The 56,396-nt window shown below is 45.3% G+C and carries 40 protein-coding genes, 1 tRNA gene and 5 pseudogenes; 25 read left to right on the top strand and 21 right to left on the bottom strand.

What is annotated here, in order from left to right:
* Positions 1 to 531: 531 nt before the first annotated feature.
* Positions 532 to 2,220, bottom strand: coding sequence for an RNA-binding domain-containing protein (locus DW830_RS09010; protein ID WP_119249636.1), 1,689 nt, complete (start codon positions 2,218 to 2,220; stop codon positions 532 to 534).
* Positions 2,221 to 2,820: 600 nt separating this feature from the next.
* Between DW830_RS09010 and DW830_RS09005 the strand changes: the two genes are divergently transcribed.
* The 9 genes from DW830_RS09005 to DW830_RS08960 all read left to right on the top strand — a co-directional run bounded on the left by DW830_RS09005 (position 2,821) and on the right by DW830_RS08960 (position 7,838).
* Positions 2,821 to 4,188 (top strand): site-specific integrase, encoded by a 1,368-nt coding sequence (locus DW830_RS09005; protein WP_119249635.1) that lies wholly within the window; start codon positions 2,821 to 2,823, stop codon positions 4,186 to 4,188.
* 12 nt (positions 4,189 to 4,200) lie between these two features.
* Positions 4,201 to 4,545 carry a hypothetical protein gene (locus DW830_RS09000; protein WP_119249634.1) on the top strand — a complete coding sequence of 115 codons (345 nt, stop codon included), beginning with the start codon at positions 4,201 to 4,203 and terminating at the stop codon, positions 4,543 to 4,545.
* A complete protein-coding gene (locus DW830_RS08995; protein WP_147487243.1) occupies positions 4,535 to 4,939 on the top strand; it encodes a hypothetical protein in 405 nt (134 codons plus the stop codon). Before DW830_RS09000 ends, DW830_RS08995 begins: the two co-directional genes overlap by 11 nt.
* A 373-nt stretch (positions 4,940 to 5,312) precedes the next feature.
* Positions 5,313 to 5,603: a helix-turn-helix transcriptional regulator gene (locus DW830_RS08985; RefSeq protein WP_119249631.1), complete on the top strand. Its 291-nt coding sequence runs from the start codon at positions 5,313 to 5,315 to the stop codon at positions 5,601 to 5,603.
* Positions 5,600 to 5,935 carry a hypothetical protein gene (locus DW830_RS08980; RefSeq protein WP_119249630.1) on the top strand — a complete coding sequence of 112 codons (336 nt, stop codon included), beginning with the start codon at positions 5,600 to 5,602 and terminating at the stop codon, positions 5,933 to 5,935. The genes DW830_RS08985 and DW830_RS08980 overlap by 4 nt, the downstream gene beginning before the upstream one ends.
* Positions 5,932 to 6,618: a DUF6291 domain-containing protein gene (locus DW830_RS08975; protein WP_119249629.1), complete on the top strand. Its 687-nt coding sequence runs from the start codon at positions 5,932 to 5,934 to the stop codon at positions 6,616 to 6,618. Before DW830_RS08980 ends, DW830_RS08975 begins: the two co-directional genes overlap by 4 nt.
* Position 6,619: 1 nt before the next feature.
* Positions 6,620 to 7,222: a hypothetical protein gene (locus DW830_RS08970; RefSeq protein ID WP_119249628.1), complete on the top strand. Its 603-nt coding sequence runs from the start codon at positions 6,620 to 6,622 to the stop codon at positions 7,220 to 7,222.
* Between the two features lie 39 nt (positions 7,223 to 7,261).
* Positions 7,262 to 7,609: a DUF5681 domain-containing protein gene (locus DW830_RS08965; protein WP_119249627.1), complete on the top strand. Its 348-nt coding sequence runs from the start codon at positions 7,262 to 7,264 to the stop codon at positions 7,607 to 7,609.
* Complete coding sequence (locus DW830_RS08960; RefSeq protein ID WP_119249626.1) at positions 7,599 to 7,838, top strand: hypothetical protein; 240 nt, start codon at positions 7,599 to 7,601, stop codon at positions 7,836 to 7,838. The genes DW830_RS08965 and DW830_RS08960 overlap by 11 nt, the downstream gene beginning before the upstream one ends.
* A gap of 246 nt (positions 7,839 to 8,084) precedes the next feature.
* Here the strand turns inward: DW830_RS08960 and DW830_RS08955 are convergent.
* Positions 8,085 to 8,166: transfer RNA gene (locus DW830_RS08955), tRNA-Leu, on the bottom strand.
* 161 nt (positions 8,167 to 8,327) lie between these two features.
* Here DW830_RS08955 and DW830_RS08950 point away from each other — a divergent pair.
* Positions 8,328 to 9,605, top strand: coding sequence for a histidine-type phosphatase (locus tag DW830_RS08950; protein ID WP_119249625.1), 1,278 nt, complete (start codon positions 8,328 to 8,330; stop codon positions 9,603 to 9,605).
* Between the two features lie 103 nt (positions 9,606 to 9,708).
* Here the strand turns inward: DW830_RS08950 and DW830_RS08945 are convergent, their stop codons facing one another.
* Positions 9,709 to 12,522 carry a DNA gyrase/topoisomerase IV subunit A gene (locus tag DW830_RS08945; protein WP_119249624.1) on the bottom strand — a complete coding sequence of 938 codons (2,814 nt, stop codon included), beginning with the start codon at positions 12,520 to 12,522 and terminating at the stop codon, positions 9,709 to 9,711.
* Between the two features lie 105 nt (positions 12,523 to 12,627).
* Here DW830_RS08945 and DW830_RS08940 point away from each other — a divergent pair.
* The 5 genes and pseudogenes from DW830_RS08940 to DW830_RS08920 all read left to right on the top strand — a co-directional run bounded on the left by DW830_RS08940 (position 12,628) and on the right by DW830_RS08920 (position 21,023).
* A pseudogene (locus DW830_RS08940) lies at positions 12,628 to 14,189 on the top strand (glycine--tRNA ligase).
* Complete coding sequence (locus tag DW830_RS08935; protein ID WP_119249623.1) at positions 14,170 to 14,862, top strand: FKBP-type peptidyl-prolyl cis-trans isomerase; 693 nt, start codon at positions 14,170 to 14,172, stop codon at positions 14,860 to 14,862. Before DW830_RS08940 ends, DW830_RS08935 begins: the two are co-directional and overlap by 20 nt.
* Positions 14,863 to 15,465: 603 nt before the next feature.
* On the top strand, positions 15,466 to 16,845 hold the full coding sequence (locus DW830_RS08930; protein WP_119249622.1) for an MATE family efflux transporter: 1,380 nt from the start codon (positions 15,466 to 15,468) through the stop codon (positions 16,843 to 16,845).
* Between the two features lie 123 nt (positions 16,846 to 16,968).
* Positions 16,969 to 19,788: a M16 family metallopeptidase gene (locus DW830_RS08925; protein WP_119249621.1), complete on the top strand. Its 2,820-nt coding sequence runs from the start codon at positions 16,969 to 16,971 to the stop codon at positions 19,786 to 19,788.
* A gap of 557 nt (positions 19,789 to 20,345) precedes the next feature.
* Positions 20,346 to 21,023, top strand: a complete 678-nt coding sequence (locus tag DW830_RS08920) for a DUF4923 family protein (protein WP_119249620.1) — start codon at positions 20,346 to 20,348, stop codon at positions 21,021 to 21,023.
* A gap of 311 nt (positions 21,024 to 21,334) precedes the next feature.
* On the opposite strand, the pseudogene bglX reads toward DW830_RS08920, so the two are convergent.
* Positions 21,335 to 23,679, bottom strand: a pseudogene (bglX, locus tag DW830_RS08915) (beta-glucosidase BglX).
* 294 nt (positions 23,680 to 23,973) lie between these two features.
* Between bglX and DW830_RS08910 the strand changes: the two are divergent.
* Positions 23,974 to 25,689 carry a DUF6377 domain-containing protein gene (locus DW830_RS08910; protein ID WP_147487242.1) on the top strand — a complete coding sequence of 572 codons (1,716 nt, stop codon included), beginning with the start codon at positions 23,974 to 23,976 and terminating at the stop codon, positions 25,687 to 25,689.
* Positions 25,690 to 25,755: 66 nt separating this feature from the next.
* Here the strand turns inward: DW830_RS08910 and DW830_RS08905 are convergent.
* Positions 25,756 to 28,019, bottom strand: a pseudogene (locus DW830_RS08905) (glycoside hydrolase family 3 C-terminal domain-containing protein).
* Between the two features lie 555 nt (positions 28,020 to 28,574).
* Here DW830_RS08905 and DW830_RS08900 point away from each other — a divergent pair.
* The 4 genes and pseudogenes from DW830_RS08900 to DW830_RS08885 all read left to right on the top strand — a co-directional run bounded on the left by DW830_RS08900 (position 28,575) and on the right by DW830_RS08885 (position 36,032).
* A pseudogene (locus DW830_RS08900) lies at positions 28,575 to 31,837 on the top strand (SusC/RagA family TonB-linked outer membrane protein).
* 29 nt (positions 31,838 to 31,866) lie between these two features.
* The gene (locus DW830_RS08895) at positions 31,867 to 33,390 is read left to right on the top strand and encodes a RagB/SusD family nutrient uptake outer membrane protein (RefSeq protein WP_119249618.1); all 1,524 of its coding nucleotides are present in this window, start codon (positions 31,867 to 31,869) and stop codon (positions 33,388 to 33,390) included.
* A gap of 21 nt (positions 33,391 to 33,411) precedes the next feature.
* On the top strand, positions 33,412 to 34,788 hold the full coding sequence (locus DW830_RS08890; protein WP_119249617.1) for a hypothetical protein: 1,377 nt from the start codon (positions 33,412 to 33,414) through the stop codon (positions 34,786 to 34,788).
* Between the two features lie 89 nt (positions 34,789 to 34,877).
* Positions 34,878 to 36,032, top strand: a complete 1,155-nt coding sequence (locus DW830_RS08885; protein ID WP_119249616.1) for a family 16 glycosylhydrolase — start codon at positions 34,878 to 34,880, stop codon at positions 36,030 to 36,032.
* 153 nt (positions 36,033 to 36,185) lie between these two features.
* Here DW830_RS08885 and DW830_RS08880 read toward each other — a convergent pair whose 3' ends face one another.
* The 11 genes and pseudogenes from DW830_RS08880 to DW830_RS08830 form a co-directional block, all read right to left on the bottom strand.
* Positions 36,186 to 37,394 carry a glycoside hydrolase family 5 protein gene (locus tag DW830_RS08880; protein WP_233544459.1) on the bottom strand — a complete coding sequence of 403 codons (1,209 nt, stop codon included), beginning with the start codon at positions 37,392 to 37,394 and terminating at the stop codon, positions 36,186 to 36,188.
* A gap of 585 nt (positions 37,395 to 37,979) precedes the next feature.
* Positions 37,980 to 38,162 carry a hypothetical protein gene (locus DW830_RS08875; protein WP_119249614.1) on the bottom strand — a complete coding sequence of 61 codons (183 nt, stop codon included), beginning with the start codon at positions 38,160 to 38,162 and terminating at the stop codon, positions 37,980 to 37,982.
* Positions 38,163 to 38,185: 23 nt separating this feature from the next.
* On the bottom strand, positions 38,186 to 38,932 hold the full coding sequence (locus DW830_RS08870; RefSeq protein ID WP_119249613.1) for a peptidylprolyl isomerase: 747 nt from the start codon (positions 38,930 to 38,932) through the stop codon (positions 38,186 to 38,188).
* 101 nt (positions 38,933 to 39,033) lie between these two features.
* Positions 39,034 to 39,404, bottom strand: a pseudogene (locus DW830_RS08865) (hypothetical protein).
* A 108-nt stretch (positions 39,405 to 39,512) separates the two neighbouring features.
* The gene (locus DW830_RS08860; RefSeq protein WP_119249612.1) at positions 39,513 to 40,367 is read right to left on the bottom strand and encodes an HAD family hydrolase; all 855 of its coding nucleotides are present in this window, start codon (positions 40,365 to 40,367) and stop codon (positions 39,513 to 39,515) included.
* Between the two features lie 231 nt (positions 40,368 to 40,598).
* Complete coding sequence (gene dnaK, locus DW830_RS08855) at positions 40,599 to 42,503, bottom strand: molecular chaperone DnaK (RefSeq protein ID WP_119249611.1); 1,905 nt, start codon at positions 42,501 to 42,503, stop codon at positions 40,599 to 40,601.
* A 382-nt stretch (positions 42,504 to 42,885) separates the two neighbouring features.
* Positions 42,886 to 43,917 carry a recombinase RecA gene (gene recA / locus DW830_RS08850; protein WP_089544943.1) on the bottom strand — a complete coding sequence of 344 codons (1,032 nt, stop codon included), beginning with the start codon at positions 43,915 to 43,917 and terminating at the stop codon, positions 42,886 to 42,888.
* Between the two features lie 19 nt (positions 43,918 to 43,936).
* Positions 43,937 to 45,178, bottom strand: coding sequence for a saccharopine dehydrogenase family protein (locus DW830_RS08845; RefSeq protein ID WP_119249610.1), 1,242 nt, complete (start codon positions 45,176 to 45,178; stop codon positions 43,937 to 43,939).
* A 37-nt stretch (positions 45,179 to 45,215) separates the two neighbouring features.
* A complete protein-coding gene (locus DW830_RS08840) occupies positions 45,216 to 45,824 on the bottom strand; it encodes a DUF6621 family protein (RefSeq protein WP_119249609.1) in 609 nt (202 codons plus the stop codon).
* A 222-nt stretch (positions 45,825 to 46,046) separates the two neighbouring features.
* Positions 46,047 to 46,427 (bottom strand): fluoride efflux transporter CrcB, encoded by a 381-nt coding sequence (crcB, locus tag DW830_RS08835; RefSeq protein ID WP_119249608.1) that lies wholly within the window; start codon positions 46,425 to 46,427, stop codon positions 46,047 to 46,049.
* Between the two features lie 56 nt (positions 46,428 to 46,483).
* Positions 46,484 to 48,073, bottom strand: coding sequence for an ATP-binding protein (locus tag DW830_RS08830; RefSeq protein ID WP_119249639.1), 1,590 nt, complete (start codon positions 48,071 to 48,073; stop codon positions 46,484 to 46,486).
* Positions 48,074 to 48,281: 208 nt separating this feature from the next.
* Here DW830_RS08830 and DW830_RS08825 point away from each other — a divergent pair, with 208 nt between their 5' ends.
* The gene (locus tag DW830_RS08825) at positions 48,282 to 48,884 is read left to right on the top strand and encodes a vWA domain-containing protein (RefSeq protein WP_233544458.1); all 603 of its coding nucleotides are present in this window, start codon (positions 48,282 to 48,284) and stop codon (positions 48,882 to 48,884) included.
* 151 nt (positions 48,885 to 49,035) lie between these two features.
* Positions 49,036 to 49,383 carry a hypothetical protein gene (locus DW830_RS08820; RefSeq protein WP_119249607.1) on the top strand — a complete coding sequence of 116 codons (348 nt, stop codon included), beginning with the start codon at positions 49,036 to 49,038 and terminating at the stop codon, positions 49,381 to 49,383.
* Between the two features lie 114 nt (positions 49,384 to 49,497).
* Here the strand turns inward: DW830_RS08820 and DW830_RS16545 are convergent, their stop codons facing one another.
* The 3 genes from DW830_RS16545 to DW830_RS08810 all read right to left on the bottom strand — a co-directional run bounded on the left by DW830_RS16545 (position 49,498) and on the right by DW830_RS08810 (position 51,449).
* Complete coding sequence (locus tag DW830_RS16545; protein WP_233544457.1) at positions 49,498 to 50,325, bottom strand: agmatine deiminase family protein; 828 nt, start codon at positions 50,323 to 50,325, stop codon at positions 49,498 to 49,500.
* The gene (locus tag DW830_RS16540) at positions 50,322 to 50,972 is read right to left on the bottom strand and encodes a hypothetical protein (protein WP_233544456.1); all 651 of its coding nucleotides are present in this window, start codon (positions 50,970 to 50,972) and stop codon (positions 50,322 to 50,324) included. The genes DW830_RS16545 and DW830_RS16540 overlap by 4 nt, the downstream gene beginning before the upstream one ends.
* 87 nt (positions 50,973 to 51,059) lie before the next feature.
* Positions 51,060 to 51,449, bottom strand: coding sequence for a hypothetical protein (locus tag DW830_RS08810; RefSeq protein WP_119249637.1), 390 nt, complete (start codon positions 51,447 to 51,449; stop codon positions 51,060 to 51,062).
* Between the two features lie 999 nt (positions 51,450 to 52,448).
* On the opposite strand from DW830_RS08810, the gene DW830_RS08800 reads away from it, so the two are divergent.
* The 3 genes from DW830_RS08800 to DW830_RS08790 are packed head-to-tail and all read left to right on the top strand — an operon-like array spanning position 52,449 to position 53,980.
* Complete coding sequence (locus DW830_RS08800; RefSeq protein WP_119249605.1) at positions 52,449 to 52,988, top strand: RNA polymerase sigma factor; 540 nt, start codon at positions 52,449 to 52,451, stop codon at positions 52,986 to 52,988.
* A 47-nt stretch (positions 52,989 to 53,035) separates the two neighbouring features.
* Positions 53,036 to 53,425, top strand: a complete 390-nt coding sequence (locus tag DW830_RS08795; RefSeq protein ID WP_147487241.1) for a hypothetical protein — start codon at positions 53,036 to 53,038, stop codon at positions 53,423 to 53,425.
* Between the two features lie 54 nt (positions 53,426 to 53,479).
* Positions 53,480 to 53,980, top strand: coding sequence for a hypothetical protein (locus tag DW830_RS08790; RefSeq protein ID WP_199656093.1), 501 nt, complete (start codon positions 53,480 to 53,482; stop codon positions 53,978 to 53,980).
* A 115-nt stretch (positions 53,981 to 54,095) separates the two neighbouring features.
* Here the strand turns inward: DW830_RS08790 and DW830_RS08785 are convergent, their stop codons facing one another.
* Positions 54,096 to 55,280, bottom strand: a complete 1,185-nt coding sequence (locus tag DW830_RS08785; protein WP_119249603.1) for a DUF3810 domain-containing protein — start codon at positions 55,278 to 55,280, stop codon at positions 54,096 to 54,098.
* 351 nt (positions 55,281 to 55,631) lie between these two features.
* The gene (locus DW830_RS08780; protein WP_233544455.1) at positions 55,632 to 56,090 is read right to left on the bottom strand and encodes a M15 family metallopeptidase; all 459 of its coding nucleotides are present in this window, start codon (positions 56,088 to 56,090) and stop codon (positions 55,632 to 55,634) included.
* Between the last annotated feature and the right edge of the window lie 306 nt (positions 56,091 to 56,396).

Raw genomic sequence — 56,396 nt, 5'->3', positions numbered from 1 at the left:
AATGCTTCGTTCACATCACTAAATGTTGCCAAGGTAACTATGAAGGAGATGGGAATGGAATATTCTATGTCTTCATTCAAGTCACTGATGACCAACATTTATCTGGTGAGACGAATTTTTAAAGCATGCGGGTACATCCCGAACCGAACTTTAATTAGCAAGATTTTCAAAGATCTCTCGTGCTTACAGCGTATAGCTGCTTAGCACATTATTGAATTATTAACGAACTATTGATGTATAAACTCTGTTTGAAAACTAGCATTGTCCATACGAGCCTTCTTTTATTCAGTTACATGCCAGTTACATGCGCCAAGCACTGTTTTAAAGGGTTTTTGCTCTGTTTTAGGGCTGTTTCGAGTCGCCCAGTTACATGCCAGTTACATGAGCTATGCCCAAGTGACGACCTCAAATAGCCGAGAATGACCTCAAATAGCCAAATAACGACTTAAAACGACTTAAAACGACTTAAAACGACTTAAAACGACCGAATATGCCCATATTATGACTTGACAATCGCAATTATGTAACAAATTAATAATTCAATTCTTGTTCACCTTTTTCTGTAATAATCCATTGTTTTCCACTAATAGTTTTTGTAATAAATCCTTCTTTCGCTATTTTTCGAAGAAGATTTCCTATTTTTCTCAGTTTCTCGTCCTGAGTTAAACTTGATGGAAAAACATGTTGTAGTCCCTCATAAACGTCTTGACGTTTGAATCCCATACTTCCTGCATTATGAGCCAATTGCAACAATAACTTTTGGATACTATTTTCTGCAAGACCATTTTCTTTTGTATAGTGTCCTATCTGCTTAGTCATTTTGGCAACTTTTAGCGATATAGTATAGTGTGGTGCACGACCTTCTATCAAACCCTTTTCATGAAGATGTTTAGCAGCTTCCTTGGTGATAGGATGATGCTTCTGTACTGCGTCTAACCAAAGGCACTCTTTCAGTGACAAAGAGTTATTTGCTTTTAAGAGATTGGTATATTTCTCATCGATCATTTTGCCATAGATGGTTACCCCAACAGTACGATGTTCGTTGTCGATGTCGTAATCTGGCATAGGGAAGAAACGATTACGTTGCTCAGTGTAGATCTTCTTGATACCACGTCCTACTGTATCAATCATATTAAAGTTAACCATGCCACGACATAAACAATCGTTACGATAATGAAATTGAGGTCCTTTATGCTCCAGGGCATTTTCTATTGTTCCTGGAATGAAACTGCCACCATTGCCATAATATAAGGTACTAGGACCTTCTACAAAAACAATTCGCTGCTGTAAGGTGTAATCCTGATGTGCGATGGCGTTATGTAATGCCTCTCGTATGGTGTATTCATCATACTGTTTCATGGTGTCTGGGAACAGGGTTCCACCTGGCAACTCACGCATAGTCTTGTTACGTATTTTGCTCAACACCTTATCTACGGTCAAGATGAAAGGTATTGTAAAATGCTCATAATCTTGTACGATGCCTTCTTCATCTTCCCATGTCCAAGTGATTTGTGCTACGGCAGGATGAATCTTTTGAATAGAAAGGGGTTTGCCCAATAGTAGAATGGCTGCACGAGTGAGCTTCCCTTCTCGCATCATCATACTATTAGCCAAGAACTCTTCTGTACTCCATGCATCTATTTCTTCGGCAGGAATACTTGACGAATGAACTTTTTTGAACATGACTTTAGCTGTAGCTACGGCTAATTCATCCAAGTCATTGATCGTGGCATTTGGTACAAGTTGAGCTGTCCAATCGGGTATGGGTGGCTGTTGGCGGATAGTATCTTGTTTTGCCTGGTTCAGTGGTTTCAGACTTTCGCCATCACGACCATAAGCCACACCTTTCCAGTGCATCACTATGTTGCGTGGTGATGCTGGTATCTGGAATAATAAAACTCGTTTGCCTTCGATATCTAAAGGTACAATATCTCTAAAGATAAGGTTGTCGGTGGTATGTTGAGACATATCTTGCTTCAAACGGTTGAGTGCAACTTCACCATCTTTGAATGTTGTACCGATAATCTGATGTTTTTTGTCCCAAACGCCAAATACAATCCAAGCAAACTCATGGTCACGTAAGTTTGCTTCATTGCTAAGAGCGGAGAAGTATTTGCCCAACTCATCGATATCAAAGTTGGTCTCTGCTTTCTTAAACTCGACAACCTCATTCTCTGAGTGTTCCCAAAGCTTGTTGAATATTTCTATATATTTTTCCATTGTTTCCTTCTTTATTGTTCCTAAATGAGCCTACTTAAAAAATAAGGCATTGTCTTAGGACACATTTATATTAAAACAGCTACAAAGATAGCATTTTTCTTTGGAAATAGGGTATATATTCAGTAGGAAAATGTATTTTCTTTGTGATTTTTTCAGTTTTGGGCGAAAACCTCTATGAATGGGGATAAACTAAAGTGGTGTGTGTAATCGCAAGAAATAGTGTGAAAGTATGTAAAATGATACCTTGCTTTTGGCGGTCACTATAGATTAGCATTGAAATATGTTGCCAAAATGTTGCCAAAAAAAGAAAAGAAAAAATCCTAACCGCTTATTATCAAGCAGTTAGGATTTTCTTCGGTGCGCCTGATAGGCACACGATACGGGGAAGTGAATAAAATCTAAGAAAATCAATGTAAAATGTAACTGCTTGTATTACAGTACTAAAACATTAATATCTTTTGCGTTTGTTTTTGTGAAATTATATTGAGTTTGAATAAACACGGGGAATTTGACGGGGAAATTCAAAAAATCCCCGTGTTTTATTTGGCGGTTTGAAAAAATAGTCTTATCTTTGCAGCGTTCAATTAAAAAATAAAGATTATGGCAACGATTTATCAAAGATTATCTAAAAGAGTTTGCACAGAAACGGGAATGGCGGAAATCCTGATTCGTTTGCGCAATGGCAAAGATTACGACCTGATGGCAAAGTCGGGTATCTTTGTTACTGCTGATAATTTCCGTAATGGTGAGATTGTGGTGAATAGGCGCAAGGTGGGCAATGATGTAAAGTATCACGAAGAACAAGCGCAAAAGATGGATGCACTTTGTACTTATATTCTGAATTTGGTACAAACAACTGATAAAAGCGCAATCAATACTAAGTGGTTTAAGTTGGTTGTAGATAAGTATAATCACCCTGAAAAGTATACTGCAAAGGTTGAGGCTAAAAAGACTTTTTACGAGTTGGCAGAGGAGTATTTGACAAAGAAAGGTTTTTCTTACGACCACACCAAGGCGATTCGTGTACTGGTTCGTGATGTGGCACGATATGAGGGATTCAGAAAGGCTACAGAGGATAAGAAGTTTTCTTTTGATGTGGATAAAATAACACGTTCTGATATAGAGGATTTTTTGGACTACCTGAGAAATGAGAAAGAATTATCAGAGGAATATCCCGTAATATTTAAGAAGTTGTTAAAGCAATATCCGATTGGCGTAAAGAAAGGGCAAACAAAGTTAGTGACACGTGGCGATAACACAATTGTAAAGCTAACAAAAAAACTGAAAGCGTTCTTTGTATGGCTTTATGAATCAGATAAAACTAAGAATCGCCCTTTTGATGGAATTAAGATAGGTTCAGAAAAGTTTGGTACGCCTTACTACATTTCTATCTCAGAACGTAACGAGATTGCAGAGTACGATTTATCAGGCAGCAAGCGTTTGGAGGCTCAGAGAGATATTTTTGTATTTCAATGTTTTGTTGGTTGCCGTGTTGGCGATTTGGTAAAGCTAACAAGTGAAAATATTATAGACGGAATGCTAGTTTATGCTCCACACAAAACAAAGGATGAGGGCGAACAAACTTTGCAAGCACGTGTACCTTTGCACCCTAAAGCGTTGGCACTGGTTGAGAAATACAAGGGCGTGGATGCCAAAGGGAGATTGTTCCCGTTTATATCTCCACAAAAGTACAATGATGCCATAAAGGAGATTTTTACAGAAGTTGGGATAAATCGTAATGTAGTTATCAGAAACCCCAAGACTGGAGAAAACGAGATAAGACCGATAAACGAAATAGCCAGTAGCCATTTGGCAAGACGTACCTTTGTAGGCAATGCTTACTTTAAGGTGAGCGACCCGAATATAATTGGCAAAATGAGTGGACACGTGGAGGGTTCAAAGGCGTTTTCTCGCTATCGTAAAATAGAGGATTCTACTTTGCTAGATGTTATAAACCAAATTGGATAAGGAGGCTAAGTTATGATAACAAAGGAAAATTGTAAGAAACTGGAGAATGGCAAAGTAATAATGGACTTTGCCATTTTCCAGGAGTTGGCAAACGCTAAAATAGAAAGTCTTAAAGCCAGTATCTCTAATAATGAATTGCAGATAGAGATTAACAACTTAAAGATGGAGATAAACGAATATAAGTGGCAAATAAAGCAGCTTATAACAGAGATAGTAAAGGCTAGCGATATGGAGAATAACGAGTTTTATAAAGAGAATGCTATGCCGATTCCGTTATATCCTGAAATTCCTGAGAAAAGAATGATGGAGGGAAAATGTATTGTTAAACCAATAGGAGGGCGAGAAAATGGTGAGTGAATGGGTAGAATTAAATAACGGAATGAGAATGCTAAAGGTTAGAATCCCTGATAGCAGACCGCCCGAAGTGCGAAAGATGTTAGGTTATGCAAATACCCTTAGAGGGCTTTTAAAATCTGATTTCCTTAGATATCTAAAAGGTTGGGCTTTGTCTGCTGATGATATAGAGAATCTTTTGTGTGTAATGCAGAGATACCCAAAGTATGCCATAAATGAGCAACAAATGAAATGGCTAGAGGAATATAAGGAATCTTTGAGCGTTGTACCTGATGCAAAGGGAGAGCGTTCATATTCGGGTGGTTTGTTGGATTTGTTTCACAACAATACGTATTTGATAGCAGAATTAGTGGCTTGTCGGATGATGAGATTGCAAGAAAGATTAAAGGATGGGTGAAAGAAAAGGATAAACTGGGGAAACCTTTAATTGAAAATCCTGAGAATGGCTTAAAGTCACGTTTTGCGAAAGAACTAAAACAAATGGGATAATAAAACAATCAGAAAAAACATTTAGAATTAAACTTTAAAGGGTGGAGAAATCCACCTTTTTTTTATGCATACGCAATCGGATGAGAGGACAATCAGGACAATTTGGACAACAATCAGGACAATTTGGACAACTGCTTGCAAGGCTTTATTTTACACACTACCTTTGCAGCGTTCAAACACGGATTCAATGTATCTGTTTCTTGATGATGTGGGCGAAAATGGCAGAAGTGGGGGAGAATCCTCAAACAGACACGGAGAGCCAAAAACAAAAAAAATAGATTATGAACATCAATGAACTAATAAACACTGATGCTAATATTTCGGTAGTGGTATCTGTAGCAGACCTTAAAGAGTTTGCGCTATGTGTCGTAACTGAGGCAATGGCAGCCAAGGAGGCAGAGAAGAATGAGGAAAAGTATTTAACGCCTGATGATGTAGCCGACATGGTGGGCGTGTCAAAAAATACTTTGTGGCGATGGGAAAAAGAGAAATATCTGATTCCTATCAAGGTAGGGCGCAAATCTCGCTACAAGCTATCTGATGTAAAATCAATATTGGAGGGTAGAGGATGAAAGAAAAAGTAAAGGGCAGCCATAACGACCGCCCGAACAACAACACTGCAAAGGTAGGCAATTCTAAGGACATAACCAAAGTTTTAGCCTATTTTCGATATAAGGTTGCAACCACACTGGATGCAGCTTTAGATTTGGGAATGCTGAGAAATAGCATAACGTGGTATGTGCGTGATTTGGAGGCAATGGGATTGCTGCAAGCTATCTGCAAGCGACCTGATGCAACAACTGGATATAAGGCTAATTATTATTCTGCAAATCCGAGTTTGTGGGTGCGCAAGCCTCAACAATTAAGTTTGTTCACACTAAAGGAAATGGAGGGCAACGTATGAAATTTGTGAATTTCCAAACAGACCGATTAAAAAATATTGGTTTGTTGTCTGATGCTGAGGCTGGAAAAGTCTTAAAGATGATGGCGCAATATGCCAGTAGCGGTAATGTTCCTGATGATGTGCCGCCAGTATCTGCAATATTGTTTCAGGCGATTCAGGAAGATATGGAGTATTTCGATACAAAGTATTCTAAGCGATGCGAAACAAATAAGCGTATCGCAAAAGAACGTGATGAGGCTAGAAAGGAGAACGAACGTTTACGAAACGATACGAACGTATACGAACGTAATACGAACGTTGAACGAACGTTGAACGAACGTTCACTAAATAGAAAAGAGAAAATAGAAAATAGAAAAGATAATAAAGATAAATCTTTAATAGAGAAAACTATTTCTTTTTCTGATGATGCCCGAATGAATGAGGCAATAACTAGATGGCTAGCGTATAAAAAAGAACGTGGGCAGACATACAAGCCAACTGGTTTAAAGGCGTTCATTACAAGGCTAGGTAATTTGTCGGGTGGTAATGGCGAAGTTGCTTTGAAAATAGTAGAGAAATCTATGGCTAATAATTATTCGGGGATATTTCCGCTTAATAACAATAGGGTGGTAACAAATACGCCTGATATGGGGGTAGTGCTCCAAGATTCTAATAATAAAGATTATTCAAAAGGAGGTTGGTAATATGGAGAGTGTAGCTAAAATTATTAAGAATTTGCAAGATGGTAATTATCCGTCTATGCCTAATATGGTGAGAATAAAGATTCCTGATGCAGAAAAGCGTTTGCGTGGAGGGCTTGATTTTATGGTAGCCCGTTTCTCAGGTGGGCGTATCACAAAAGCAATATGGAATGAAAGCAATTATCGTCCGATTGTAGACTGGATGGCAGATAACGAGGGTAAGGGTTTACTTATGACCGGTTCGTGTGGTTTGGGTAAGTCGCTAATAGGAATTAGAATTTTGCCGTGTCTTATCAATCAGGTACACCACAAAATACTAAACTGCTGTGATGCTAAGGATATGAATTACAAAGCAGACGAATTGTTAAACTATCATTTGCTAAGTTTGGATGATGTGGGAAACGAGGGGATGGCAAACAACTATGGCAACAAAAGAATGGTTTTCCCTGAGTTGGTAGATGAGGCAGAAAAGAAAGGGCGTTTGCTTGTAATCTCCACAAATCTAAATATCCCAGAGTTGCAACAAAAGTATGGAGATAGAACTATAGACCGCCTGAGAGCAATCACGAAGTTTGTCCCGTTTACGGGTAAATCTTTGAGAGGGTAACAGTGGTTTGTTGTAAATAACAATTAAAATACAGAAAATATGGCGTTTAAGAGTGGAAAATCGGGAAACCCGAATGGTAGACCAAAGGGCGCAAGAAATCACGCTACAAGCGATTTGGTAAAGCGTATCGGGCAAATATTAGATAAGAACACTAAGCAACTGCAAAAAGATTTAGAATCTTTGCAGCCAGTAGAACGTGTTAAAGCGATAACTGGATTGATAGGTTATGTTATCCCAAAGAAACAAGCCTTAAATGTGCAGCAATCTTTAGATTACGAATACCACAAATTGGAGGAACTATTAAAGATTGCACCTGATGAGGCTATAGAGCAGATAATGGAACGTATTCAGTCTTTAAGAGAAAAGGAGGTGGACGATGGAGAATAACAAAGTATCTGCAATATTGCAATATGCCAAAGGTGGGCAGCCTCAGCCAATAAAGCATTATATCCGATATGTTGAGGTTGCACCCGATGGAACGAAGAAGATAACAAAGGAAACTTTGTTGCCGCCTGATAGTGGTATAAATGAGGATTTAGAGATACGTGGAATTTCGTCAGGTTTTCCGTGTGCGTCCTCAGAAGAAGAAGTCTTGAAAAGAGATGGCTTATTATAGTAAAAGTTACGTTTAGAGTGCTATGTATGATTTTTATTTTGTACCTTTGCACCCGAATAGCTATAATCAGCTATTTTTTTAATTGAACACTTAAAGCGATTGTCCGTGATGGATGGTCGCTTTTTTCGTTCCTTTGCTGAGGCTGAAATGGGAGTTATTAAAGCAAACACGGGGATTTTCACGGGGAATTTAGGCAAACAGAAAATGCTAAATAGCTGATAATAAGCTACTTAGCATTTTCAAGGGTGCGCCTGATAGGACTCGAACCTACACGGCCTAAACCACTAGATCCTAAGTCTAGCGCGTCTACCAATTTCGCCACAAGCGCATTTGTGAGTGCAAAGATACAATAAATATTCGAATAAAAAGAAGAAATGAGCAGAAAAAAGCGGGTTTGTTTGTTTTTTACGAGAAATAATGGTACTTTTGCAGGCAAACTGAAAATAATCATGATGAAAAAATGAATTATACAATAAAAATGTAGTAACAATGAATACAAAGAATCTATTATTGTTGGCATCTCTTGCTTTTGCGATGCCATTGTCTGCTCAGAGTCCTCTGGAGGATTTCAAGCGAGACATTACACTCTCGGGTAGTAACTATGTGGCTTATCGCGGGCCTCAGAAGCAGTTAACTCCGGCGCCTAAGGGCTATAAGCCTTTCTATCTGAGCCACTATGGCCGTCATGGCTCCCGCTATATGATTGGCAAGCAGGCATATGATGTGCCTTATTTCTCCCTGTTGAAGGCGAAGCAGGAAGGTAAGTTGACTGCCAAGGGTGAGGAAACACTGGCTAAGGTGAAGCTGATTCGTGAAGATGCAAAGGGACGTGATGGCGAACTGACTCCGCTGGGAGCTCTTCAGCATCAGGGTATTACCAAGCGAATGATGGAAAGATTTCCTGAGATCTTTGCCGGTAATACGAATATCGAGGCACGAAGCACGGTGGTGATCCGCTGCATCCTCTCTATGGAGAACGGTTTGCATCAGATGCTTCGCATGAATCCTAAGCTCCATATCTTCCATGATGCCAGCGAGCATGATATGTATTATATGAACCAAGGTGACAGATACCTGGATAGCCTGAAAAATAGCGTGGGCATCAAGGTGGTGCAGCAGGAGTTTGCCCAGAAGCACGTTAATTACAGCCGCGTGATGCAGGAACTTTTCAATGATCCGGCTTGGGTGAAGCAGAATATCAACCAGAGCGACTTGAACAGAAAGCTTTATGAGATGGCTAGCTCTATCCAGGGTACTGAGTTGAGAGGCAAGGTTTCGCTCTACGACCTCTTTACCGAGGAGGAGTTGTATCAGAATTGGTTAAGTACCAATATCTGGTGGCAGATGGCGTATGGCAATTCTCCTTATACGGGCAATGTTCAGCCATATTCCCAGCGTAATCTTCTGATGGATATCATCGAGAAGGCTGATAGCTGCATAGCTCTTCCGCATCCGGGTGCTACCTTGAGATATGGTCATGATACGATGGTTACTCCGCTTACTTGCCTCCTGGATCTGAATGGATATGGCGAGGAGATCAGGGATCCTGAGAGAATTTCTTCTCAATGGTTTGATTATAAGATTACTCCGATGGCTACCAACCTTCAGTTTGTATTCTATCGCAACAAGGCGAATGATGTGCTGGTGAAGGTATTGCTCTGCGAGGATGAAGCTACGCTTCCTATCAAGAGCGATGTGGAGCCTTATTATCACTGGAATGATTTCAAGGCTTACTGCCTGGAGAAACTGAAGGGGTATAAAAAGTAAAAATATACAGCAATGCGACGCATATAATCATCTATAGAGAAAAAGGAGGGTGTATCCAAGTACACCCTCCTAACAATATATATCGAAAACTTTTCGAATTCTTTTATTGCTTCGATAACCAATCTTTGTCTTTCTGATCTTCTTCGAAATCTTTTTCAGAGAAGAGATTGGTTTGACCGGTCAGTTCATCTATTACCTGCTGCTCGCTTTTTCCTGCATCAGGATCGAGGTTTTCTGCAGCTTCAGCATTCTTACCTGAGCCTTCAGAATCGCCGGTTGTATCTTCTGCATCAGAATCTTCTTCTGCTGGAGGTTCCGGGAATCTTGTCGGCTCTAATTCCTCGATGCTTTCCAGCTTCCATGTCGTCAGTCGCTTACCCTTTGCCTTGAAACTCTTCTGGGCGATGAATTGCTCGGCATCGATTTCTTCGGCAGGTCGGATGACATCCACACCCCCATAGGTAACCTTGAGGCGAGGGAATGGGGTATCGGTGAGCAGGATGAGCTTGCTGTTCGGATTCTCTCCCAGACAATTCTGGTGGCGCTTGGTGGCATCCATCGTAAATCGCTTGATGTATGGATATCCCTCGTTGTCGGCATCATAGAGAATGGCTGTCCATATCTTGTGCTCGTCCCATTTCTCCAATCTCAGGATATTGTCCTCGTAATGGTTGTTCACATCGAAGTTGGTGATGTAGAATTCGCCGTTGTCGAGTACTACCAGGATAGAGTCATCATCGTTGAATTCTCCCAGGAATCTGCCGTTCTCATCATAGTTGATGCGGTTTACATCCGGGTCGAACCAGACTTTTCTTCCTCCCAGGGTGCTGTGTCCGTGGCTCTTCAATCCGATGCGGCGGATGGTTCGCTTGGTGAGCAGGTTGCCCTTGGCTGCACGTCCCTTGATGAGGATTTCAGAGAAATCTTTCTCCAGGAAGATGCTCTGGCGTTTCTTGCTCAGATCAGGTTCCATCGTCACCTTGATGATTTCCGCTTCACCGTTAGGGTTGGCGGTGAAGTAGATGATGCGGCTTCCCGGTGTGCCCTGGGTGATATCGTAGAGCTTGTCGCGCGTCATGGCGGTTACGTTGAATCGCTTGATGAAGTAGTCGCCCTGCTTGCCGTCGCGATATACGCAGTTGTAGATGGTTCGCTTGTCGTTCTTCTTGAACACCTGTACGTGGAGGATGTTCTTACCCACGAATATCTTGTCGGCAACCTTGGTTACCTTGAATTTTCCATCCTTGTAGAAGATGATGATGTCATCGAGGTCAGAGCAGTTGCATACGAATTCATCCTTCTTCAAGCCTGTACCCACGAAACCTTCCTGTCGGTTGATGTAGAGTTTCTGGTTGGCTTCCACCACCTTGGTCACCTCGATGGTATCGAAGTTTCTGATTTCGGTTTTTCTTGGATGCATCTTTCCGTACTTGCCCTTGAGATACTCAAACCAGTTGATGGTGACATCGGTCATGTGAGCGAGGTCGTTTTCTATTTCAGCTAGTTCCGCCTTGATTTTCAGCAGGAGGTCATCCGCCTTATCCTTATTATATTTCAGGATTCGCTGCATCTTGATTTCCAGGAGCTTGAGGATGTCGTCGCATGTGATGTCCCGGTGGAAGGAGTATTCCACGTTTCCCTTGCCGTCGATATTGGCGGTGAATATCTGATCCTTGAACGGCTCCAGCTTGGAGTAGATGAATGCCACAACCTCGTCCTGACTCTTGCTCTGCTCGAACTTGCGCTCCTTGTAGATGCGCTCCTCTATGAAGATGCGTTCGAGCGAGGAGAAGAAGAGCTGCTCTTCCAGCTCGCCCTTTCGGATCATCAGTTCGCGTCGGAGCAATCCCATGGTGCGGTCAACGCTATGTCTGAGCACATCGCTCACGGTGAGGAACTTCGGCTTGTTGTCCTCGATGACGCAGCAGTTGGGCGATATGTTGATTTCGCAGTCGCTGAAGGCATAGAGGGCATCCATCGTCTTGTCCGAAGAAGTGCCTGGTGCCAGATGCACGAGGATTTCCACGTTGGCTGATGTTACATCATCCACCTTTCTTGCCTTGATCTTTCCCTTTTCCACCGCCTTGGTGATGGAGTCGATGAGGCTTCCGGTGGTTTTGCTGAATGGTATCTCGCTGATTACGAGTGTCTTGTTGTCGAGCTTGTCTATCTTGGCTCTTACCTTCAGTACGCCTCCTCGCTGTCCGTCGTTGTATTTGCTAACGTCGATAGCACCTCCTGTAGGGAAATCCGGATAGAGCTGGAAGGGTTCCCCCTTGAGGTAGCGGATGGCAGCATCGCAGAGGTCGTTGAAGTTATGCGGCAGTACCTTGCTGCTCAAACCCACGGCGATACCCTCGGCACCTTGTGCCAGGAGCAGCGGGAATTTGGCTGGCAGGGTGATAGGTTCCTTGTTTCTGCCATCGTAGGAGAGTTGCCAGTCGGTGGTTTTAGGGTTGAATACCACATCCAGGGCAAATTTCGAGAGTCGTGCCTCGATGTATCGGGGAGCGGCAGCACGGTCGCCGGTGAGTATGTTACCCCAGTTACCCTGTGTGTCGATGAGCAGGTCTTTCTGTCCCATCTGCACGAGTGCATCTCCGATGGATGCGTCTCCGTGAGGGTGGAACTGCATCGTATGTCCCACGATGTTAGCCACCTTGTTGTATCTTCCGTCATCCATGCGCTTCATGGAGTGGAGGATGCGTCGCTGTACGGGTTTCAATCCGTCTTCGATATGAGGCACGGCACGCTCCAGGATGACATACGAAGCATAGTCGAGGAACCAGTTCTGATACATTCCGCTGAGGTGATGTACGGCAGAAGCATCAAAACGGTTCACCGGCTTGTAGTCGGAGTGTTCCTGAGGCGTATTTTCCTCATTTATCTCGTTTTTATCTTTAATTTCGTCGCTCATATGTAGCTTTTAATACTTATTTTATTAATTTATGGCAAAAATACAACAATTTTTCGAGAAAAAAGAGTATCTTTGCCGAAAATTTGAAAAAAATAAGATTTAATCATGGCACAGGAAGATGTTTTTAAGAAAATTGTAAGCCATTGCAAGGAATATGGCTTCGTGTTCCCTAGTAGTGAAATTTATGATGGCTTGGCTGCCGTTTACGACTATGGTCAGAATGGTGTTGAGCTCAAGAATAATATCAAGCAGTACTGGTGGCAGAGTATGGTATTGTTGCACGAGAACATTGTAGGTCTCGATGCTGCTATCTTCATGCACCCTACCGTATGGAAGGCTTCAGGTCACGTTGATGCTTTCAACGACCCTTTGATTGATAACCGCGATTCCAAGAAGCGTTATCGTGCCGATGTGCTCATCGAGGATCACATGGCTAAGTATGAGGAGAAGATTGCCAAGGAGATTGCCAAGGCTCAGAAGCGCTTCGGCGACAGCTTCGATGAGGCTCAGTTCCGTGCAACCAACCCTCGTGTCTTGGAGAACCAGAAGAAGTTTGATGATCTCCATGCCCGCTATACTGAGGCAATGCAGGGACCTAACCTGGAGATGCTGAAGCAGATTATTGAGGATGAGGGTATCGTTTGCCCTATCAGCGGTACCAAGAACTGGACAGATGTTCGCCAGTTCAACCTGATGTTCTCTACCCAGATGGGTGCTGCCAGCGATGCTTCAAGCAAGGTATATCTCCGTCCTGAGACTGCTCAGGGTATCTTCGTAGATATCTGAGCGTACAGAAGACCGGTCGTATGAAGTTGCCATTCGGTATCTGTCAGATTGGTAAGGCATTCCGTAACGAGGTGGTTGCCCGTCAGTTCGTATTCCGTATGCGTGAGTTCGAGCAGATGGAGATGCAGTTCTTCTGCCAGCCAGGTACAGAGATGAAGTGGTTTGAGTATTGGAAGAAGGTTCGCCTGGCTTGGCATGAGGCGCTGGGCATGGGCAACGAGAACTATCGCTACCACGACCACGAGAAGTTGGCTCACTATGCTAACGCTGCTACCGACATCGAGTTCAAGATGCCATTCGGCTTCAAGGAGGTGGAGGGTATCCACAGCCGTACCGATTTCGACCTTTCTCAGCACGAGAAGTACAGCGGTCGCTCTATCAAGTACTTCGATCCAGAGAAGAACGAGAGCTATGTGCCTTACGATGTAGAGACCTCTATCGGTGTTGACCGTATGTTCCTCAGCGTGATGTGCCATTCTTACTGCGAGGAGAAGCTTGAGAATGGTGAGACACGTGTGGTATTGCGCCTGCCAGAGGCATTGGCTCCAGTGAAGTGTGCCGTATTCCCATTGGATAAGAAGTATGGTTTGCCAGAGTTGGCTCATGAAATCGTAGATGAGTTGAAGTTCCACTTCAATACCCACTATGGCGATCCTAAGGATTCTATCGGTAAGCGTTATCGCCGTCAGGATGCCATCGGTACTCCATTCTGTATCACCGTTGACCATGAGACTCCAAACGACCATAAGGTAACTCTGCGTTATCGTGATACTATGGAGCAGGAGCGTGTAGCTATCTCTGACCTCCGCAGCATCATCGAGGAGCGCGTAAGTATTACTAGCATATTAAAGAAACTTGGTAATGAAATTAAGAATTTCTAAATATCTCTTCTTGCTCGTGATGGCAGTGTTCGCCCTGTCATCATGCAGCGAGGATGATAACACTGTAGATGAGTATGCCAACTGGCAGGAACGCAATGAGCAGGCTTTTGCCGACACTTTGGATTATGCCCGTCAGCAGATAGCCAACGGCAGCACCGAATGGAAGGTGATTCGTAAGTGGTCGCTCCAGAACCAGACATCTAACAAGGATCAGAATGGTGTGGAGGTTCCGCTTTCCTACAAGGTTTACGATCACATCGTGGTTCGCGTGTTGAAGGAAGGCAAGGGCAGCGGATGCCCTATGTACACCGATTCTGTGAAGGTGAGCTATCTCGGCAGATTGCTGGGCACTGATACTTATCCTGCAGGTTATGTATTCGATAAGACTTTTGAGGGTACCTACGACAAGGCTACTGCTCAGGTAACTACCAATTTGGCAAGTGGCTGGATAGATGGTTTTACCACCGCCATGCTCAATATGCACATCGGCGATCATTGGCTGGTGTATATCCCATACCAGCTGGCTTATAATACTACTCCGAATGGCAAGATCCCTGCCTATTCCATGCTTCGCTTCGAGATTGTGCTCGACAGCTACTATCGTCCGGGTCAGGTAATACCGGGTTCTAGAGCTGCTGCCCAGGCACTCAAGGGAGAATGGATTACTGAGTAGGATTTTTTCGGATTTACACCTTATTATATATAGGGAGATTCTTTCCTTTTACAGGTAGGATTCATACCTTATTCATATATAGGGGATAGAATAGGAGCGTTCCTAGGATTGCTGTGTGATGGCATTCCTAGGAACGCTTTGTGTTAACATACCTTTTTGATGTGTTAACAAGTGTTTGTGCTCGCGCACAAAACGTTGTCGATATTAAAAAAAATGTTAGTTTTCTGCATTTTTTCGGGTAAAAGTATTGCAGTTTCAGAAATTAGTTGTACCTTTGCATCAGAAAAAATAAGTTTTAGGTTTTTAGTTAGGTAATAGATTTTATTAGGTTTAGTTGTTAGGTAAATTTAAGATTGTTGTTCATTGGTTTATTGGTTTTAGTTAAGGTAGTTAGAAAAGATTGTTTATTCAGTGACGACAGGTGTTAGTTAAGGTAAAAATAAGATTGTTTATTCAGTGACGACAAAAAACAGTACTGTTCCGTTATGCGGAAGTTAAGTTTTGGGAAAAACAAAGGTACGAAATTCATGTAATTAAATAAAAGGTGGCGATTCCTTCTCGGAGTCGCCATTTTTTCGTTAACGCAATTAATAAGAGAAAAATATGTTATTCAAGAATAAGACAGATTATCTGATGGAGTCGATACGCGAGGGTAGGGCGATGGCTCGCAGCGAGAAACTCAATCTCATCGTGGGGTTGAGTATTCCCTCTATGCTGGCACAGATTTCCACCGTGATGATGTTCTTCATTGATGCATCCATGGTGGGACATCTGGGTGCTGAGGCTTCGGCAAGCATCGGACTTATCGAGTCAACCAACTGGCTCATTGGCAGTTTGCTCAGTGCGGCAGCTACCGGTTTCTCGGTGCAGGTGGCTCATTTCATTGGAGCCAACGATTTCGTGAAGGCTCGCCAGGTATTCCGCCATGCCCTGATATGCGGTTTGGCGTTCAGCCTTTGTGTTACCCTGGCATGTGTAGGAGTGCATTCCCATCTGCCTTATTGGCTGGGTGGCGGTGCTGATATTGCGGGCAATTCCTCGCGGTATTTTCTGATATACGGTTTGGCGTTGCCCTTCGTATTCCTGTATCATATCTCTGAGATGATGCTCAAGTCGGCAGGCAACATGCATACCCCGAGTGTGATGGCGGTGCTGATATGCATCTGCGATGTGGTGTTCAATTACCTCTTTATCTACGTCATGAAGATGGGCGTGGTGGGAGCTGCCTGCGGCACGGCGCTTGCCTATATCTGCATCTCGCTGCCTAATCTCTACCTCACGGCATGTCGGAACCGGATTCTCAATCTGCGTCAGGACAAGGAACCTTTCCGATGGGTGCAGGAATACCTGCACCATGCCTGCAAGATCAGCATCCCGATAGCCATACAGAATGTGCTGATGAGCGGTGCGCAGATTGTGAGCACCATGATCGTGGCACCATTGGGCAATATCGCCATTGCTGCCCACTCGTTTGCCATCACTGCCGAGAGCCTCTGCTATATGCCGGGTTATGGTATCGGTGATGCCGCTACCACCCTGGTGGGTCAGACGCATGGTGCCGGGCGTACCGATCTCTGCCGCAGTTTCGCCTATATGACGGTGGGATTGGGCATGTGCGTGATGGCATTGATGGGAGTGGTGATGTATGTCTTTGCCCCCGAGATGATAGGTGTGCTGTCGCCGGTGGAGAGCATCCGCGAGCTGGGTACTGCCTGCCTTCGCATCGAGGCCTTTGCCGAGCCATTCTTTGCAGCGAGCATCGTAACCTATTGTGTCTGCGTGGGAGCGGGCGATACCCGAAAGCCAGCCGCCATCAATCTGGGTACCATGTGGCTGGTGCGCCTCACCCTGGCTTACGCCCTTTCCAAGAGTTATGGTCTGGAGGGTGTCTGGATTGCGATGGCTACGGAGCTTACCCTCAGGGGCACGCTTTTCCTCATCCGCCTTTACCGGGGGTCGTGGATGAAGAGCTTCCAATGTTAGTTTTATGTTAAGATTTGCAGGTGTTGGGGAAGATAATCTCCCAAATGCTTGCAAATCTTTTTTATTTTGTGTAATTTTGCAAGCGGAATATTTGAAACAAGTAATTTTATAAATCAATAGCTGATGAAACTAAGAAAGATTTTTGCAGCGTTTCTGCTGTGTTTATCTGTGGGAAGTGCGATGGCACAGATGCCAGCCATTCCTGTGGACAAGAATGTGAAGATTGGTCATCTCGACAATGGATTGACTTACTACATCCGTCACAACAGTTATCCTGAGCATGTAGCCAGCTTCTACATCGCCCAGAAAGTGGGTTCTATCAATGAGAACGATGATCAGCGCGGTTTGGCTCACCTCCTCGAGCACCTCGCCTTCAACGGTACCGATCACTTCAAGGGTAATTCCCTCCAGGATTACCTGCAGAGCATCGGTGTGGAGTATGGTAGAAATCTCAATGCCTATACCAGCGTAGAGAAAACCGTATATTACTTCACCGATGTACCTACCACCCGTCCTACAGCCGTAGATTCATGCATGCTCATCCTCAAGGATTGGAGCAATGGCATCTCTCTTACCGAGGATGCCATCGAGAGCGAGCGCGATGTGGTACACAATGAGTACCGTATGCGCATCGTGGGGCAGCAGCGCATGATAGAGCGCTCTTTGCCAAAGCTTTATCAGAACAACAAGTATGGCTATCGTTTCCCTATCGGATTGATGAGCGTCATCGACGGCTGCAAGCCGGAAACCCTGCGTGCTTACTATCGTAAGTGGTATCGCCCAGACAATCAGGCAATCATCATCGTGGGTGATGTAGATGTCAACCATATCGAGAACAAGATCAAGGAGCTTTTCTCGGGCATCAAGGTTCCTGCCGATGCCGCCAAGATAGAGTCGGTAGAAGTTGCCGATAATGATACAGCCATCTACGTAATCGACAAGGACAAGGAGCAGCAGTATGACATCTTCAATATCTTCATGAAGCATCCAGCCATCCCTAATGCGATGAAGGGCGACATGAGCTATCTGCTCAAGGGATATATGGACAATGTGGTTACCTCTATGCTGGGTGCACGCTATGCCGAGATTGCCCAGGAAGCTGACTGCCCATTCCTTCAGGCAGGTGCCGACGACGGCGACTTCCTGCTCTCTTCTACCAAGGGTGCCTTCAGTCTTATCGGAGTGGCAAAGCCAGGAAAGGTGAAGGAGGCTTATGCTGCCGTATTGCGCGAGGCAAAGCGCATGCACGACTTCGGATTCACCGCCACTGAGTATCAGCGTGCCAAGGAGGAGTTCCTGAGCCGGGTAGATAAGACGCTTGCCAACAAGGATAAGATGAAGAACGAGCAGTTTACCACCCAGTATGTGGATCACTTCATCTCCAACGAGCCGATTCCATCGGTAGAGGACGAGAGCCAGATCTACAAGATGGTGGTACCTCAGCTGCCATTGGAGACCATCAATGCCTATGCCAAGCAGCTGGTTTGCCAGAGCGATACCAACCTGGTATCAATGGTGCTGATGCGCGAGGCAGAGGGTGCCGTTTATCCTACCGAGCAGGAGCTTGCCGATATTGTGAAGCAGGTGCGCTCAGAGAAGCTGGAGGCATACGTGGACAATGTGAAGCAGGAGCCATTGATGGCTCAGTTGCCTAAGCCAGGCAAAATCAAGAAGACCGTAGAGAACAAGCAGCTGGGTTACAAGCAGCTTACCCTTTCCAACGGTGCCAAGGTGGTATTGAAGAAGACCGATTTCAAGGATAATGAGATTCTCTTCTCTGCCAATGCCAAGGTGGGTTACTCAGCTCTCGAGAAGAGCGATTACCCTAGCATCATGCTGATGAGCGAGGCTTGGGGTGCCAGCGGTTTGGGTGATTTCTCAAGCACCGAGCTTGAAAAGGCGCTCGCAGGCAAGCAGGCAGGTGTAGGCTTCTCCATCAAGCCTTACAGCCATGGCCTCTCGGGTAATTCTACTCCTAAGGACATCGAGACCCTGATGCAGCTCATCTATCTCAAGATGACAGCATTGAGCAAGGATGAGAAGTCGTTCAAGAATCTTCAGAACACCTTTGCTACTGTATTGGCTAACCAGAGCAACAATCCTAACATGGTATATCAGGATTCATTGCAGAGTACCCTTTACCTGGGCAGCAAGATTGGCCGCATTCCTACTTCTGATGAGATCAAGGCCATCAACTACAATCGCCTGATGTCGCTTGCCAAGGAGTATTACGGCAATGCCAAGGACTTCACCTTCTATTTCGTGGGCAACTACGATGAGAAGACCCTCTTGCCACTCATTGAGCAGTATATCGCCAGCTTGCCAAACCATGGCTTCAAGCTGAAGAACAAGGAGATTCCATACGCCAAGGGCGAGGTGAAGAATAACTTTACCAAGGCGATGTCCAATCCTCAAACCCAGGCATCAGAGATATGGAGCACCAAGTTGCCATTCTCTATGCAGAACATGGTACTGGCAGATGTAACCGCCCGACTGCTGGAGATGCAGTATCTGCGCACCATCCGTGAGCAGTTGAGTGCAGCTTACCATGCAGGAGCCACCTTCGGCATGCTCCGCGATTTCGACGACAAGGCAGCCATCAGCATTACCGCCAATGCCGGCTTGAATCCGGAGAAGGCTGATACTGCCATCACCTATTTCTTCAAGGGTGTGGAAGAGGTAGAGAAGCAGGTAGATGCTGCCGACTTGCAGAAGGTGAAGGAGATTCTCCTGAAGCAGGCAGGTGTGGATGAGAAGAACAATGGCTACTGGCTCGGCGTTCTTGCCAACTATACTGGTCTCGGTTTCGATAACTATACCGGCTATAAGGAGTTTGTGAAGAACCTCCGTGGCGAACAGATTTCCGACTTCCTCAAGAATGTACTCCTGAAGAGCGGCAACCACGTCGAGGTGATCATGAAGGCTGAAAAGAGCCAGGAATAATATCCCAGCTTGGATATCATCCCGGTTGGCATAAAAACAAAAAAGTCCCGTTGAACGATTTTACTCGACAGCGGGACTTTTTGCCTTTTCTCTTTGTAGTACCAAAGAGTCATTCTGAAAATAATCTTTTTACGTAATTTCCTTTCTCTCTTACGTAATTTTCCTCAAGAGCACTCTCTTGCGAAAGTTACCCTTAGTCATTCTTCTTTGCCTTTGAAGCAAGAGCCTCACGGCGATCGTTGAGAATCTCCTGGCACTTGTTCAATGCCATGTTCTCACTCATTGTGTTGACCTTAATTAAATCATTCATAACCTATTGTGATTTGTTAACGGTGCAAAGATAGGGTTTTCTTATCATATTCGGGTAAACTTTTTGAGAAATCTATGCTAATAATCGTTCTTTTTTGATGTATGTCAAAAAAATGAAACATTTATGTCTTTTCTGAACGATATTTTGAACCTTTTGATGCCTCTTTCGTCTAAGAAAATAACAAATAATGATGAAAAAAGCATTTTTTGAAACGATAGTTACAATTATAATAAATAGAAAGTAAAAAATGAAAAAGGTATTTTTTATGGCTGCCCTGGTGCTTGCCAGCACTTCCGGCAGCAATGTATGCGCAATGAATGAAGCTGTTCAGGAGGCTTCACTTTCAGAATTGATGCCTGTGAAGAAAACAACTAAAAAGACATCGAAGAAGAAAACTACTACCGGCAGCAGCATCATCAGTGGCATTCTGAACAATGTGATAGGTTCTGCCTCCTTCTCGCAGGCAGATCTCTGTGCCCATACCTGGAAGTACAGCAAGCCGGGTTGCGCCTTCACCTCAGAGAACCTGCTGGCAAAGGCTGGCGGCGAGATTGCTGCCAGCAAGATTGAGGAGGATCTGAGCAAGTACTACAATAAGTTCGGTTTCAGCAAGAGCAATACCTACTTTACCTTCAATACCAATGGCACCTTTGCAGCCAAGATTGACGGCAAGTCATGGAGCGGCACCTATACCTTCGATGAGAAGACGCATGCCATCCAGCTGAAGGGTTTGCTGCTGAGTGCTTCGGGTTTTGCCACCCGCACCACCAATGGCATCAGCCTTCTCTTTGAGCAGAAGAAGCTGCTCACTCTGATCAAGACCCTGAGCAAGCTGAATCTTACCGGCAGCACTACGATGAGTGCCGTGAGCAGCATTGTGGATAACTACGATGGCGTGCGCATGGGCTTTGAGATGACGAAGTAAGATTGATTGCACTATAAGATTTAAGTTTTTTAGAAGAATGAGTTTCTTGTATTCTTAATTAAAAACTATATTCAGCAGTGTTGAACTTATGTTCAGCAATGCTGAACTTGTATTCCGCAGTGTTGAACTTAAGTTCAACACTGCGGAACATAACTTTCTTCGTGGATTACAAACATTTACACCGTGAAGAGACCAATATTTCCTAGTGAGATAAAAAAAGTATTCGAAGGGGAAGCAATAAAAAAATAAAGACTTTGTCTCGACTTGATATTGTCGGGACAGTCTTTTATAGATACTTTTCTTGATGTTTTTTACATGCCAATCGTTAATGGTTGCATCTTCACATCATTGCTGTTGGTGCCCACCATGATTTCGAAATCTCCAGGTTCCAAGATGTGCTTCAATTCGGCATTATAGAACTTGAGCATCTCTGGGGTGATGTCGAAACTTACTTCCCGGCTCTCACCTGCTGCCAGGTGGATGCGCTGGAAGCCCTTTAGCTCTTTGATAGGGCGAGAGATTGAGCACACCATATCGCGGATGTAGAGCTGTACCACCTCGTCGGCATCCTTGTTGCCTGTGTTTTGTACCGTGATGGTGGCTGTAATCTTCTCATCATTCTTCCAGGCATCAGCCTCATTCGTGGCGATGGATGCTTGGCTTTGACTCAAGCGTAAGTCGCCGTAAGAGAAGGTGGTGTAGCTCAGTCCATATCCAAATGGATAGAGCGGACCATTACTTACGTCCAGATAGTTGCTGGCAAACTTGGCGAAGCGAGGGTTGTCGTCAGGTACAGGGCGTCCTGTGTTCTGGTGGTTATAGTAGAGAGGCTCCTGACCCGTGGTCTTTGGTAGGGAAGTGGTGAGTTTGCCCGATGGAACCTTATCGCCGAAGAGTACATCGCAGATGGCATCGCCCACTTCTGATCCGCCAAACCATACGTTCATGATGGCAGGCACATGCTCTTTCTCCCAAGTCAATACCGTTGGGCGACCAGAGAAGTTGAGAAGCACAACAGGTTTACCTAGTTTCACAAGTTCGGCTAATAGTTCATGTTGCACATCAGGCATCTCCAGATTGGTGCGTGAGCCGCATTCGCCGCTCATGTCGGCACTTTCTCCCATGGCACATACGATGATATCGGCATCCTTGGCTACCTTTATGGCCTCTGCCTTCAGTAGCTCGTTGTCACCACGTTGTATCGGCTTGTCAAGCTCGCCATTCTTCTGCAGCTGTGCATCTCTCCAGATATTGCTACCTTGTGCATAGAGTAGTTCAGCCTTGCCTTTGAGGGCTTGCTGCATAGCTTCCTTGAGGGTGGTATATTTCTCTGGTGCTTGTGCCACACTCCATGTGCCAGCAATATTGTTGCGGGTGTCGGCGAGCGGACCTATCAGAGCCACTTTTCCTTCCTTCTTCAGTGGCAGGATGTTGTTCTCATTCTTTAATAATACAAAGGTCTCGGCAGCCACATCCCTTGCCACCTTGCGGTTATCCAGGGTGTAAATGTCCTTTTTGCTGCGCTTGGTGTCGCAGTAGCGGTAAGGATCCTTGAAGAGTCCCAATCGGTATTTTGCCTCCAGTACTCGGCGGCAAGCCTGATTGATTTCCTCCTCGCTCACCTTGCCCTCCTTCACGCTTTGGGCTAGATGTTGTACATATGCCTTGGCGCACATATCCATGTCGGTGCCTGCATGCAGAGCCTCTTCGCCAGCTTGTTTCAGGTTTTGGGCGGTACCATGCTGCAATATTTCGGCTATGCTGGCATAGTCGGTTACGAGCATGCCGTTAAATCCCCAGCGGTTTCTCAACACGTCGGTCATCATCCATCGGTTGGCAGTGGCTGGCACGTAGTCGATGAGATTGAAGGATGACATCACTGTGGCAACTCCAGCCTTCACTACTGCTTCGTAAGGGGGGAGGTATTGGTTGAACATGCGTACGTGGCTCATGTCGGTGGTGTTGTATTCCTTGCCGCTCTCCACCGCTCCATAGAGGGCAAAGTGTTTGAGGCAGGCTAGCATCTTGTTGTTGTCGGCTATGAATCCGTTGCCCTTAGCCCACATCTTGGAGGCGGTTTCGCCTGATAGCCTTGGGTCATAGCTGCCCCGAGCACGCCACTCAGATATGGATCCTCGCCATTGCCCTCGCTGATGCGACCCCAGCGGGCATCGAGTGCCACGTCTACCATCGGCGAGAATGTCCAGTTGATTCCATCGGCGGTAGCTTCCTTGGCAGATACGGCGCCCACCTGCTTCATAGCCTCGGTGTCCCAAGAGCAGGAGAGGGCGAGAGGGATAGGGAACATGGTCTCATAACCATGAATCACGTCCATACCCACGAGCAATGGTATGCCCAGTCGGCTCTTCTTGATGGCGATGTCTTGCAATGCCTTGATCTTGTCGATGCCCTTGATGTTGAACACACCACCCATATTGCCTGCTGCTATGTCGCCGCCCACTTGGGTGTTGAGTGCTCCGCCGGTAGTGATGTCGCCAGCCACCATCAGGTTCAGCTGTCCTATCTTCTCCTGCAGGGTCATCTTCGCCATCAGTTCGTCCACGAATTCCTTCATTGGCTTGATTTTCGTAGCCATAGCCGGACTTATCGTCAGCATAGCTACCACGAGTGTTGCTAAGATTGTCTTTTTCTTCATAATTATATATGTTATTGTTTATTCCTTATCTTCTGCAAAGATACTAATATTTTCGATAAGTTGGTGATGTGAAGTGTTAAAATGTGGAGAAAAGTGGAGGGGAGAAAAGGCGATGCTTCTGCTAGCTAGATATTTAAGGAAAAATGCATCTCTAGAAAAAGTGGACTCAAAATGAAAGATTTTCTTGATTTCTATCCACGGAAGTTTGGCGATTTCGATATTATTTATTACTTTTGCATCCGATAAACAATTAAGAACATTTGAAAACCAAGATAATATTCTATGATTAAAGCAATGAAAATAATATGCCTCATGTGCATGCTGCTCTTGGCACCTGCACTGCTGGTTAGCGAAAATGCCCTCAGGGCAGGCGAAAACAAGGAGACCGAGGCTCTCTACGATAGTCTGGACAATGCCATTGCCCAGACAGCTCAGTATGTGAAGCAGAGGGAGGGGCGCATAGCCCAGTTGGAGAGTAAGCTGATGAAGGCTCGCTCCCCTAAGACTCAGTATGACCTGGCTTATGCTCTCTTTGAGGAATGTCGCTCCTATAAGAACGACCTAGCCATGAAGTATATCAATCGATGCATCGACCTAGCCCATAAGAATAACTACCTGCAGCAGGAGGGCAATGCCAAGGCTCTGCTCGCCTTCCAGGAATCCACCACAGGTGATTACGCAGAATCATACGATGTGCTGAAAACCATTGACCCTGCGAAACTCGATTCCGCAGGACTGCGCAATTACTACTGGGCTTATATGCATCTATATGGCGAGATGGCTTATTATGCCAATGTGGATTTCCTCAAGAAGTATTATCGTGAAAAACATGAGGGCTATGTCAAGAAGGCTGAGAGCCTATTACAGCCCACCGACGACCGCTATCTGCAACTCCTGGAAGTGAGACTCAGAGATAGCGGAAAAATGCAGGAAGCATTGAAAATCAATGATAAACGCCTCTCGCTTACCAGTCCTGGTACCCATGAGTATGCCATCGTTACCTTCTATCGTGCTATTATCTATAAGTTGCTGAATCAGCTTACTGAATATCGTCATTATCTCCTCCTTTCTGCTATCAGTGATGTGAAATTGGCGGTAATGGACCAAGGTTCGCTCTGGGAACTTGCCAATATCTTGGGTGTGGATTCTGATGCTAACGAGCAGCAGTTGGCTCGCTCTTACGAGTACATCAAGTTTGCCTGGCAGTCTGCCACCATCTTTGGTACGCCTATCCGCAGCCGTCAGATTATGCCTGTGCTCACCACCATAGAGGAGAATTTTCAGAAGCAGCTTGCCACCACCAATCGCAATCTGAAGATTGCCATCTGTTGGATCGTCCTGCTGGTGCTTTTGGTACTGGGCTTGCTCTTCTATGTGAACAAGCAGCGCCAGCGCATAGCCGCTGCCCTCCACAAGCAGAAACTCACCAACCGAGAACTCCAGAATGCCAACGAGAGACTGGAGAGGGCTGTGCAGCAACTCAATGCTGCCAATGAGCAGCTCAATGCAGTCAATGAGAGCTTGAACCAGGTGAACGGAGATCTGAACGAGAGCAATAAGATGAAGGAGGTGTATATAGGCAGATTCCTACGCCTCTGCGCCTTGTACGTGGACAAGATAGAGACCATGCGCAAGCGAGTTATCAAACTGGTGAAGGCACGTGAGCTCACCAAGTTGCTCACTATGATGCAGACTGACCACGAGTATGTGGGTGAGCTATACGACTATTTCGACTCAGCCTTCCTCAAGCTCTTCCCTAACTTTGTGGAGGAATTCAATGCGCTCCTCAAGCCCGAGGAACGCATCATATTAGAGGATGACCGCAAGCTCTCCACTACCATTCGCATCTTCGCCCTCATTCGTCTGGGCATTGAGGATAGCTCCAAGATAGCCGAGTTCTTGCACTATTCAGTGAATACCATCTATAATTATAGAGCCAAGGTAAAGAATGGTGCCCTCTGCGATAGGGAGGAATTTGAGAGCAAAGTGAAGATGATAGGAATGAAATAATGTTTTTCGTAGTATCATGATATGAAAAGTCCCGATGTAGGAAATTCTGCATCGGGACTTCTTGTCTTATTTTAATTCAAATGTTTTCTTGAGCTTCAGATTATCTGCGGCATTACCTACGAGTGCCTCAAATTGTCCAGCCTCTGCCTTCCAGGATGCAGTGGTTTCGTCATAGTAGCTCAGCGCATCCTTCTGGATAGTGATGTTCACATCCTTGTTCTCGCCAGGCTGTAAGTATACCTTCTGGAATCCTTTCAACTCCTTGTAAGGGCGATCAATGGATGACTTCACATCGTGGATGTAGAGCTGTACTACCTCGCACCAGCTCGCTTGCCTACATTCTTCACATTGACGGTGAAGGTGATGCTGCCATCTGCATTCAGCTGAGTCTTGTCGCTGCGTAGATTACTCAGCAGGAACTGGGTGTAGCTCAGTCCATGACCAAAGCTGAAGGAAGGCTTCTGTTGCTGCTTGTCGATCCAGCGATACCCCACGTAGATACCCTCTTTGTATTCTTCATCGATGATGTTGCCCTCGGTCTTGTCGCCACCTTCCTTGCGCCATGTGCCAGGATAAGTGTCTAGGGCATGGGCACCCACTTGCTTCAGTGATTCATACCAGGTGAAAGGCATCTTGCCGCTAGGATTGGCATCTCCACAGAGGATGCTTGCCAATGCCTCGCCACTCTCCGAGCCGATAAACCAGCCCTGAACGATGGCAGGAACCTGCGCCTTCCAAGGCATAGCCACGGCATTGCCCGAGATATTGACGTAGATGAAATTCTTGTTAGCTTTTGCCAAAGCCTCAATGAGCTTGTTTTGGGCGTAAGGCAATTCATACTGTTTGCGGTCGTGACCCTCGCAGTCCTGGTAGTCGCTCTTGTTCAGTCCGCCAAACATCACCACATAGTCGGCATCCTTGGCTTTCTTCACCGCCTCGTTTATCAATTCTGCCTCAGATCGATTATCTTTCAGATTCTGTCCAGAGGTAACGCCATTGTATTCGCCTGTTACATCGCCCACATAGCCTCGGGCATAGTCCACGCTGATACCTTCCTTGCTGAGTCGAGCCTTCAAGCCATCGAGTGGCAAAATCTCCTTCTGTACCTTGAGCGAAGAGCTGCCGCCGCCCACGGTCATCATCTTGATGGCATTCTCGCCCACTACAAGCATCTTCTTAGCCTTCTTCACGTCGATAGGCAGCACATTTTTCTTGTTTTTTAAGAGTACGATGCCTTCCTCGGCTACTTGCTTGGCTGTTGCATAATGCTGGTCGGAGCAGAGGAATCCGTGAGGCTTGTCAGGATTCATCGTGGTGCGATAGAAGAGGCGCAATACGCGGCGCACTTTCTCATCCAGCTCCTTGGTGGAGTATTTGCCCTCCTGTATTCCTTTTATATAAGGTGTGGCGAGGTAGTAATTGTCGTAGGCATTGCTGGCTCCCCAAGAGAGGCCATTGGTCCAGGAGCCAAACTCCATGTCAAGCCCATTCTTTACGGATTGGTCGGTATCGTGGGCTCCACCCCAGTCGCTCACCACTACGCCGTCAAACTTCCAGTCGCCCTTCAGTATCTTATTGAGTGTCCACTGGTTGTGGCAGTTGTGTTCATCCTTGTAGAGATTGTATGCGCCCATGATGGCCCATGTCTTACCCTTCTCTACGGCAGCCTTGAAGGCAGGCAGATAAATCTCATGCAGGGCACGGTCGCTTACTTTTACGTTTACCAAGTGGCGATATTCCTCGTCATTGTTCAGGCAGTAGTGCTTGACGCAGGCTGATACGCCCTTGCTCTGCAGTCCTTGTATATAAGGTACCACCATGATGCTGGCCAGATAAGGGTCTTCGCCCATGTATTCGAAATTACGTCCATTGAGCGGAGTGCGATAGATGTTCACGCCTGGTCCCAGTATCATGTCCTTGCCACGATACAATGCCTCCTCACCAAGTGCCTCTCCATAGATGCGGCTCATCTGCGGATTCCAAGATGCGGCAAGGCAGGTGAGTGCAGGGAAGGCTACGCAGGAGTCATTGGTCTGTCCTGCCTGTTCCCATTCATCCCAGAGTACGTCAGGGCGCACACCGTGAGGGCCATCGTCGGTCCAGAAGTCTGGGAATCCCAAGCGAGGAACTCCCGCTGATGAAAACTTGCTCTGTGCATGGATGATGCGAATCTTCTCTTGCAGAGTCATGCGGGCGATCGCATCGTCGATGCGCTGTTCCATGGGTTTGCTCTGATCGAGATAGAGAGGCAGTTGTTGCTGTGATTGCTGTGCCATTGTGGTGCTCATTGCCGATGCACAAAGCACACATGTCATAATCAAATGTTTCATATACTTTGTTGTTTGTTGCTATATTTATGTTAGAAATTCGTTTTGTTTGCAAAATTAGTAAATAATAAGAGAAAAAACAACCCTATGTGCGGCGAAAGTGGATGAGTGTAAAAGTAGCTATTGTGATAAATGCTTGCTAGATTGAGAATTATATCGAATAAGGGAAATCCTAAAAGTGGATTAAGATGAATTGAAAAAAGTATTATATTTCCAATTATCCAGAAGAAGCGGTGAGATGAAACCTATTCAAGACATCTTTATAGCGTCTACTTTCATGTATGAAATGTTATGACGTAAATGATTGATAATCAGTAATGATGTCTGTTTGGTAAGCTAAAAATATCCACTTATCTCTTGAAGTGTCTTGTAAATATCGAAAAATCATATTATATTTGCAACCGAAAACAAAGCTTAACGCATTTTAACGATGCAAAGCTGCACAGGCTCTATACATTAATTATATATAGGATGGGGCGAGCCTTTAAGGTATAAATAACAAAAACTGGAAAGAATAAACAATAGAATATAATAATTTCTAAACTAATAACCGAAGATATGAAAACAAAAAGTATCTTGCTGGCGTCTGCATTATTAATGTCAGCGTCAGCGTTCGCGCAAAAGAACACCTTCAAGGGTGTTGTGTTGGACGATCAGGGAGAACCTGTGATCGGAGCAACTATTCAGGTGAAGGGGCAGAAGGGTGCTGGTGCCATCACTGATCTGGACGGTAATTTCACCATCGATGCTGATGGTGGTCAGACCCTCGTTATCACCTATATCGGTTTTAAGGAAACCGAGGTAAAGCCATCTGCCAACATGCGCATTACCCTGAAACAAGACGACAAGACCCTCGACGAGGTGGTTGTAGTGGGTTATGGTGTTCAGAAGAAGAGCGTCGTAACAGCAGCCATCGCCAAGGTTGGCTCTGAGGATTTGGCAGGCAAGAGCCCTGTGCGTGTAGACAACGCCCTGAAGGGTTTGGCAGCCGGTGTCAATGTTACCTCATCATCTGGTCAGCCAGGTGCATCACCTAAGGTGCGCATCCGTGGTACTGGTACCATCAATAATAGCGACCCTCTCTACATCGTGGATGGTATGCCTATTGAGGGTGGTTTGGACTATTTGAATCCAAGCGATATCGAGAGCATCGAGGTGTTGAAGGATGCTGCTTCTGGTGCCATCTATGGCGCCCGTGCTGCCAACGGTGTAATTCTCGTAACCACCAAGAAGGGTAAGATAGGAAAGGCACAGATTAACTATAACTTCTCATACGGTTGGCAGAGCGCATGGAAGAAGCGTGATGTAACCAGCGCTACTGACTACGCCATCCTTCAGAATGAGCGTGCAGTGAATGGTGGTCAGGCTCCTATCTATGCTGATCCATACAAACTGACCGACTCCAATGGTAATGCTATCAATGGATTTGGTACTGATTGGCAGGACTTGGTATTCAACGACAATGCGCCTGTGCAGAATCATGAGGTGAGCATCAGTGGTGCTTCTGACAAGATCAACTACTACCTCTCTCTTGGTTACTACAAGCAGGAAGGTATCGTAGGTGGTAACTACGGACAGAGCAACTATGAGCGTCTCTCTATGCGTAGCAACAACATTTATAATGTATTGGATGCCAGCAAGGATCGCAACTTCCTCAACAAGTTGGATGTTACTGTCAACATGGCTTACACCCGAGTAAAGAGCACTGGTATCGATGCTAATAGTATCTATGGCTCAGTATTGGGTAGTGCCCTCTATCTTGCTCCAACATTAGCTCCTACGGTAACCAATAGCAATGTGGCGAAGAAGTATTATGATGCCTACGAGGATCCTAACACATACGATGCTAATGGTAAAGTGAATGGTACTCGTGATACTTACGAGCTTCTCCGTGATGCCAATGGCAACTATTATACTATCCCAGGTATGGGTGGTACCTATCAGGAGATGAACAACCCTCTTGCCATGATGGCGCGCCCAGCAGCTAAGAACTGGTCACATAAGTTTGTGCCTAAGTTCTCTATCGACCTCCAGCTCTGGGATAACTTGAAGTATCATTTCACTTATAGTGCCGACCTCAGCTTCTGGGGTACAGATAGCTATACTGCATCCAAGTATTACCTCTCAGGTAATAACTATTCTACACATACCTCAGCTTACAAGAGCTCTGACAAGGGTATCAACTGGCAGGTAGAGAATACTTTGACTTACGATAAGACTATCGGCAAGCACAGTTTTGCTGTTGTCTTAGGTCAGAGTGCAATGAAGAATAAGAGTGATTATCTGAACGGCAGCCGTTGGAATCTTGTGAATGTAAACAAGCCTTCCATCGACTATGCAACAGGAAACTATACACAGACCATCGTGAAGGATGCTGAAGGTAACATCATCTCTGTAGGTGCTCCAACCATTGAGCATGGTGTATCAGGTGGCAATAATGTAGTGCATGCTATATCTTCTCTCTTCGGTCGATTGAGCTATAACTATGATGAGAAGTATATGCTTCAGGCTACTATCCGTCGAGATGGTTCTAGCCGCTTCGGACCAACTCATAAGTATGGTACCTTCCCATCTGCCTCTATCGGATGGAACATTATGAACGAGAAATTCATGGAGAGCACTCGCGACTGGTTGAGCAACTTGAAGTTCCGTGCTAGCTGGGGTAAGAATGGTAATGATAACATCGGTGACTTCCGCTATACCGTATTGACCGCTATGGGCAACAACGTGCTCTTCGGAAAGAATGCAGTCAAGTTTAATGGTTCTAAGGCGAATGCCACAGCCAATGAAGACTTGAAGTGGGAGGAGAGTGAGCAGACTGATATCGGTCTCGACTTCGGTTTCTTCGGCAGTGCGCTGACATTCTCAGCTGACTATTATGTAAAGAAGACCAACGGTATGTTGATTACTATGCCTATCCCAAGCTACGTAGGTGAGACCAAGCCAATCGGCAACGTGGGTGATATGAAGAACTCTGGTCTTGAGTTTGAGCTCGGTTATAAGTGGCATGTCTCTGATGCTCGCTTTAATGCCAAGGCTAATGTTACCTATCTGCACAATGAGTTGACCAACCTGGGTAATGATACTGGTTACATCGACCTTGATAGCTTCCAGGGTATCTCTGGTGGTGGAACTCGTGGATCTAACGGTCAGCCTTTCCCATACTTCTATGGTTATAAGACAGCTGGTGTGTTCCAGAATATGTCAGAGGTTCAGGCTTACGTAAATAAGGATGGTAACATGATTATGCCAGATGCCAAACCAGGTGATGTACGTTTCGTTGATGTAAATGGTGATGGTAAAATCAATCCAGACGACCGCACCAACATCGGTAATGGTACACCTTCATGGACCTCGGTTTCAACTTCAATGCAGAGTGGAAGGGCTTCGACCTCAACCTCTTCTTGCAGGGCGTAACAGGTAATAAGGTATTTGATGCAACCTATCGTACAGATGTGTACTCTGGCAACTTCCCTACTTGGATGCTCGGCAGATGGACTGGTGAGGGTACTTCCAATAAGTATCCTATCCTGAAGAATGGCGATGCTACCAACTGGCAGGTTTCAGACCTCTATCTTTGTGATGGCTCTTACTTGAGATTGAAGAATATCTCTTTGGGTTACACCTTGCCTAAGCAGTTGACCCAGAAGCTCTCTATCAGCCGCTTGCGTTTCTACGTGATGGCAGAAAACCTCATCACATGGACCAAGTACTGGGGCTTCGACCCAGAGATTTCATCAGGTGGTACCTCTCTCGGTGTGGACTATGGCGTATATCCACAGGCTCGCACCTATACCATCGGTTTCAATCTTTCATTCTAACATCAATAACCTCTAAAACATTGACAATTATGAAAACAAAGAGATATATAGCTTTTGGTATGTTGGCAGCCAGCATCACATTGGCAACCACATCCTGCAGCGATAGCTTCCTAGAGGTGGAGAACCCATCAGGTGAAAACCTCGAAGAATATTATACCACAGATGCCCATATCAATGAGGCTCTGAATGCGGCTTACGATCCTACCCATTGGCCAGACTGGGCTTTGGGACAGTATAATGCCCTCAATATTGATGCCGAGATTATGGGTGATGACTTCTGGGTAGGCGGTTCTAACAAAACCGATATGCAGAACTGGCACATGCTTTCTAACTATGAGGCAAATTCCAGCAATACCCTCAGCTCACTTTGGACAGTGGACTATTCAGGCATCAAGCGTTGCAATGACCTCTTGAAGTACTTGGGTTGGGCAGAGGCTAACCTCACCGCTCCTAACAAGGCATCTTACGAAATGCAGGGCAGAGCCCTCCGTGTGTATTACTACAATAACTTGTGGCACTACTTCGGAAACATTCCTTTCTATTTGGAAAACCTCTCTTCTCCATATACCGCTCCTCAGTTGAGCGCTGATGAGGTATACAATAACTTGATTATTGAGTTGGAGTCAGTCATCAACTCTAATGTATTGCCTATGCGTTGGGATGATGTCAATTGTGGTAGAATGTCACAGGCGATGTGCTATATGATGTATGCCGAGATGGTGATGTATCAGAAAGATACTTCCCGTTATGCCACGGCATTGCAGTATATGCAGGAAATCATCAACGACAAGAATGAGTATGGTATCATGGACGACTTTGCTTCTATCTGGAAGAACAGTGGCGAATGGTGCAAGGAGAGCATCTGGGAGGTGAACTATGAGATAGGTTTCAGCGAGCGTACTTGGGGCAATCCACAAGGTATTGGTGGAACAGTACTTCCTACCTTGATTTCTCCAAACTCATGGCCTGGTGGCGAGGGCTGGGACGCAGGTGCTAACGGCTGGGGATTCATGCCTGTTAGACCTGAGACTTATAATATGTTCGCATCTAATGACAAGCGTCGTGATGCTACCGTATGGGATTGCCGTGGTGTAGAATATACCAAGCGTTATCAAGACACAGGCTTCTGGCTTGGTAAGTATCGTCCATATACAGAGAATAATGCTACTTCGGGTGATAAGGACTTGAACTACAACAATAATCTCCGTGTGTATCGCGTAGCTGAGGCTTACCTCAATGCAGCAGAGTTGTTGCTTGCGACTGGTGGCGATGCAACCAAGGCTAAGGATTACGTGAATATTATTCGTCGCCGTGCCGGCATTGCAGAACTTGGTGCAGTGACAGTGGACGATGTCATCAATGAGCGCCATTTGGAGTTCGTAGGTGAGGGCAAGCGTTACTTCGACTTGGTTCGTACAGGCAAGGCTGCCAGCGTATTGGTACCAGATGAGTATGGCTATCGTACCAATTCTTGGACAGAATCTAAGAAGTATATCCCAATTGCTCAGGCAGAGCTTGACTCAGACCCAGCATTGGTACAAAACAATTACTAATACATTAAAATGGTAACGATTATGAAAAAGATATTATGTCATTCAGCATTTGCATTCCTGGCAGCCTTTCTGCTAGGAGCATGCTCCCCAGAAGATTTTAGAGGTGCCAATGGCGAATTGCCTAACATTGCTGATTATGCTGACAACTTCAATATCAGTGTTGATCAAGACATCAATACAGCTAATTTCAGTTTTAACTCAACAGAGGGCATCACCCCAATTTGGGTAATTGATGGTGCTTATTCTTCAGACTATACATTGAGCAAGTATTATCGCAAGAAGGGTACTTATGATGTGGAGTGCTTTGTGAAGAATCGCAATGGTATCAGTAAGGAGTCTGTGAAGAAGCAATTCACGGTGGAGAAAACCAAGATGAATGGCTTCGCAGGTTTCGTAGAGGATAGTGAGTTTAATCTCTTCAAGAAAATTACCTTCCCTGAAAAACCTTCTGCTGGCTATTATGCTCCAGGATGGAGCCAAATTGCTGACCCGGTTTGTAGCTACAGCAAGGGATGCTATACATTGAAGCTCCCTGAGGCAACTACCGATCGTTGGCAAGCTCAGGTTCCTTTCACCAACTTAGGTATCTCTACTTCTGCCGACAAGCACTACGATTTCTCTGTCATCTTGACATCAAACTTGGGACATGGTGGTGTGAAGGTTAAGCTCTGCCAAACAGACGATGATGATGCTATCTTGATGGATAAAGACATAAAGTTGGAAGCAGGTGAACCAAAATGTCTCTTCGGCTCTGACCTCGACGGTGTGGACATCTCAAACTTGAAGATTGTCTTCGATTTTGGTGGCAACAAAGCTGGCGATGAAATCATGATAGAGAGCCTGGTATTGAAAGATCATGCCAACGATGATGGTACTGTGGTTCCTGTAGAATTGAAGGTGCCATTCGACTACAATACAGCGGGCAACCTTTGGAAGGCTGTGGATGAGGCTCAATCGTTTGTAAATACCAATTGGTTTGGCGATGCAGGTTGGGGAGCTATAGATTGTTCTCCGGTTATCACCCATAAGGGCAGTAAGCATACAATTGTTATCCCAGTTGAAACTCCAGCTGAACAATGGCATGCACAGTGGGCATTAACAGAGGCTCCTATATCTATTAAGATGGGCCAGAAGGTGGATTTCTCTTGCAAGGTTACTACTACAGCTAAGTTGCCTTTAGCAACATTTAAGTTGTGTGACACAGGTAATGATGACAGCTATTTGTTTGCTGATATGTATCAGAACGTTAATGGTGAATATGTGGTTCGTTATGACAATGCGACTATCCAAGGTAGTAAGGCAGGTGATATGGAGAAAGTGAAGCTTGTTATGGACTTCGCTGGTGCGCCTGTTGATACAGAGATTACCATTAGTGATATCGTTTTGATTGTGAAATAGGCTTTAGGTTTTATAGGTTTATATAGAATTATACAGGGACTGCTCCTATGAATAAGTAGGAGTGGCCCCCTTTCTAAATTTTAAATGACATGAAATTCTTGAAAATATTTTCCTTCCTCCTTTCGTTCATGCTGCTTTCTTGCAGCAGTAGTTCGTCTGACGTCAATGGAGAGATAACGATAGCCTGCTCTCCTACGAGCATCGATGTTCCTGCCAAAGGCGGTACTTATAAAATCATGGTAGTGGCTTCTGAAGGAGGTTGGGAGGCGAGAGCATCCTTCCCTGGAGAAGGTCCTACGACAAATGTATACCCTTGGTTTAAAGTGAGTGCCAGTGGTAATAACAAAGCTATGGGTATGGTAACTGTAGATGTGGAAGAGAATAAATCGTCTGTAGCTCTTGACGGAAGTGTCGAGATTTCATTAGAGAATAAGAAGGTATCGGTGCCAGTGCATCAGGCAGGAAAACAGGTTACTCCTATTGAAGGGGGCGAAATGGTGATTCCGGAAGGTTACAGACTGGTCTGGAATGATGAGTTTAATGAAGGCTCAGAGTTGAATAGTACCGACTGGCGTCATGAGGTGCAGAAGTCGGGCTGGGTGAACAATGAACTTCAGAACTATGTGAATGGCTCTGCTGATGGCAAACGCGTAACAGAAATTGCTGATAACCGGCTTTACATCAACTGTTTCAAGGGCAGCGACGGCAAGATTTATTCGGGGCGCGTATATGCTCACGAAACCCAGGGCTGGCTTTACGGTATCTTCGAAGCTCGCATCAAATTGCCTAAAGGTAAAGGCACATGGCCTGCCTTCTGGATGATGCCTTGCAATAATGACTTCGGTGCCAATCCATGGCCTAAGTGTGGTGAGATAGACATCATGGAAGAGGTGGGTGTGAACCCTAATCGCACTTCTTCTTCGCTCCACACTGAATCGTATAATCATGTGATGAATACCCAGAAGACAGCTGAGCGTCTAACCGAGGGCGCGGAGGATGGATTCCATGTCTATCGCCTGGAGTGGGCGGAGGATCATATCACCACATACGTGGATGGCGTGAAGTTGCTCTCATTCGATAATGATGGCAAGGGCAATGTAGCTACATGGCCATTCAACAAGCCATTCTATGTGATTCTCAATCTTGCCTGGGGCGGTAGTTGGGGCGGCATGAATGGAGTGGATGAGACTGCTCTCCCTGCTACAATGGAAGTGGATTACGTCAGAGTATTCCAGAAGAAATAATCATGATTTTTGGGAGAAGCGACAATCTCCCTAGGAGAAACAATAATAATCCCCGGAGTTCTTTCACAAGAGCTTCGGGGATTTTGTAGTTGATGAAAAGTTAGTTAGAAATATATATGGGCTTATTCAGCCTTTGTCTTTCTAGAAATCTGCTTATTCAGCCTTTAGTCCCATTGACTTGATATAGCCTTTCTGTGGGATACAATTCTCTTTCTTGGCATTCTCCACGAACTGCATCAGGAGTTTCTTGCCCTTTTCTTGGTCTGGGCGAGCCTTGCGGATGGCATCAAAGCTGCTGCGGTCTGCCTCGGCAAACTTCACGATGGTGCTATCCCAGTCGGCTGGTTTCTTGATGCCCATCATGCAACTGCCATCTATCTTCTTGTAAGGCCAGAAGGTGTAGCCGATGTTGGCTTTCTTCATGGTGGCACAGAAGTCGGCTTGCCACTGGTCGGTATTGTGACCTATCTCGCCCATGTACATTGGCAATTTGATCTTGTCGCGGAAGTCGATGATGCTCTGTATGGCTGCCTTGGTAGGCTCTCCTCCATAACGATGGCAGGTGTACATAATCTTATTGTCAAACTTCCAGTCGCTGAAAGGCTCGAAGTTGCCGTTCCATTGTGCACCGCCCAGCAGGATGATGTGGTTCTGGTCTACCTCTCTGATAGCCTTGGTAGCTCGCTTATAGAGGGGCTCCAACTTGGCATTGAGGGCTGCTCGCAAGGAGTCGCTAAACATGGTGGCGATAGGCTCGTTCATCAGTTCATAGCCCAAGATAACGGGCTCGTCCTTGTAGCGGCTGGCTATCTTTTGCCATATCTGGCAGAATAGCTGCTGACTAGACTCGCTCTCGAAGAGCCATGGGTATCCATGACCATTGTCGATGTTGTCGCCTGTTTGACCGCCAGGGCAATCGTGCATATCCAGAATGAGGTGTAGGTCGTATTTGCGGCACCAATCTATCACCTTGTCCATCTGCTTGAATCCTTCAGTCTCATCATTTTTTCCCATGTAATCCTCACGGGTGAAGAGTTTGTAATTGAAAGGCAATCGGATGGTGTTGGCTCCCGTCTGCTTGATGTAAGCGATGTCGGCTTCGGTGATGTAATTGTCCTTGAATGCCTGCCAAAACTCACGGGCAAAGTCGGGACCTGCCAACTCGCAGACCATGTCGTTGATCATCCACTCGCAGTTGGTCTTCTTGAAGTCAAACATGTAGCCCTCGGGGTTAAGCCAGTTGCCCAGATTGGTGCCCACGATGTATAGCTTCTTGCCGTTGGCATCCATCAGGTTCTCGCCCTTGATGGTTACAAAGTTGCTGGCATTTGCCGTCCCGATAGTCAGCATAAATAGTGCCATGAGATAGTTTCTTCTTTTCATGTTGTTGTTATTCGTTTAGAAGTTGATAATGCTATTGTTTTGATTTCTTGTCACAAAGGTATAGATTGTTTTTCGTTTCTCATAGCCTATGTGATGGAATGGTGGATTGTGTTGCTTTAAGTTGTTTCTAATTGGTTGAATATGAGGCAACTGTCTATAAATAGTGTGCTGTAAAAAGTGGAAGCCTTGGAGTGCTAATTATCGCTCTGTGTTCTCACTTTATTTGGTAATTCTCTCTTTGTCTCTCTTCATCTTGTTCCACTTTCTGTATTTGAATGGTAATGCTAAATGTATTGATAGTCAGTGAATATGCTGCTTTCTGCTTGGCAGAAAATCCACCTTTTGCCCCCATAGACTTGTATCATAAAGGAAATATGCGTAATTTTGCAGCAGATTTAAGTTTTTTGGTTTTTAGGTTTATTTAGTATTAGGTTTAATATAGGTTAGTTTTTGGTTAATACTTAAAAAGGAGTGAGCTCTCTGGGATGAAGCTCACTCCTTTATTTTATACTTTTGTCGAAACACCTTCAGCGTAAGAGTTTCGGAGTTTCACTTATAGATTTTCTATCTAATCTCAATTTTTAGTGGCATCTTTCGGGCATCCAAGTAATCCTTGATGCGAATCTGCCATTCGGCATAGCTTACGTAATCCTTGGCGAAGGTCTTCATCTCCGTATCCTCCTCGTGGATTGGGAAACCAGTGGCGAAATCGGTAGGAGTGGTCAAACCGTCATACCATACGGTCATCTTGTTGAAGCTACTTAAAGCCTTTACTCCTCTATAATGGAAATCTCCATGCTGATATCCTCCTTAGGTCTATCTCCGCGCATGGTTTCGCAGTTCTGAATCTTCTCTACTACGTCAAGGCCTTCCTCTACCTCGCCGAAAACGGTGTACTGGTTGTCGAGGAATGGGGTGCCGCCCACCTCGGTGTAAGCCTTCTGCTGCTCCTCGGTAAACTTAGGGTAACCCTGCTCCTTGCAGCGCTTCTTGGTTTCATCCACCAGCTCATCCTGAAGCTTCATCAAGCCCTCTCGGTCGCGGTTGCGGCGGAAGTTCATAATCTCATCATGGTGCTCCTTGGCAAGCTGGTTGAAGATGTTCTGCTCCATCTGCATACCCATCTGCTTCTCCATCTGCTTCAGCTCGTTCTGCTTGTAGGTCTTTCCCCAAACGATATAGAATTGGCTTCCGCTGCTCTCACGCTCTGAGTTCACCTCATCGCCCAAACGGGCAGCACTCAAGACACCACGCTTGTGGAAGAGCTGTGGATAAACAAACTCGGCAGGGATGGTGTAGTCAGGTCCGCCCGTGCCCAGCATCTTGCCCTTAGGAGCACCCTTGCTATCCGGGTCACCGCCCTGAATCATGAAATCCTTGATGACACGGTGGAAGAGTGTGCCATCGAAATATCCCTCCTTTGCCAACTTCAGGAAGTTGTCACGATGCTGAGGAGTCTCGTCATAGAGGCGCACCTTGATGTCGCCCTCTGAAGTCTTGATCAATACTTTAGCCATATTTCTTTTTTGTTTCTATCTTATTTATAATTCAATAAATCCTCGGAATTTCTTTCGGAATTCATTATCTCGGAATTTCCTTCGGAATTCGATTCTAACATTTATTTTTCTTTAGAACTTTCCCATTCGTTCCACTGCTTCATTGCCTCCTGCCAGTCGGTTTGCTCACCGCTGGCGATGGCATCCTTCTGCTTCTCTGCCTCATCACGTGCCTTGTCTCTTGCACGTTTCGCCTTCATGGCTTCGATGGTGGCATCGTCGAGAATCTGGATAGCACCACGCTTGATGGCATCCTGCAGTTCCTCCTCGCCGAAAGCCTTGCCCGGCTCATTGAAGTCAGAGATGTTGAATTCATAGTCCACGCGAGGTCGTGGCGTATCAATTTCTGTTGCAAACGGTTGCCGGCATTCTTCAGGCGCAGCAACTTTCCTATTTCCTTGATTTCTCCTGCTGAGTATTTGTTTCTTCCCATTAATTATTTATTGATGTATTTTATATTTCTTTCTTCTTTTTCTTCTTTCAGCGTTTCAGCAAAATCCATTGCCTGTCCTCCTTCCTCTAGTCAAGCCGCCATCCCTCATCACTTCCACGCCTTCTTCTGGTTCACCTCTATCAATCTGTCGAATTCGAAATCCGCCTTGATCTTATCCAGAATTCGCTTCACGATGATGTTCATCACGCTTCCCTTGCTGTAGTTTGCCGTGCACATGAAGTTCACTCGTCCCTCCTTCACCAGCTGGCAAGCCATTGCCTCCTTCTGGGGCGTATCATATACGGCAATGGAATGGCCGCCGTGCTCCTTCACCATCTTCATGCAGGGCACATCGGTTTCTCCATCCCCGAAATAGATCATTCGCGCGAAAGGGATGGGGCGCTTGTTATCAGGAATATACTGGTTCACCTTGCTGTTGTCGCTCACCTGTCGGATGCCCTTGTTGATCTTGAAGAGAAACTGCGTCTTCGTGGTATAATCCACGGCTACGGCTGGCCAGTAGGCGATGCCATCCTCATTATAGAGAAACGAGCAGGCATAGATGTTCTCGAATTCGTGGGCGATGGGTGTGCCCTCTATCATCTCCTTCAATCCCGAGGAGTTGATGTAGTGCTTGATCTCTAATCCGATGCTTGCACCGTATTCGTTGATGAACGAGAACCATTGCTTCACGCCACGGAAGAGTTCCACATTCCTGCCGAAGCTCTGGAAGGATTCGCGGGTGAGTGAGATATGGTTCTTCTTTGCTTCATCCAGCATCATGTACATATAGGTGAGGATACCGTTGGCATCCTTGCCCACGGCAAGCTTCCGGTTTTTATCCCAGAATTCCTCCTTCGTCTTTCCGGTTGCCTGGATGAATCCGAACTCCTGCATATTGCCGGGAGATAATGTCCCGTCAAAATCATAAACCAGAGCTACCTGCGGTCTTTTCTTTGCCATATCCTGTTTCCTTTCCTTCTTTTATTATTTTACCCTTTCTTAATACAGCTTCTAGCTTTCATAACTTGCAAATATACATATTTCCAGCGAATTAGCGACAAATGAATCTATAAAAAATCATAAAGCCGCCAAAAAACTTCCACTCTCTTTCTGTAGGACACAAAAAAAGCGTGCAAAACTCATTTCTGAGCTTTGCACGCCTTATTCCTATTAAGTTACGAGTGTGTTATATTACTTAACTTCCTCGAAGTCTGCATCCTGAACATCCTGAGCGCCATCGTTAGCACCCTGTGCTTGCTGACCGCCCTGTGCACCCTGAGGACCTGCCTGCTGACCGCCCTGGTACATCTGCTGAGAAGCAGCCTGCATTACGGTGTTCAAGTTGTTGATGGCTGAATCGATGGCTGCAACGTCACCTGCCTTGTGAGCATCCTTCAACTGCTGCAATGCCTGCTCGATGCCTGGCTTCTTGTCTGCAGGAATCTTATCACCGTTATCTTTCAGGAAGTTCTCGGTGGTGAAGATCATGCTGTCTGCCTGGTTCATCTTGTCAATCTTCTCGCGCTCAGCCTTATCAGCAGCAGCGTTCTGCTCTGCCTCAGCCTTCATGCGGTTGATCTCGTCCTCGCTCAAGCCAGATGAAGCCTCGATGCGGATGCTCTGCTCCTTACCTGTAGCCTTATCCTTAGCTGATACGTTCAAGATACCGTTGGCATCGATATCGAAGGTAACCTCAATCTGAGGAACACCACGACGAGCTGGAGCGATACCTGTAAGGTTGAACTGGCCGATGCTCTTGTTCTGAGCTGCCATTGGGCGCTCACCCTGCAATACGTGGATGGTAACCTCTGTCTGGTTATCAGCAGCTGTAGAGAATACCTCGCTCTTCTTGCAAGGGATGGTAGAGTTAGCCTCGATGAGCTTGGTCATTACACCACCCATGGTCTCGATACCAAGAGTCAATGGAGTAACATCAAGCAATACGATGTCGCCAACACCCTCTTCCTTGTTCAGGATGGCACCCTGGATAGCTGCACCTACTGCAACAACCTCATCTGGGTTAACACCCTTAGAAGGCTCCTTGCCGAAGTAGTTCTTAACGAGTGTCTGAACGGCTGGGATACGGCTTGAACCACCAACCAGGATAACCTCGTCGATATCTGATGTAGAGAGCTTAGCGTCACGAACGGCATTCTGGCAAGGTACCAAGCAAGCCTGAATCAGGTTGTGAGCCAACTGCTCGAACTGTGCACGGGTCAAAGTCTTAACCAAGTGCTTTGGCATACCGTCAACGGCTGTGATGTAAGGCAAGTTGATTTCTGTAGATGTAGAGCTAGACAACTCAATCTTAGCCTTCTCAGCTGCTTCCTTCAAACGCTGCATAGCCATAGGGTCCTTGCGGAGATCTACGCCTTCCTCAGCCTTGAAGCCATCAGCCAACCAGTTGATGATTACCTGGTCGAAGTCATCACCACCCAGGTGAGTATCACCATTGGTAGAAAGTACCTCGAATACGCCGCCACCGAACTCCAGGATAGAGATATCGAATGTACCACCACCCAAGTCGAATACGGCAATCTTCATATCCTTGTTAGCCTTGTCAACACCGTAAGCCAAAGCTGCAGCTGTAGGCTCATTTACGATACGCTGAACGTTCAAACCTGCAATCTGACCAGCCTCCTTAGTTGCCTGACGCTGAGAGTCAGAGAAGTAAGCAGGAACTGTGATTACTGCATCTGTAACCTCCTGTCCGAGATAATCCTCTGCAGTCTTCTTCATCTTCTGGAGAACCATTGCAGAAATCTCCTGTGGAGTATATTTGCGACCCTCGATTTCAACACGTGGATAACCACCCTCGTTTACTACTGTATAAGGCATTGCCTCAGCTTCCTTCTGGCTCTGAGCGTATGTCTCACCCATGAAACGCTTGATAGAATATACAGTGTTCTTAGGGTTTGTGATGGCCTGACGCTTAGCAGGATCACCTACCTTGCGGTCACCATCCTTAACGAAACCTACTACTGATGGAGTAGTACGCTTACCTTCACTGTTAGCGATTACAACTGGTTCGCTACCTTCGAAAACGGCAACACAACTGTTTGTGGTACCCAAGTCAATTCCAATTACTTTTCCCATGATTATATCTTTTTTTTATTTTTTCGTTATTAATATGTTATTTATCTCATGAATCGCCGCCTTCGGGGAAGTCTGCCGAAGATATGCATCTGTCGGGAACCTCCTGAACTCAGCGTTCACGCTTCCTGACAAACAAAGCGCGTGCCAAGGGAATTTTTTGCAGGATTTGGCTGTTTTTTTCTGTGTTTTGCTGATTATGGCTGACAAGCTGTCAGCCAGGTACTGACAAAATAAAAGGAATCAAGATAAAAGAAGCGATAAAATGTCGCATTCCTCATATCTTGATTCCTATTTCGTTTATAGAGAACTCTTTCTTCCAGATAATGTCCCTATATATAATAAGGTGTAATCTACCTTATCTGAGTTTTATTTCATCTGAGTTTTATTTCTGATCCTTGGCAGCGAGTGCTTCACGAACCTTTGCCTCCAGCTCGTCGAGAAGCTCAGGATTATCCTTGAGCAATGCCTTGCAGGCATCTGCACCCTGTCCGAGCTTTGAACCGCCGTAGCTGTACCAGCTGCCGCTCTTGTCGATGATGCCGTTGGCTACTGCCAAACCGAATACCTCGCCGGCACGGCTGATACCTTCGCCGAACATGATGTCGAACTCCGCCTTGCGGAAAGGAGGAGCCACCTTGTTCTTCACTACCTTCACGCGAACCAGATTACCTACCACATCCTCGCCGTCCTTGATGGCTGTTGCCTTGCGGATGTCCAGACGCACTGATGCATAGAACTTCAAGGCGTTACCACCGGTAGTTGTCTCAGGGTTGCCGAACATCACACCGATCTTCTCGCGCAACTGGTTGATGAAGATGCAGGTAGTATTGGTCTTGCTGATGGTAGAAGTGAGCTTGCGGAGTGCCTGGCTCATCAATCGTGCCTGAAGACCTACCACGTTATCGCCCATGTCGCCCTCGATTTCCTTCTTAGGTGTCAGGGCAGCTACAGAGTCAACTACCACGATATCTACGGCAGCTGAGCTAATCAGCTGATCGGCAATCTGCAATGCCTGCTCACCATTGTCTGGCTGTGAAATCCACAGGTTATCCACATCCACGCCCAACTTGGCAGCATAGAAGCGGTCGAAAGCATGCTCGGCATCGATAAAGGCAGCAATACCACCAGCCTTCTGAGCCTCTGCGATGGCATGGATGGCCAATGTAGTCTTACCAGAAGATTCAGGACCATAGATCTCGATGATACGTCCCCTAGGATAACCGCCTACGCCCAATGCATTGTCGAGAGCGATACTGCCCGTAGGAATTACCTCGATATTCTCGACGTGCTCATCGCCGAGTTTCATGATAGAGCCCTTGCCGAAGTCTTTCTCAATCTTCGCCATGGCTGCCTGGAGGGCTTTCAGTTTTCCCTCGTTGGGGGTCAGTTTGCCCTCTTCTATCTCTTTTGCCATATTTTTTTATGTTTAAAGTTTAATCAATCTCCAAGTCGCCATCAAACACCTCGTGCCATGGCAATCCCTGCTTGTTCAACTGCTCCATGAATGGGTCTGGGTCGAACTCCTCTACGTTCCATACGCCTGGCTTCTTCCAGATGCCCTTGAGGAACATCATCGCACCAATCATGGCTGGCACACCGGTGGTGTAGCTTACGCCCTGCATGCCTGTCTCGTTGTAAGCCTCCTGGTGCTTGCAGTTGTTATATACGTAGTAGGTACGTTCCTTGCCATCCTTCTTGCCACGGATGCGGCAACCGATAGATGTTTCGCCATCATAGTTCTCGCCGAGATCCTGTGGGTTAGGCAATACTGCTTTGAGGAACTGCAATGGAACAATCTTCACCTTGGCTGTCTTGCCTGAACCATCTGCCAATGGAGCTTCGTACTCGATTTCGTCGATGCGGCTCATACCGAGGTTCTGGATGCAGTCGAGGTAGGTGAGATACTGCTGACCGAAGGTCATCCAGAAACGTGCCTCCTTGATGGTAGGGTAGTTCTTCACCAGGCTCTCCAACTCCTCGTGATGCATCAGATAGCTCTCGCGAGGGCCGATGTTAGGGTAGGTGAGAGGCTTGTGGATAGACAGAGGGTCGGTTTCAATCCATTCTCCATCCTTATACCAGAGTCCCTTCTGGGTAATCTCGCGGATATTGATTTCTGGGTTGAAGTTGGTAGCGAAAGCCTTGTGATGGTTTCCGGCGTTGCAATCCACGATGTCGAGCACCTCAATCTCATCGAAGTGATGCTTGGCAGCGTATGCGGTGAAGATGCCGGAAACACCTGGGTCGAAACCGCAGCCGAGGATAGCGCAGAGACCTGCCTGCTCGAACTTATCCTTATAAGCCCACTGCCAAGAGTACTCGAAGTGAGCCTCGTCCTTTGGCTCATAGTTAGCGGTATCCATATAGTTGCAACCGCAAGTCAGACAGGCATCCATGATGGTGAGATCCTGGTAAGGCAAAGCAAGGTTGATGACAAGCTCAGGCTTATAGCTATTAAAAAGAGCCTTCAACTGCTCAACGTCGTCGGCATCCACCTCAGCTGTCTGAATATCCATCTTGTAGCCCTTGGCATGGATATCCTTAACCAGCTTATCGCACTTTTCCTTGCGACGGCTAGCAATCATAAACTCGGTGAAAACGTCCTGGTTCTGGACGATCTTGAAGGCAGCCACGGTAGCCACGCCACCAGCGCCAATCATAAGTACTCTACTCATTTATAATCTTGTTTTTTTATGTTTGTTATTTTTGTGTTTATTTTATTTCATTTGCAGAAATACCCAAGGCATTCATGAGTGAATAACCCAGAATCTCCTGTCGGAAGTTTCCTCCCGGCATGGGTTGCATGGCGAAGAGGGTGATGCGCTTGTCGTCATCCTCCACCTTTCTCAGCATATCTCTCAGCTGGTCGTAGGCATCTCCATCTTCTGAGTTCGGAATCACCATCACCCTTTTCACCTCCTTGGCGTTGCATACGATGCGTGCCGCTTCTACGAGGAATTGATCCTTTCCCACCATCTTCTCCTCTGTAGGATATGAAGAGATGAAGAATTCTCCCAGCTTATCATCCTTGAAAGCATGTGCGTTCAGGTCTTTCTCGTAGTTAGAAGGGCGGAAGTTCTTCATCGCCATCGACTGCTTGTCGTGGATAAGCACAACTTGTGTCTCGTGCTCGCCCTCTCTCAGACCTCCGTCAAGGGCAATGCAGACTGCCCATTGTGCCATGTCTGCTGGCTGGATGCGTCGGTTGATCATTCGTTCGAAGTTGACTATCAGGTCGAAAGCCACTCGGTCGATATAATCGGCGTCAGCGATGATTACATTCTCGCTCCATTTTATATTGTTTGTATCTAATGTATTCATTGGTGCAAAAATTAAGCAAACGAGTACAATGAAAGCTTGCTTTCAAATTGTCGAGTGCAGATTATTTTCTGCAAATTTACGAATAAATTTCGTAATTAAGGCATTTTGAAAATATAAAATAATAAAAAAGATAGAATTTTCATCATTTCTTCATCTGATGGAATCCTATCTTCTGTATTTTATGCGATAATCCGGGTTCTTCTTTCTGTTCTCTTCTGTATTTTATGCGATAATTTTCGCCAGATAATGGCCGGCGAGTACGGCGATAAGTCCCAGTGCTAGACTTCCGAAGAGATAGAGCATCATATAGAGGTAGTTTTCCTCCTTCATCAATCCCGCCCCCTCGTTCATGAAGGTAGAGAAGGTGGTGAATCCTCCGCAGAAGCCCGTGGTGAGCAGCAGTTTGGCAGATGGCGACATCCCTCCCCCTTCTCTCCAGTTCAATCCCGAGAGAAACCCGATGATGAGGCATCCCGCCACATTCACCGCCATGGTTCCGAACGGAAAGGCAATCACCGTGCAGGATTGCACCATCTTTGAAATCCAATATCTCATGCCGCCCCCGAAGAAGCTGCCGATGCTTACTATCAATATTTCTTTCATCTCCTTATATAAATATATGAACTGACCTAATTTGTAAAATGCGATTGGGGAGAGAGTCAGTTCTCTCCCCAATCATCTATTGTTCCTGTTTTTGATGAGAAACTGCATCCTATTTTGAATATCTTTCTCTTATCAGATAAATATTCCCGGGCATATCCCATATCATCGATTTGCAGGAGCGCTTCTCTTGCGCTTCCATCCCTCTTAAACTCAAATATATATATGTATAGAGGAGTTTCTATGATGCAATCTACTCTTCCTTCGCTCTGTTCTTTTTCAATGAAGATGGTATAGGAGCTGATCATCCTCAATACCAGATAGAACGTATATTGGAAATAACGCTCCTTCTCACGTTCATCATCTTTTCTTCGCTGTGAATAAGGGATACTGGCGAAGAAAGAAACCATCAGTTGATGCAACTTTTCGCATTCTCCCTTTCCCAAAGCTTCGATTACCTGTAGAACCCAGGAGTCAGGTGAAACCTTTGGCTTCAGATAATCTGCTGCCAGCAAACTGATGAATCCCCTTCTCACTTCATCGTTCGGAAAATCCAACAGATAGGAATTGGTATTCCTTGACCAACCCTTGATGGTCAGATATCCGCTTTGATATATCATTGGCAAAGGGCGTTCTATGGTTGCCTTATAGTCGTCGAAATCCTTGGTAGGATAATATTTTCCCACCAGTTCGTTGATGTTTTCATCGCTATGAGCTAGCAGGCGAACCAGATAGCTGGGTGAACCCGTTTGGAACCAATAGTCGTCGATGAGCATTTCCTTGAAGGCACGCAAGATGCTGAAAGGATTATATACGCCTCGCATCCTGCGACTGAAATGGTAGCCGTCAAACTGGCGTTTCAGTTTTATCAGTATTTCTTCCTTTGAAACATCATATTCCTCAGCCATTTCTGCGATTTGCTGTGAAAAGGTAGAGCGCAACTCGTCTTCAGTGATGCCGAGAAGCGTATCGAAGTGGGCAGAAAGGCTGATGTCTTCGGGTTGGTTGAAACCGCTGAATACGCTTACTTGCGAAAATTTGGTAACTCCTGTAAGCAGAACGAATTGCAGGTCTTTATCGGCAGCCTTGAATACACTGTAGAAACCTTTCAGAATTTCCCGATGCCTATCTTCCAACCGTCGCTCGTTGCCATCTGCATCGGTTGTTTTCAGTGTAGAATCCAATACGTCTAGCAGAGGCTTGTCGTATTCATCAATAAGGACAACGGCGCGAAGTCCTGTTTTTTCGTGGGCATTTCTCAGAACGCCAATGAATCTGTCACCGAGGGTGGAAGCAAAGGGAGCTTTGCCGTAGATGGCTTCCTGCGATTCAACGAAATCAATCAGCGTCTTCTCCAGCTGACCTGCTTGTGTGAAATCCTTGCCGTTGAAGTCAAGGTGGAATACCGCATATTGCTTCCAGTCGGTTTCCAAATTATCAATGGCTAGGCCCTTGAACAGTTCTTTTCTTCCTTGGAAATAGCATTCAAGTGTAGAAACGAGGAGTGACTTTCCAAATCGTCTGGGACGACTCAGAAAGTAAATCTTGCCATTTTCTACCATATCATAAATCATCTGAGTCTTATCTATATAAAGATATCCTTCTGTGATGATTTTCTCAAAGCTCTGTATGCCTATCGGATATTTCATATTGTTCATACGCTTATTCCTTATTTTCTGCAAAATTACAAAAAATAACGATACAAGCAAATTTTTTTGTACCTTTTCTTAATTTTTCCCTCTATTCTTTCTTTAAAGGGATAAATAGAAGCAGGGAATAGTTCTTCTTGCTTATAAAATTATGTTGAACAATTAAAATAAATAGGAGAAACAAGTTACGAAACGAGTATTCAATCTTTTGGTAGTAGATGAGAGTGGCAGCATGAGCATCATTGAGCACCAGGCACTGGTGGGCATCAACGAGACCCTGACCACGATTCAGAAAATGCAGAAGACGCATCAGAATATGGAGCAGCGTGTAACGCTCATCACCTTCGACAGCACCCACAAGAAGCTGTTTTATGATAATGTGTCTGCCAGCCATGCCAACCCTTTGAAATCCAGGGATTACAACCCATGTGGCGGAACCCCTCTTTATGATGCCATCGGTATGGGTATCGCCAAGATCAACGCCCTGACCACCGAGGATGACAGCGTGCTGGTAACCATCATTACGGATGGTGAGGAGAACTGCAGCGAGGAGTATGATCTGAAGATGATCAAGAACCTCATAGAGAAGCTGAAGAAGCAGAACTGGACCTTTACCTTCATCGGCACCGATGATCTTGATGTGGAGAACATCGCTCAGGATATGGGTATCGACAACCACCTTCAGTTCTCGGAAGATGAGGCTGGCACCAAGGCGATGTTTGCAAGAGAAAACAGAGCCCGAGAGCGCTACAACAGATGCCGTGCGATGGATTGCAAGATGGAAGCGGGTAGTTATTTTGAGGAGAAATAAAGAACGTACCATCTCATAAATGTCCTAGTTTTATAAATGATGGCAATAATTGCTGTGCGAATTGCGCCAAACAAAATGTTAAGTGTCATACAGTTTATCACTAGGCAATACATTTGTTATATGTGTATAGTTACGAATTAATATTATTTGTATGTATAAGGATGTTTATATTGGTCTTGCACATGACAAGGCATTTGATTTTGACAAAGAAGGCAATTGGAATGGCTATATGCCTACGTTGCTTTATGGAAAGAACGTTCCGTATGAATATTTGGAGGGAGGCAATGTAATCTACTGGGACTTGGTGGACAATCCGTTGTGTAAGCAACTTGATTGGGGCAGTTGGGGATTGAAACGAACAGCCAAAGATATGGTTCTTTTCCTTGAACAGTATAAGGATAATAAATATGCCAAATATCTAATCGGGAATATAAGGGTGGATTTCATTGATAATGGACTAGAAGATGTAGAACTGGTTCTTGAAGCAGTGGAAACATAGCTTTTTGTTTTCTGGCGATAGATAATGAAGAATAGGATTTTTGGACGCACCAGTAAATCCAGTTTAGAATAATATCTATGCTTGACACAGGATTATGCTGGTGCTCCATAATAATTATTTTTTAATATTCCAAGTTATACAATTCAAGGCTCCGCCTTGTTTAATGATCTCTTCACTATCCAACTGGTAGATATTACATGATGGATAGTATGTTTTTATTTGCTCCATAGCTTGCTCATCCTCTTCTGTATTGATAGCTGGCAGAACGATGTTGTTGCCAACTTGCAGGAAGTTGATGTATGCCCAATTTCGCTTATCTGCTCGCTGCACATGATAATGTAGCTTCTCTATCCGAAAACGGGTGCCAAGCCGTCGCTCGAATTCTTCTGCAAGTTCCTGGTCGTAATCAGCATAGTTGGTCATTAGAAGATGTGACTCGTCTATTGGTTTCACTATTCCATCAGCATGCCCATATTTCTCATATTTATCCCATGGAAGCATGATGACCTCACAATGAAATAGATTCTCCAACTCATTTAATACTTCAGCTTGAGGATATTGAGCGTTTTCATGAAAAACTTTCTCTGTCATAATGATGCAATCATGGGCTTTAACCACATTTCCGCCATCTATTATCAAATCGGTGGTTTGGATATTGGGTAGTTTCAAAGCATTGCAAACGCTCTTAGTATCCGTGATATATTGCTTGTCTGATTCTTTCTTTGTGAGATAATCGGGATAATACTGATACTGCAGGAAATCCTCTTCGGCTAGTTGAATCGGCATATAGTCACGACACCAGATATCGGCTGTGTTTGATAACAGAGCCATATTGATGTGGGCATTCTTCAGTAACTCCGAAAAATGGCTGAAGAATGCGGGATGAACCTTTGGAAGCCATTCTGAAACGAATACCTGATTCGTATCTTTATCTACTATCATATCTGTATCTTTTTAAATTGCCATGGCCGTGGGTCTTGGATATGCTTCTTGTCTTTTGTCAGGGTGAACCCTTTGTCGAGAAGTTCCTGATGCTCTTTTGCTTGCATCTTCTGCCCGTTTTCATCATATTTCGCCACGTTCTTGCGCACATCAGCTTCTACCTCTACCTTTTCTTCTCCATCAACCCATTTGATGGAGAAGCCATCAAAGATGGAGGCTTGCGAATAAAGCATATCATATAATAAGGTGGAACGACTGTCGGGTGGATTTCCATCTACAGAAAACTCACGTATCAGCAGGGATGCCCTGATGGCATCTTCTGGATGGGTGCCTTTCTCGAACGTGATGTCGATTCCTGAAACATGGTTGTGCAGGATGCCCAACTTGAAGATGCTCTTGGGAGAACCATTCTTGGGGTTGCGATGATATACGATGGGGTCTTTGATGCCACCCTCGGCCTCTTCGTGATAGTAGAACTCCACACACGTGGGTTGTACTGTTACCTGTTGGATACCAGTACTTACCAGGAAGTGACCGGCTAAAGCTATCTGAGCGATTTCCTTGAATTCAGAAGGGATGAATGGGGTGCCCTGATTTCCGAATGGGTGGTCTTCGTTCAGAATTTTTCTCCGTGTATCCTCACTCAAGGAAAATGATTCTAAAGTTTTTTTCAAGTTCTGCATGATCTTTTCCTTTTTCTTTCAAAACCTATATTTCACTCTTTCTTCAGAAAATTACTCTATCACCTCCCAGAAACTCTCCGGCAAGCTGATGTTCTTCATCTTCTTTGCGCTCTTGAACAATGGGGCGATGTCTTCGGCTTCGAAGCCGGCGATGCCGCAACCTATTGGGGTTACCAGGAAATGTAGCTCGGGATGCTGATGGGCAAAGATAATGAATTCCTCCACGTATGGACGGATGGTTTCCACGCCGCCCTGCATTGTAGGGATGGCGTAACTCTGGCCCTGCAAGCCTACACCCTTGCCCATGACGGCACCGAAATGCAGGCGGGCAATGCGGGCAGCTCCACCACCATGCATGCCAGCCAGATTGCTACCAAACACAAAAATCTCGTTCTCTTTTAATGAATCAATCCAGCTAGGAGTGATTCTTCCCTTCTTCATATCTTCCATATTATTCTTATTATTAAATATGTTATTGCCATTATCTGCCGCTTCCTCGCAGCACATGCATTCTGCCATCATTCTCGGCATAGAACTCATGCTCGGCATCGACATCTTAGGAGTACTTGAAACAGATGTGTCTTCCTCTGCGAACGACAGATAGCTTCCGTATTCCGATGCGTCGAAGTATCTCTTGAAATAAGGAATCACCACATCGTGCATCATCTTCTGACAACGCTGGGTGACGGCTGAATGGGACATGCCCAACTGTGCGGCTACGTCCTTGCCCCTGAATCCCTCTATATAGAGCATCTTCAGGATGATGCTGTTCTTGCTGTCTCTGCCATAATAGAAATTGCCGATATCTTCTATCGTCTGGTAAAGATCGTGCTCAAACTGGTTGTCGGTCACGTCAAACTGCATCTTGCGGCTTTCCTGTCGCGCCTCGAAACTCTCGAAGCGATGCTCCTTCACCACCTCCTTTAACTTATCCAGCAGCAGGAACCGGAAGCCGTTTACCATCCATGTTTTGAGCGACATGCTTGGCTTCCTGTCTTCCAAAGGCTTGAAGTCGTGTTCGCAGAGATAGAGATAGTATTCGTGAGCCAGCGAGAAGAAGTCCATGCCTGGCTTGTGCTGCAGGTCATATCGCTTGTCGTAGATGCAATAAGCCACCCGGCAGTATCCGTAGTAATACTCCCTTACTATTCTGGCATTGGCATCCTTGAAGCCCTGCAGAATCTCATCATCCGATAAACTTTCTAAATTCTTTTCTTTCTTCATATCGATATATCTTTTTGATATCCGCAATTCGATTGCAAATATATACTTTTTCTTTGAGAAACCGGAGGAATAGTTCCATTTTTTCTCTTCTCTATGATATTAAAAGAGAAAAGAGGAGTAAAAATTAAGCTGGTATCGAAAAAAATATATCCCGCCTTTTTACTTTTCCCATTTAGAATGGTCATATAATCGTAACGTTCATGAAAATAAACGAATATGAGTATAAATGACAATGGCATAGTGGAAACGCTGAAGCAATCGCCTGAAAACGGATTCCGGATGCTGATGGCGAAATATCAGGAAAACGTATATTGGCATATCCGCCGACTGGTAGTTTCGCACGATGATGCACAGGATGCCTCGCAGGAAACCTTCGTGAGAATCTATCGCTCGTTCGGCAACTATCGGGGCGATTGCTCTCTGAGAAGCTGGATTTACCGCATCGCTACCAATGAGGCTTTGCGACTCATCAGCAAACGGAAACAGAAAGTGGTTTCGATAGAATCAGAATCAACGGGTGTCAATCTCGTCCCAGCCGATAATTATATCGACTTCGATGATAAGATGGCGGTGAAACTGCAGAAGGCGATTCTCTCGCTTCCGCCAAAGCAACAGCTGGCATTCAACCTTCGGTATTACGATGAACTCGGGTTCGACGAAATAGCGAAGGTTGCGGATTCTACACCAACCAGTATCAAGGCAAGCTATCATTTTGCCAAAGAGAAAATTATCAAGTACATGAATTCGAACGATTAAGTGAGAGTTCTGTGAGTTTTTAATGGTTATTCAAAATGGAAAAGAATATGGATACAAATTTTGATTTCAATAAAACCGGGAAATTCAACTTCGACCAGGTGGGTAAGCGGATGCCTTACTCAACGCCAGAAGGATTCTTCAAGGAGATGGAAGCCAATATCCTGGAACAGGTGAAGGATGACAAACCGAAACCTGTCAGGATACAGCCGAAGAAACGACCTCTGATGAAGGTGATATGGGCGGCTGCAATGGCAGTGGCAGCATCGGTGGCAGTACTCCTGATACTCCACATCGATTTCGCTGCGCCTCATTCTTCTCTGCCATCTCAGGCAGATAATGAGATGCAAGCGGTAGATCAGGCTTTCGCTCAGTTATCTCCTGCTGATCAGGCTTATTTGCTCAATGTTTATCAGGAGGATGTCTTTCTTGATGAATAAACGGATTCAAGAATATAATTAATAGATTCTATAATATATAAATTAAGGTGAATTATGAAAAAGATTTTAGGTATTTTGATGATGGTTGTCGCAATGATGACCGTTTCTACAAGTGTATGTGCACAGGCGCCTAATCAGAAGCAGCGCCTCTCTCGTGAACAGTTGGCTGAAAAGCAGGCACAATATATTGCTCACGATTTGGGTCTTGATGACAAGACCAGTTCTAAATTTATCGACACCTATACCCAGTTCCAGAAAGAGGTTTGGGCATTAGGACCTCGTCCTCATCACAAGAAGGGGGAAATGAAATCCGATGCTCAGACAGAGCAGGAGATTAAGCAGCGTTTTGAGATGAGCGAGAAGATTCTCAACATCCGCCAGAAATACTACAAGAAGTATTCTCAGTTCCTGACACAGCAGCAGATTCAGCGGGTTTATGAGATAGAGCGACAGATGAGAAAACGATTTGCTCAGAAAGGTCCGCGCAAGAGGGGCAATCACGCAGGTAAACCAAAACCTGGAAGATTTCAGGGACAGCCAATGCAGAATAAGTAGTTCTCCTATAGAGAATTTCTTGCGAAATACGATGTTAGTTTAAAAAATTACTTTCTATAATATCAGATATATGCGAATGGCGGTTGGTGCAGAGATTGCATCAACCGCTTTTTTTTTATTTCCTGCCTTGCTCATCTTTTCCTTGAGTATTCTTTTTTTCTTCCCAAGCCAGAATCAAGCCGATGACGCCTGAATAGCTCTTCCTGCCTTCTGCCACATGGTTGCCCCTGAGGTAGAGTTCGAAGATGAAATCCTGGGCGGCATCCAATGCCTTGCATCGCTTGCTGAACCAGTAACGGCGGTCGTTTCTTGCCCGCTGGATAATCTCGGGACGGATATGTTTCAGGAATCTTTCTCCCTCCTTTTCGCCGAGAATATCGAAAACATTGTTCAGTACGTGGAAGAAAATGTGGTAATAGCCGCTGAACCTCACCAGCTTATCTGCCGATACTGTGCACACGATGTAACTGTAGAAATTCGCCTCACCCTCGTTGGCTACACCCAGAAAGTGAGCAAACTCGTGGGCATAGGTGGCAGGATAATCGTGGGGAAGAATATCTCCATTAAGCGTGAACTCACAGAAGAAAGGCCCCATGCTTCCGGTAACGCCCGACATCGAACTGAGGGGTGTGAATAGCATCGTCTTGGCATGAGGATGCTGATTGAAAGGTGCATTGATACCCTCCTTATAACCTATTTTATTATATTCCTTCAGAATCGCATCCCGCACCCGATTTTTCAAACCATCATCTGCGATGCTATCAGAGAAAATGCTACTCCCGGCAATATCAGAAGAAATGCTTAAAGCGTTGAGGCTGTCGGCATATTGATAGGCGAATGCCTTGAATTTAGCTTCGCTTACTTCCACCGGCTTCATTCCTATTCTGTCATAGATATTCGGCTGGGAGTAGTTTAATCCCCAGGCGATGTAGAACCAGGCATATACCCAAAGCAGGTATTCTGCCACTCTTCCGAATACAACCTTCTTCTTGGGATAACAGCCTCTCTTCGCTGCCAGGAAGAAGTATCGCCTGGCAAGCTTCTTTCTCAATCCTATCTCATAGATGGGATAGAAGATAACCCAGGCAATGCTGAGAGCGATGAAAATATCGCCTACGGCAAAAGGAAAAAATCCTGAGATGGGAGAGAGGAGTGTGCCGATAATCGGATAGATACGGGTGGTGTAGATGAATCCCCATAGAGGAATCATTTTGGCAAGAGTAACGAGGAGGAGCAGTACCAGCAATAACCAGTGGCGCCACTTTACCCGATTGAGTCGAAATGTATGCAGTATCTTCATATTCTTTATTCTAATTGTTCTTAATGTTGCCAAATATGGCTTTCTGGTGCAAAAATACAAAAGTTTTCTGAATAGTTGACAGCATCGATTCATTTTTTTGCTATTTTTGCATATACAAAAGATAGAAACGAATTTATTGACTTAAAGTAATAGGAGGGGCTATCATGAAACAGACACAGGAAAAATTCGAGGCTATGAACCTAGAGTATGAGAACCTCTATAATGAGGAAGATGACCGCAGAGATTATAATTCTGTTTGGTACAGTTAGGTAATTGAGTGCAGTTAGACAATAAAGGCTATGCTATTTGTTGCAGAATCTCAAGCAACAACAGCATAGCCTTCTTCTGTTCTTATTTCTCGAAGTGCTGGTAATCCTTGCTATTTTTCCAGTCGCCACCCCATCGGAACCCTTTCTCCTTGAAGAGCCGGTAGCATAAATCGCCCTTTCTGATCATGTAAGTATGGTGCTTGCTACGGTCGAGATAAGGTCGTGCCGTAGCTGGCTCTACCACTTCCTTGCCATTCTTCAAATGCTTATGATAGGGATTGTATAGGGTATTGATGTCAACGGCAAGTCCCTTGCCATGCTTCGAGACGGTCTTGGTATGTGAGATGAATCGGAAATTGAAGCTGGAGGAGTTGTTGTCCCTCATCGCCCTCTCGTCATCGGCATCCCAGTAGTCGATAAGCCTCATTCGCTCTATCGGATATTTTGCCTTATATAGCTTTTTGAGAATATCGAGCACATCTGCCGCTATCGCCTTGTTTACCACCATTTCACCTACGATGTTTCTGCCGTCCTTATCCACATGCAGGCATCTCAGATATCGCAGTTCGCTTCTTGCTACGGTGCAATTCTTTTTATACCCTTAATTCCGCAACACTATAGTTTAACATTATTTATAAGTGCCTGAGCAACAAAAAGTTGCCCAGGATTTTGCCATGTCAGAATTTTCACTTACCTTAGTGTTGCGAAAAGAAGACAAGCAAAACTCTAATATGACATGCAAAGATACAAATTAAATCAGAGAAACTCACTCCTTTTGGGGGAATTTTTTCGATTATGGAGCAATTTGATGCTCTTTTAGCTCAAACCATAGATTCCACCTTGGGAT

This window comes from Prevotella sp. AM34-19LB (assembly GCF_003468525.1).
GTDB lineage: Bacteria > Bacteroidota > Bacteroidia > Bacteroidales > Bacteroidaceae > Prevotella.
Note: the sequence above shows the minus strand (reverse complement) of the source record. Positions and strands in the feature narration are given on the sequence as shown.

Bases quoted from the DNA above. Each gene is read 5' to 3' on its own strand.
- DW830_RS09010 (WP_119249636.1), bottom strand. From the start codon at position 2,220: ATGGAAAAATATATAGAAATATTCAACAAGCTTTGGGAACACTCAGAG.
- DW830_RS09005 (WP_119249635.1), top strand. From the start codon at position 2,821: ATGGCAACGATTTATCAAAGATTATCTAAAAGAGTTTGCACAGAAACG.
- DW830_RS09000 (WP_119249634.1), top strand. From the start codon at position 4,201: ATGATAACAAAGGAAAATTGTAAGAAACTGGAGAATGGCAAAGTAATA.
- DW830_RS08995 (WP_147487243.1), top strand. From the start codon at position 4,535: ATGGTGAGTGAATGGGTAGAATTAAATAACGGAATGAGAATGCTAAAG.
- DW830_RS08985 (WP_119249631.1), top strand. From the start codon at position 5,313: ATGAACATCAATGAACTAATAAACACTGATGCTAATATTTCGGTAGTG.
- DW830_RS08980 (WP_119249630.1), top strand. From the start codon at position 5,600: ATGAAAGAAAAAGTAAAGGGCAGCCATAACGACCGCCCGAACAACAAC.
- DW830_RS08975 (WP_119249629.1), top strand. From the start codon at position 5,932: ATGAAATTTGTGAATTTCCAAACAGACCGATTAAAAAATATTGGTTTG.
- DW830_RS08970 (WP_119249628.1), top strand. From the start codon at position 6,620: ATGGAGAGTGTAGCTAAAATTATTAAGAATTTGCAAGATGGTAATTAT.
- DW830_RS08965 (WP_119249627.1), top strand. From the start codon at position 7,262: ATGGCGTTTAAGAGTGGAAAATCGGGAAACCCGAATGGTAGACCAAAG.
- DW830_RS08960 (WP_119249626.1), top strand. From the start codon at position 7,599: ATGGAGAATAACAAAGTATCTGCAATATTGCAATATGCCAAAGGTGGG.
- DW830_RS08950 (WP_119249625.1), top strand. From the start codon at position 8,328: ATGAATACAAAGAATCTATTATTGTTGGCATCTCTTGCTTTTGCGATG.
- DW830_RS08945 (WP_119249624.1), bottom strand. From the start codon at position 12,522: ATGAGCGACGAAATTAAAGATAAAAACGAGATAAATGAGGAAAATACG.
- DW830_RS08935 (WP_119249623.1), top strand. From the start codon at position 14,170: ATGAAATTAAGAATTTCTAAATATCTCTTCTTGCTCGTGATGGCAGTG.
- DW830_RS08930 (WP_119249622.1), top strand. From the start codon at position 15,466: ATGTTATTCAAGAATAAGACAGATTATCTGATGGAGTCGATACGCGAG.
- DW830_RS08925 (WP_119249621.1), top strand. From the start codon at position 16,969: ATGAAACTAAGAAAGATTTTTGCAGCGTTTCTGCTGTGTTTATCTGTG.
- DW830_RS08920 (WP_119249620.1), top strand. From the start codon at position 20,346: ATGAAAAAGGTATTTTTTATGGCTGCCCTGGTGCTTGCCAGCACTTCC.
- DW830_RS08910 (WP_147487242.1), top strand. From the start codon at position 23,974: ATGAAAATAATATGCCTCATGTGCATGCTGCTCTTGGCACCTGCACTG.
- DW830_RS08895 (WP_119249618.1), top strand. From the start codon at position 31,867: ATGAAAACAAAGAGATATATAGCTTTTGGTATGTTGGCAGCCAGCATC.
- DW830_RS08890 (WP_119249617.1), top strand. From the start codon at position 33,412: ATGAAAAAGATATTATGTCATTCAGCATTTGCATTCCTGGCAGCCTTT.
- DW830_RS08885 (WP_119249616.1), top strand. From the start codon at position 34,878: ATGAAATTCTTGAAAATATTTTCCTTCCTCCTTTCGTTCATGCTGCTT.
- DW830_RS08880 (WP_233544459.1), bottom strand. From the start codon at position 37,394: ATGGCACTATTTATGCTGACTATCGGGACGGCAAATGCCAGCAACTTT.
- DW830_RS08875 (WP_119249614.1), bottom strand. From the start codon at position 38,162: ATGACCGTATGGTATGACGGTTTGACCACTCCTACCGATTTCGCCACT.
- DW830_RS08870 (WP_119249613.1), bottom strand. From the start codon at position 38,932: ATGGCTAAAGTATTGATCAAGACTTCAGAGGGCGACATCAAGGTGCGC.
- DW830_RS08860 (WP_119249612.1), bottom strand. From the start codon at position 40,367: ATGGCAAAGAAAAGACCGCAGGTAGCTCTGGTTTATGATTTTGACGGG.
- dnaK (WP_119249611.1), bottom strand. From the start codon at position 42,503: ATGGGAAAAGTAATTGGAATTGACTTGGGTACCACAAACAGTTGTGTT.
- recA (WP_089544943.1), bottom strand. From the start codon at position 43,917: ATGGCAAAAGAGATAGAAGAGGGCAAACTGACCCCCAACGAGGGAAAA.
- DW830_RS08845 (WP_119249610.1), bottom strand. From the start codon at position 45,178: ATGAGTAGAGTACTTATGATTGGCGCTGGTGGCGTGGCTACCGTGGCT.
- DW830_RS08840 (WP_119249609.1), bottom strand. From the start codon at position 45,824: ATGAATACATTAGATACAAACAATATAAAATGGAGCGAGAATGTAATC.
- crcB (WP_119249608.1), bottom strand. From the start codon at position 46,427: ATGAAAGAAATATTGATAGTAAGCATCGGCAGCTTCTTCGGGGGCGGC.
- DW830_RS08830 (WP_119249639.1), bottom strand. From the start codon at position 48,073: ATGAAATATCCGATAGGCATACAGAGCTTTGAGAAAATCATCACAGAA.
- DW830_RS08820 (WP_119249607.1), top strand. From the start codon at position 49,036: ATGTATAAGGATGTTTATATTGGTCTTGCACATGACAAGGCATTTGAT.
- DW830_RS16545 (WP_233544457.1), bottom strand. From the start codon at position 50,325: ATGATAGTAGATAAAGATACGAATCAGGTATTCGTTTCAGAATGGCTT.
- DW830_RS08810 (WP_119249637.1), bottom strand. From the start codon at position 51,449: ATGAAGAAGGGAAGAATCACTCCTAGCTGGATTGATTCATTAAAAGAG.
- DW830_RS08800 (WP_119249605.1), top strand. From the start codon at position 52,449: ATGAGTATAAATGACAATGGCATAGTGGAAACGCTGAAGCAATCGCCT.
- DW830_RS08795 (WP_147487241.1), top strand. From the start codon at position 53,036: ATGGATACAAATTTTGATTTCAATAAAACCGGGAAATTCAACTTCGAC.
- DW830_RS08790 (WP_199656093.1), top strand. From the start codon at position 53,480: ATGAAAAAGATTTTAGGTATTTTGATGATGGTTGTCGCAATGATGACC.
- DW830_RS08785 (WP_119249603.1), bottom strand. From the start codon at position 55,280: ATGAAGATACTGCATACATTTCGACTCAATCGGGTAAAGTGGCGCCAC.